68 protein-coding genes and 2 pseudogenes (2 of these 70 cut by a window edge) are annotated in these 53261 nt (G+C 62.2%); 49 read left to right on the top strand and 21 right to left on the bottom strand.

The genetic code is table 11. From position 1 onward, the window contains the following. From rplC to rplQ, 27 genes are all read left to right on the top strand, one after another. Window positions 1–306, top strand: the final stretch of a protein-coding gene (gene rplC / locus ACWIEX_RS13255; RefSeq protein ID WP_454033427.1) for a 50S ribosomal protein L3. Its footprint begins 423 nt before the window's first position; only the last 306 of its 729 coding nucleotides appear in the window; its start codon lies off the left edge, out of view; its stop codon occupies window positions 304–306. Further along, window positions 306–926, top strand: coding sequence for a 50S ribosomal protein L4 (gene rplD, locus ACWIEX_RS13250; protein ID WP_061967347.1), 621 nt, complete (start codon window positions 306–308; stop codon window positions 924–926). The genes rplC and rplD overlap by 1 nt, the downstream gene beginning before the upstream one ends. Continuing rightward, window positions 923–1234: a 50S ribosomal protein L23 gene (locus ACWIEX_RS13245; protein WP_047582026.1), complete on the top strand. Its 312-nt coding sequence runs from the start codon at window positions 923–925 to the stop codon at window positions 1232–1234. The genes rplD and ACWIEX_RS13245 overlap by 4 nt, the downstream gene beginning before the upstream one ends. 10 nt (window positions 1235–1244) lie before the next feature. Next, window positions 1245–2087, top strand: coding sequence for a 50S ribosomal protein L2 (rplB, locus tag ACWIEX_RS13240; protein ID WP_454033426.1), 843 nt, complete (start codon window positions 1245–1247; stop codon window positions 2085–2087). Between the two features lie 8 nt (window positions 2088–2095). Next, window positions 2096–2374, top strand: a complete 279-nt coding sequence (rpsS, locus tag ACWIEX_RS13235; protein ID WP_061967350.1) for a 30S ribosomal protein S19 — start codon at window positions 2096–2098, stop codon at window positions 2372–2374. Window positions 2375–2377: 3 nt separating this feature from the next. Further along, the gene (rplV, locus tag ACWIEX_RS13230; protein WP_377838321.1) at window positions 2378–2761 is read left to right on the top strand and encodes a 50S ribosomal protein L22; all 384 of its coding nucleotides are present in this window, start codon (window positions 2378–2380) and stop codon (window positions 2759–2761) included. A 10-nt stretch (window positions 2762–2771) separates the two neighbouring features. Further along, window positions 2772–3497, top strand: a complete 726-nt coding sequence (gene rpsC, locus ACWIEX_RS13225; protein WP_061967354.1) for a 30S ribosomal protein S3 — start codon at window positions 2772–2774, stop codon at window positions 3495–3497. An 18-nt stretch (window positions 3498–3515) separates the two neighbouring features. Next, the gene (gene rplP / locus ACWIEX_RS13220) at window positions 3516–3929 is read left to right on the top strand and encodes a 50S ribosomal protein L16 (RefSeq protein ID WP_038365403.1); all 414 of its coding nucleotides are present in this window, start codon (window positions 3516–3518) and stop codon (window positions 3927–3929) included. Between the two features lie 11 nt (window positions 3930–3940). Next, window positions 3941–4153: a 50S ribosomal protein L29 gene (gene rpmC / locus ACWIEX_RS13215; RefSeq protein ID WP_454033425.1), complete on the top strand. Its 213-nt coding sequence runs from the start codon at window positions 3941–3943 to the stop codon at window positions 4151–4153. 10 nt (window positions 4154–4163) lie between these two features. Then, the gene (rpsQ, locus tag ACWIEX_RS13210) at window positions 4164–4406 is read left to right on the top strand and encodes a 30S ribosomal protein S17 (protein WP_061967358.1); all 243 of its coding nucleotides are present in this window, start codon (window positions 4164–4166) and stop codon (window positions 4404–4406) included. A gap of 209 nt (window positions 4407–4615) precedes the next feature. Continuing rightward, complete coding sequence (gene rplN / locus ACWIEX_RS13205) at window positions 4616–4984, top strand: 50S ribosomal protein L14 (protein ID WP_038365406.1); 369 nt, start codon at window positions 4616–4618, stop codon at window positions 4982–4984. Next, a complete protein-coding gene (gene rplX, locus ACWIEX_RS13200) occupies window positions 4984–5301 on the top strand; it encodes a 50S ribosomal protein L24 (protein WP_061967359.1) in 318 nt (105 codons plus the stop codon). Before rplN ends, rplX begins: the two co-directional genes overlap by 1 nt. Then, window positions 5294–5860: a 50S ribosomal protein L5 gene (gene rplE / locus ACWIEX_RS13195; RefSeq protein ID WP_454033424.1), complete on the top strand. Its 567-nt coding sequence runs from the start codon at window positions 5294–5296 to the stop codon at window positions 5858–5860. Before rplX ends, rplE begins: the two co-directional genes overlap by 8 nt. A 36-nt stretch (window positions 5861–5896) precedes the next feature. After that, window positions 5897–6202 carry a 30S ribosomal protein S14 gene (rpsN, locus tag ACWIEX_RS13190; RefSeq protein WP_454033423.1) on the top strand — a complete coding sequence of 102 codons (306 nt, stop codon included), beginning with the start codon at window positions 5897–5899 and terminating at the stop codon, window positions 6200–6202. Window positions 6203–6215: 13 nt separating this feature from the next. Further along, window positions 6216–6614 (top strand): 30S ribosomal protein S8, encoded by a 399-nt coding sequence (gene rpsH, locus ACWIEX_RS13185; RefSeq protein WP_061967365.1) that lies wholly within the window; start codon window positions 6216–6218, stop codon window positions 6612–6614. A 38-nt stretch (window positions 6615–6652) separates the two neighbouring features. Then, complete coding sequence (rplF, locus tag ACWIEX_RS13180) at window positions 6653–7186, top strand: 50S ribosomal protein L6 (protein WP_454033422.1); 534 nt, start codon at window positions 6653–6655, stop codon at window positions 7184–7186. 11 nt (window positions 7187–7197) lie between these two features. Further along, the gene (gene rplR, locus ACWIEX_RS13175) at window positions 7198–7560 is read left to right on the top strand and encodes a 50S ribosomal protein L18 (protein WP_454033421.1); all 363 of its coding nucleotides are present in this window, start codon (window positions 7198–7200) and stop codon (window positions 7558–7560) included. A 142-nt stretch (window positions 7561–7702) separates the two neighbouring features. Then, on the top strand, window positions 7703–8266 hold the full coding sequence (gene rpsE / locus ACWIEX_RS13170; RefSeq protein ID WP_061967370.1) for a 30S ribosomal protein S5: 564 nt from the start codon (window positions 7703–7705) through the stop codon (window positions 8264–8266). Between the two features lie 10 nt (window positions 8267–8276). Further along, window positions 8277–8471 (top strand): 50S ribosomal protein L30, encoded by a 195-nt coding sequence (rpmD, locus tag ACWIEX_RS13165; RefSeq protein WP_061967372.1) that lies wholly within the window; start codon window positions 8277–8279, stop codon window positions 8469–8471. 12 nt (window positions 8472–8483) lie between these two features. Then, window positions 8484–8960 carry a 50S ribosomal protein L15 gene (gene rplO, locus ACWIEX_RS13160; protein ID WP_061967373.1) on the top strand — a complete coding sequence of 159 codons (477 nt, stop codon included), beginning with the start codon at window positions 8484–8486 and terminating at the stop codon, window positions 8958–8960. 155 nt (window positions 8961–9115) lie between these two features. Further along, window positions 9116–10453 (top strand): preprotein translocase subunit SecY, encoded by a 1338-nt coding sequence (gene secY, locus ACWIEX_RS13155; protein WP_454033420.1) that lies wholly within the window; start codon window positions 9116–9118, stop codon window positions 10451–10453. A gap of 1 nt (window position 10454) precedes the next feature. After that, on the top strand, window positions 10455–11048 hold the full coding sequence (locus ACWIEX_RS13150) for an adenylate kinase (protein WP_061967376.1): 594 nt from the start codon (window positions 10455–10457) through the stop codon (window positions 11046–11048). 239 nt (window positions 11049–11287) lie between these two features. Then, window positions 11288–12487, top strand: coding sequence for an ABC transporter substrate-binding protein (locus ACWIEX_RS13145; RefSeq protein ID WP_454033419.1), 1200 nt, complete (start codon window positions 11288–11290; stop codon window positions 12485–12487). 350 nt (window positions 12488–12837) lie between these two features. Continuing rightward, window positions 12838–13206, top strand: a complete 369-nt coding sequence (gene rpsM, locus ACWIEX_RS13140; RefSeq protein ID WP_061967380.1) for a 30S ribosomal protein S13 — start codon at window positions 12838–12840, stop codon at window positions 13204–13206. A 114-nt stretch (window positions 13207–13320) separates the two neighbouring features. Continuing rightward, complete coding sequence (gene rpsK, locus ACWIEX_RS13135; RefSeq protein WP_043237079.1) at window positions 13321–13710, top strand: 30S ribosomal protein S11; 390 nt, start codon at window positions 13321–13323, stop codon at window positions 13708–13710. 84 nt (window positions 13711–13794) lie between these two features. After that, window positions 13795–14811, top strand: a complete 1017-nt coding sequence (locus tag ACWIEX_RS13130; RefSeq protein ID WP_061967382.1) for a DNA-directed RNA polymerase subunit alpha — start codon at window positions 13795–13797, stop codon at window positions 14809–14811. Between the two features lie 113 nt (window positions 14812–14924). Beyond that, window positions 14925–15341: a 50S ribosomal protein L17 gene (gene rplQ / locus ACWIEX_RS13125; RefSeq protein WP_047582390.1), complete on the top strand. Its 417-nt coding sequence runs from the start codon at window positions 14925–14927 to the stop codon at window positions 15339–15341. A 242-nt stretch (window positions 15342–15583) separates the two neighbouring features. Here the strand turns inward: rplQ and ACWIEX_RS13120 are convergent, their stop codons facing one another. Then, complete coding sequence (locus ACWIEX_RS13120; RefSeq protein WP_454033418.1) at window positions 15584–16003, bottom strand: BLUF domain-containing protein; 420 nt, start codon at window positions 16001–16003, stop codon at window positions 15584–15586. A gap of 147 nt (window positions 16004–16150) precedes the next feature. Between ACWIEX_RS13120 and ACWIEX_RS13115 the strand changes: the two genes are divergently transcribed. The 3 genes and pseudogenes from ACWIEX_RS13115 (at window position 16151) to ACWIEX_RS13105 (ending at window position 19376) form a co-directional block, all read left to right on the top strand. After that, complete coding sequence (locus ACWIEX_RS13115; protein ID WP_454033417.1) at window positions 16151–17587, top strand: Do family serine endopeptidase; 1437 nt, start codon at window positions 16151–16153, stop codon at window positions 17585–17587. After that, a pseudogene (locus ACWIEX_RS13110) lies at window positions 17584–17946 on the top strand (AAA family ATPase); the annotation flags it as partial. The gene ACWIEX_RS13115 and the pseudogene ACWIEX_RS13110, both read left to right, overlap by 4 nt. A gap of 131 nt (window positions 17947–18077) precedes the next feature. Further along, a complete protein-coding gene (locus tag ACWIEX_RS13105; RefSeq protein WP_454033416.1) occupies window positions 18078–19376 on the top strand; it encodes a replication-associated recombination protein A in 1299 nt (432 codons plus the stop codon). Between the two features lie 52 nt (window positions 19377–19428). Here the strand turns inward: ACWIEX_RS13105 and ACWIEX_RS13100 are convergent, their stop codons facing one another. Further along, the gene (locus ACWIEX_RS13100) at window positions 19429–19635 is read right to left on the bottom strand and encodes a helix-turn-helix domain-containing protein (RefSeq protein ID WP_454033415.1); all 207 of its coding nucleotides are present in this window, start codon (window positions 19633–19635) and stop codon (window positions 19429–19431) included. Window positions 19636–20316: 681 nt separating this feature from the next. On the opposite strand from ACWIEX_RS13100, the gene ACWIEX_RS13095 reads away from it, so the two are divergent. From ACWIEX_RS13095 to ACWIEX_RS13080, 4 genes are all read left to right on the top strand, one after another. Beyond that, window positions 20317–20937 (top strand): HAD family hydrolase, encoded by a 621-nt coding sequence (locus ACWIEX_RS13095; RefSeq protein WP_454033414.1) that lies wholly within the window; start codon window positions 20317–20319, stop codon window positions 20935–20937. After that, window positions 20937–21803, top strand: a complete 867-nt coding sequence (locus ACWIEX_RS13090) for a metallophosphoesterase (protein ID WP_454033413.1) — start codon at window positions 20937–20939, stop codon at window positions 21801–21803. Before ACWIEX_RS13095 ends, ACWIEX_RS13090 begins: the two co-directional genes overlap by 1 nt. A 114-nt stretch (window positions 21804–21917) precedes the next feature. Beyond that, window positions 21918–22340, top strand: a complete 423-nt coding sequence (locus ACWIEX_RS13085; RefSeq protein WP_454033412.1) for an antitoxin Xre/MbcA/ParS toxin-binding domain-containing protein — start codon at window positions 21918–21920, stop codon at window positions 22338–22340. A 167-nt stretch (window positions 22341–22507) separates the two neighbouring features. Beyond that, window positions 22508–23062, top strand: a complete 555-nt coding sequence (locus ACWIEX_RS13080; protein WP_454033411.1) for an SIR2 family protein — start codon at window positions 22508–22510, stop codon at window positions 23060–23062. A gap of 205 nt (window positions 23063–23267) precedes the next feature. Here the strand turns inward: ACWIEX_RS13080 and ACWIEX_RS13075 are convergent, their stop codons facing one another. Beyond that, window positions 23268–24341, bottom strand: coding sequence for a helix-turn-helix domain-containing protein (locus tag ACWIEX_RS13075; protein WP_454033410.1), 1074 nt, complete (start codon window positions 24339–24341; stop codon window positions 23268–23270). Window positions 24342–24440: 99 nt separating this feature from the next. On the opposite strand from ACWIEX_RS13075, the gene ACWIEX_RS13070 reads away from it, so the two are divergent. The 8 genes from ACWIEX_RS13070 to ACWIEX_RS13035 all read left to right on the top strand — a co-directional run bounded on the left by ACWIEX_RS13070 (window position 24441) and on the right by ACWIEX_RS13035 (window position 33499). Continuing rightward, a complete protein-coding gene (locus tag ACWIEX_RS13070; RefSeq protein ID WP_454033409.1) occupies window positions 24441–25535 on the top strand; it encodes a SphA family protein in 1095 nt (364 codons plus the stop codon). A gap of 27 nt (window positions 25536–25562) precedes the next feature. Then, window positions 25563–26864 (top strand): DUF1214 domain-containing protein, encoded by a 1302-nt coding sequence (locus ACWIEX_RS13065; protein ID WP_454033408.1) that lies wholly within the window; start codon window positions 25563–25565, stop codon window positions 26862–26864. Window positions 26865–26884: 20 nt separating this feature from the next. Then, window positions 26885–27862, top strand: coding sequence for an HAD family hydrolase (locus ACWIEX_RS13060; protein WP_454033407.1), 978 nt, complete (start codon window positions 26885–26887; stop codon window positions 27860–27862). A 64-nt stretch (window positions 27863–27926) separates the two neighbouring features. Then, the gene (locus ACWIEX_RS13055; RefSeq protein ID WP_454033406.1) at window positions 27927–29456 is read left to right on the top strand and encodes a DUF1254 domain-containing protein; all 1530 of its coding nucleotides are present in this window, start codon (window positions 27927–27929) and stop codon (window positions 29454–29456) included. A gap of 231 nt (window positions 29457–29687) precedes the next feature. Continuing rightward, window positions 29688–30188, top strand: coding sequence for a peptidase associated/transthyretin-like domain-containing protein (locus tag ACWIEX_RS13050; RefSeq protein WP_454033405.1), 501 nt, complete (start codon window positions 29688–29690; stop codon window positions 30186–30188). A 14-nt stretch (window positions 30189–30202) separates the two neighbouring features. After that, window positions 30203–30820 carry a ferric reductase-like transmembrane domain-containing protein gene (locus tag ACWIEX_RS13045; RefSeq protein ID WP_454033404.1) on the top strand — a complete coding sequence of 206 codons (618 nt, stop codon included), beginning with the start codon at window positions 30203–30205 and terminating at the stop codon, window positions 30818–30820. A gap of 697 nt (window positions 30821–31517) precedes the next feature. Beyond that, a complete protein-coding gene (locus ACWIEX_RS13040; protein ID WP_454033403.1) occupies window positions 31518–32690 on the top strand; it encodes a zinc-dependent alcohol dehydrogenase in 1173 nt (390 codons plus the stop codon). Window positions 32691–32704: 14 nt separating this feature from the next. Continuing rightward, the gene (locus tag ACWIEX_RS13035; protein ID WP_454033402.1) at window positions 32705–33499 is read left to right on the top strand and encodes an SDR family NAD(P)-dependent oxidoreductase; all 795 of its coding nucleotides are present in this window, start codon (window positions 32705–32707) and stop codon (window positions 33497–33499) included. 57 nt (window positions 33500–33556) lie between these two features. Here ACWIEX_RS13035 and ACWIEX_RS13030 read toward each other — a convergent pair whose 3' ends face one another. From ACWIEX_RS13030 to ACWIEX_RS12965, 14 genes are all read right to left on the bottom strand, one after another. Further along, window positions 33557–34141 carry a DNA-3-methyladenine glycosylase gene (locus ACWIEX_RS13030; protein WP_454033401.1) on the bottom strand — a complete coding sequence of 195 codons (585 nt, stop codon included), beginning with the start codon at window positions 34139–34141 and terminating at the stop codon, window positions 33557–33559. 67 nt (window positions 34142–34208) lie between these two features. Then, window positions 34209–34838 (bottom strand): DUF6766 family protein, encoded by a 630-nt coding sequence (locus ACWIEX_RS13025; RefSeq protein WP_454033513.1) that lies wholly within the window; start codon window positions 34836–34838, stop codon window positions 34209–34211. Between the two features lie 14 nt (window positions 34839–34852). Further along, window positions 34853–35461 (bottom strand): cysteine hydrolase family protein, encoded by a 609-nt coding sequence (locus ACWIEX_RS13020; RefSeq protein ID WP_454033400.1) that lies wholly within the window; start codon window positions 35459–35461, stop codon window positions 34853–34855. Between the two features lie 64 nt (window positions 35462–35525). Further along, complete coding sequence (locus ACWIEX_RS13015) at window positions 35526–35981, bottom strand: DUF4142 domain-containing protein (protein WP_454033399.1); 456 nt, start codon at window positions 35979–35981, stop codon at window positions 35526–35528. A 76-nt stretch (window positions 35982–36057) separates the two neighbouring features. Then, entirely contained in the window at window positions 36058–36570 is a 513-nt protein-coding gene (locus ACWIEX_RS13010; protein ID WP_454033398.1) for a YciE/YciF ferroxidase family protein, read from the bottom strand. Window positions 36571–36605: 35 nt separating this feature from the next. Next, complete coding sequence (locus ACWIEX_RS13005) at window positions 36606–36749, bottom strand: hypothetical protein (RefSeq protein ID WP_454033397.1); 144 nt, start codon at window positions 36747–36749, stop codon at window positions 36606–36608. A 44-nt stretch (window positions 36750–36793) separates the two neighbouring features. Beyond that, entirely contained in the window at window positions 36794–37243 is a 450-nt protein-coding gene (locus tag ACWIEX_RS13000; RefSeq protein ID WP_454033396.1) for a hypothetical protein, read from the bottom strand. 264 nt (window positions 37244–37507) lie between these two features. Next, the gene (locus ACWIEX_RS12995) at window positions 37508–38182 is read right to left on the bottom strand and encodes an NAD(P)/FAD-dependent oxidoreductase (protein ID WP_454033395.1); all 675 of its coding nucleotides are present in this window, start codon (window positions 38180–38182) and stop codon (window positions 37508–37510) included. Window positions 38183–38208: 26 nt separating this feature from the next. Continuing rightward, window positions 38209–38448 carry an NAD(P)/FAD-dependent oxidoreductase gene (locus ACWIEX_RS12990; protein ID WP_454033394.1) on the bottom strand — a complete coding sequence of 80 codons (240 nt, stop codon included), beginning with the start codon at window positions 38446–38448 and terminating at the stop codon, window positions 38209–38211. Beyond that, the gene (locus tag ACWIEX_RS12985) at window positions 38445–40190 is read right to left on the bottom strand and encodes a glycoside hydrolase family 1 protein (protein ID WP_454033393.1); all 1746 of its coding nucleotides are present in this window, start codon (window positions 40188–40190) and stop codon (window positions 38445–38447) included. Before ACWIEX_RS12985 ends, ACWIEX_RS12990 begins: the two co-directional genes overlap by 4 nt. A 1-nt stretch (window position 40191) precedes the next feature. Continuing rightward, window positions 40192–42462, bottom strand: coding sequence for a UDP-galactopyranose mutase (gene glf, locus ACWIEX_RS12980; protein WP_454033512.1), 2271 nt, complete (start codon window positions 42460–42462; stop codon window positions 40192–40194). A gap of 376 nt (window positions 42463–42838) precedes the next feature. Further along, entirely contained in the window at window positions 42839–43117 is a 279-nt protein-coding gene (locus ACWIEX_RS12975) for a hypothetical protein (RefSeq protein WP_454033392.1), read from the bottom strand. After that, the gene (locus ACWIEX_RS12970) at window positions 43117–44043 is read right to left on the bottom strand and encodes a manganese catalase family protein (RefSeq protein ID WP_454033391.1); all 927 of its coding nucleotides are present in this window, start codon (window positions 44041–44043) and stop codon (window positions 43117–43119) included. The genes ACWIEX_RS12975 and ACWIEX_RS12970 overlap by 1 nt, the downstream gene beginning before the upstream one ends. A gap of 627 nt (window positions 44044–44670) precedes the next feature. Beyond that, complete coding sequence (locus ACWIEX_RS12965) at window positions 44671–44922, bottom strand: SemiSWEET family sugar transporter (RefSeq protein WP_454033511.1); 252 nt, start codon at window positions 44920–44922, stop codon at window positions 44671–44673. Window positions 44923–44946: 24 nt separating this feature from the next. On the opposite strand from ACWIEX_RS12965, the pseudogene ACWIEX_RS12960 reads away from it, so the two are divergent. Beyond that, window positions 44947–45491, top strand: a pseudogene (locus ACWIEX_RS12960) (integrase core domain-containing protein); the annotation flags it as partial. A 174-nt stretch (window positions 45492–45665) separates the two neighbouring features. Here ACWIEX_RS12960 and ACWIEX_RS12955 read toward each other — a convergent pair. Continuing rightward, a complete protein-coding gene (locus tag ACWIEX_RS12955) occupies window positions 45666–45887 on the bottom strand; it encodes a hypothetical protein (RefSeq protein WP_454033390.1) in 222 nt (73 codons plus the stop codon). Window positions 45888–46319: 432 nt separating this feature from the next. On the opposite strand from ACWIEX_RS12955, the gene ACWIEX_RS12950 reads away from it, so the two are divergent. The 4 genes from ACWIEX_RS12950 to ACWIEX_RS12935 all read left to right on the top strand — a co-directional run bounded on the left by ACWIEX_RS12950 (window position 46320) and on the right by ACWIEX_RS12935 (window position 49509). Continuing rightward, the gene (locus ACWIEX_RS12950) at window positions 46320–46562 is read left to right on the top strand and encodes a hypothetical protein (protein ID WP_454033389.1); all 243 of its coding nucleotides are present in this window, start codon (window positions 46320–46322) and stop codon (window positions 46560–46562) included. Between the two features lie 449 nt (window positions 46563–47011). Further along, window positions 47012–47329, top strand: a complete 318-nt coding sequence (locus tag ACWIEX_RS12945; protein ID WP_377840197.1) for a DUF1236 domain-containing protein — start codon at window positions 47012–47014, stop codon at window positions 47327–47329. 572 nt (window positions 47330–47901) lie between these two features. Continuing rightward, on the top strand, window positions 47902–48768 hold the full coding sequence (locus tag ACWIEX_RS12940) for a hypothetical protein (protein ID WP_454033388.1): 867 nt from the start codon (window positions 47902–47904) through the stop codon (window positions 48766–48768). Window positions 48769–48999: 231 nt separating this feature from the next. After that, a complete protein-coding gene (locus ACWIEX_RS12935) occupies window positions 49000–49509 on the top strand; it encodes a ferritin-like domain-containing protein (RefSeq protein ID WP_454033387.1) in 510 nt (169 codons plus the stop codon). A gap of 461 nt (window positions 49510–49970) precedes the next feature. Here ACWIEX_RS12935 and ACWIEX_RS12930 read toward each other — a convergent pair whose 3' ends face one another. From ACWIEX_RS12930 to ACWIEX_RS12920, 3 genes are all read right to left on the bottom strand, one after another. Further along, entirely contained in the window at window positions 49971–50309 is a 339-nt protein-coding gene (locus ACWIEX_RS12930; protein ID WP_454033386.1) for a hypothetical protein, read from the bottom strand. Between the two features lie 884 nt (window positions 50310–51193). Next, window positions 51194–51448 (bottom strand): DUF6894 family protein, encoded by a 255-nt coding sequence (locus ACWIEX_RS12925; RefSeq protein WP_454033385.1) that lies wholly within the window; start codon window positions 51446–51448, stop codon window positions 51194–51196. A gap of 14 nt (window positions 51449–51462) precedes the next feature. Further along, window positions 51463–51684 (bottom strand): hypothetical protein, encoded by a 222-nt coding sequence (locus tag ACWIEX_RS12920; RefSeq protein WP_454033384.1) that lies wholly within the window; start codon window positions 51682–51684, stop codon window positions 51463–51465. A 118-nt stretch (window positions 51685–51802) separates the two neighbouring features. Between ACWIEX_RS12920 and ku (ACWIEX_RS12915) the strand changes: the two genes are divergently transcribed. Both ku (ACWIEX_RS12915) and ku (ACWIEX_RS12910) read left to right on the top strand, forming a co-directional pair. Then, window positions 51803–52690, top strand: coding sequence for a non-homologous end joining protein Ku (gene ku / locus ACWIEX_RS12915; protein ID WP_454033383.1), 888 nt, complete (start codon window positions 51803–51805; stop codon window positions 52688–52690). A gap of 11 nt (window positions 52691–52701) precedes the next feature. Next, on the top strand, window positions 52702–53261 hold the 5' portion of the coding sequence (gene ku / locus ACWIEX_RS12910) for a non-homologous end joining protein Ku (RefSeq protein ID WP_454033382.1). Its footprint extends 253 nt past the window's final position; only the first 560 of its 813 coding nucleotides appear in the window; the start codon lies at window positions 52702–52704; its stop codon lies beyond the right edge, outside the window.

Genomic DNA, 53261 nt, shown 5'->3' with positions numbered 1-53261 from the left:
CGTTCGATCGGTTCGACCGGTGGCCGTCAGGACCCGGGCAAGACCTTCAAGAACAAGAAGATGCCGGGCCATCTCGGTGCCGAGCGCGTGACCACGCAGAACCTGCGCGTCGTCCAGACGGATGTCGAGCGCGGCCTGATCCTCGTCGAGGGCGCCGTCCCCGGCGTCGCCGGCGGCTGGATCCATGTCCGTGACGCCGTCAAGCGCGCCCTGCCGAAGGATGCGCCGCTGCCGGGCAAGTTCAAGGTTTCCGGCGAGGCCAAGGCGGAAGAGGCTCCTGCGGCCCAGGCTGAGGAGAACGCGTGATGAAGTTCGATATCACCACTCTCGAGGGCAAGTCGGCCGGTTCGGTCGAGCTGTCGGATGAGGTGTTCGGCCTGGAGCCGCGCGCCGATCTGCTCGCCCGCATGGTCCGCTATCAGCTTGCCAAGCGCCGCGCCGGGACTCACAAGTCCAAGGGCCGCTCGGAAGTCGATCGCACCCGCAAGAAGATCTACAAGCAGAAGGGCACCGGCGGCGCTCGCCACGGCGCGGCTTCGGCTCCGCAGTTCCGCGGCGGCGGCAAGGCCTTCGGCCCGGTGCTGCGTGACCACGGTCATGATCTTCCGAAGAAGGTCCGTGCGCTGGCTCTGCGTCACGCTCTCTCGGCCAAGGCGAAGGATGCCGGCATCATCGTGATCGACGATGCCACGCTGTCCGAGCCGAAGACCAAGGTGCTGCTCGGCCATTTCGGCAAGCTCGATCTGTCGAGCGCGCTGATCATCGGCGGCGCCGAGATCGATACCAATTTCGGCCTGGCCGCTCGCTCGATCCCGAACGTCGACGTGCTGCCGGTCCAGGGCATCAACGTTTACGACATCCTGCGTCGCGACAAGCTTGTCCTGACGCGCGCGGCCGTCGATGCGCTGGAGGCGCGCTTCAAATGAGCCAGTCCGCCAAGAACCTCGACCCGCGCCACTACGATGTGATCGTGGCGCCGGTCATCACCGAGAAGGCGACGATGCTCTCCGAGCACAACAAGGTCGTCTTCAAGGTTGCCAAGACCGCAACGAAGCCGCAGATCAAGGCGGCGATCGAGAAGCTCTTCGACGTCAAGGTGAAGAGCGTCAACACGATCGTCACCGAGGGCAAGGTCAAGATGTTCCGTGGCCGTCCCGGCCAGCGTTCGGACGTCAAGAAGGCGGTCGTGACCCTCGAAGAGGGCCACTCCATCGACGTGACCACGGGCCTGTGAGGGAATCATCATGGCTTTGAAACATTTCAAGCCGATCACGCCGAGCCTTCGCCAGCTCGTGATCGTCGACCGCAGCGAGCTCTACAAGGGCAAGCCGGTCAAGGTGCTGACCGAGGGCAAGAGCTCCTCGGGCGGCCGCAACAACACCGGCCGCGTCACCGTCCGCTTCCGCGGCGGTGGTCACAAGCGGACGCTGCGTCTCGTCGATTTCAAGCGTCGCGGCAAGGCCGGCATCCCGGCAACCGTCGAGCGGCTCGAATACGATCCGAACCGCACCGCCTTCATCGCCCTGATCAAGTATCAGGACGGCGAGCAGGCCTACATCCTGGCGCCGCAGCGCCTGGCTGTCGGCGACACGGTGGTTGCCGGTGAATCGGTCGACGTGAAGCCCGGCAACGCGGCCCCGATGGGCACGCTGCCGATCGGCACGATCGTGCACAATGTCGAGCTGAAGATCGGCAAGGGCGGCGCCCTGGCCCGTTCGGCCGGCAACTACGCCCAGATCGTCGGTCGCGACCAGGGCTACGTCATCGTTCGCCTGAACTCGGGCGAGCAGCGCCTGATCTCCGGCCAGTGCTACGCCACGGTCGGCGCCGTCTCGAACCCGGATCACATGAACCGGAACGACGGCAAGGCCGGTCGCTCGCGCTGGCTCGGCCGCCGTCCGCATAACCGCGGCGTCTCGATGAACCCGGTCGACCACCCGCATGGTGGTGGTGAAGGCCGGACGTCGGGTGGTCGCCATCCGGTTACGCCCTGGGGTCTGCCGACCAAGGGCAAGAAGACCCGCTCGAACAAGCGGACCGATACGTTCATCGTGTCGAGCCGTCACGCCCGCAAGAAGAAGAACTGAGGTCCGTCATGGCGCGTTCGCTTTGGAAAGGTCCGTTCGTCGACGGATACCTCCTGAAGAAGGCCGAGGTCGCCAGGACCTCGAGCCGTAGTGAAGTTATCAAGATCTGGAGCCGTCGCTCCACGATCCTGCCGCAGTTCGTCGGTCTGACGTTCGGCGTCTACAACGGTCACAAGCATGTGCCGGTGTCCGTGTCCGAGGAGATGGTGGGCCACAAGTTCGGCGAGTTCTCGCCGACGCGCACCTTCCACGGCCACGCTGCCGACAAGAAGGCGAAGAGGAAGTAAGCCATGGGTAAAGCATCCGCCCCCCGTGCGCTGCCCGAGAACGAAGCCACTGCGATCGCTCGCAACCTTCGCGTCTCGCCGCAGAAGCTGAACCTCGTCGCCCAGCTGATCCGCGGCAAGAAGGTCGCGACCGCGCTCGCCGATCTCGAGTTCTCGCGCAAGCGGATCTCGCTCGACGTGCGCAAGTGCCTCCAGAGCGCGATCGCCAATGCCGAGAACAATCATGATCTCGACGTCGACGATCTCGTCGTGGCACAGGCCTTCGTCGGCAAGGCTCTTGTCATGAAGCGTTTCCACGCTCGTGCCCGTGGCCGCGGCGCCCGCATCCTGAAGCCCTTCGCGAACATCACGATCGTGGTGCGCGAAGTCGCTGCGGCCAAGGCCTGAGGAGAGAACGATGGGTCAGAAAATCAATCCGATCGGCCTTCGCCTCGGCATCAACCGCACCTGGGATTCGCGTTGGTTCGCGGCCAAGGGCGAGTACGGCCAGCTGCTGCATGAGGACATGGCCATCCGCGCCGCCCTCATGAAGCTGCTGAAGCAGGCCGCCGTCTCGAAGATCATCATCGAGCGCCCGCACCGGAAGTGCCGCGTCACCATCCACTCGGCGCGTCCGGGCGTGGTGATCGGCAAGAAGGGTGCTGACATCGAGAAGCTCCGCAAGGAAGTCTCGAAGCTCACCAAGGCCGATGTGACGATCAACATCGTCGAGGTGCGCAAGCCCGAGATCGACGCCACGCTCGTCGCCGACTCGATCGCTCAGCAGCTCGAGCGCCGCGTCGCCTTCCGTCGCGCCATGAAGCGCGCCGTTCAGTCGGCGATGCGTCTCGGCGCCGAGGGCATCCGCATCAACTGCTCGGGCCGCCTCGGCGGCGCCGAGATCGCCCGCCTCGAATGGTATCGTGAGGGCCGCGTGCCGCTGCATACGCTGCGCGCCGACGTCGATTACGGCGTCGCCACCGCTTTCACGACCTACGGGACGTGCGGCATCAAGGTCTGGATCTTCAAGGGCGAGATCCTGGAACATGACCCGATGGCCCAGGACAAGCGCCTCTCCGACGAGGGCGGCCGCTCCGGCGGCCGTGATCGCGACCATCGCGATCGTCGTGAGCAGGCTGCGTAAGGCTGATCGAGAAGAGCCATGCTGCAACCAAAACGCACCAAGTTCCGCAAGCAGTTCAAGGGACGCATCTCCGGCGTCGCCAAGGGCGGCACGGATCTCAACTTCGGCCAGTTCGGCCTGAAGGCCCAGGAACCCGAGCGCGTCACCGCCCGGCAGATCGAGGCGGCCCGCCGCGCGATCACCCGTGCCATGAAGCGCGTCGGCCGTGTCTGGATCCGCATCTTCCCGGACGTGCCGGTTTCCAAGAAGCCGACCGAAGTCCGCATGGGTAAGGGCAAGGGTTCGCCCGAGTTCTGGGCGGCCAAGGTCAAGCCGGGCCGGATCATGTTCGAGCTCGACGGCGTGTCCGAGGAGATCGCCCGCGAGGCGCTCCGCCTCGGCGCTGCCAAGCTGCCGATCAAGACCCGCTTCATCCAGCGCATCGCCGAGTAAGGGAGGACAACATGAAGATTGCACAGCGTCAGTCCGACCTGAAGGCCATGAGCACGGACCAGCTCCAGGACGAGCTGCTCAAGCTGAAGAAGGAGCAGTTCAACCTGCGCTTTCAGAAGGCGACCGGCCAGCTCGAGAACACCGCGCGCGTCACCGAAGTGCGCAAGGACATCGCCCGCATCAGAACGCTGCAGCGGTCGAAGACCGTCGCAGCGAGCGCGTGAGGAGAGAATAATGCCTAAGCGCGTACTGCAGGGCGTCGTCGTCAGCGACAAGCAGAACAAAACTGTTGTGGTCAAGGTCGAGCGGCGTTATACGCACCCGCTCCTCAAGAAGACGGTGCGCCGCACGAAGAACTATCACGCCCATGACGAAGTGGGTGCGTTCAAGGTCGGCGACACGGTCTGGATCGAGGAGTCCAAGCCGATTTCCAAGCTGAAAAGCTGGGTTGTGCTCGAGGACGCCCCCAAGGCGTGATTCGAGACGGCTTCGCCCGGCCCCGAATCAGGGGCGGGCGCGGCAGGAAAGAAGCCGGGCATGTTTCTCCGCAAGAGTGGTTCCCACTTTTGCGGATCGTGTTTTGTTTTGAGGCCAGGGGGCGATCGACCCCCGTCAGTCGTAGTCCCCGCCAGCGCTGAGGCCGGCCGGGAAACCGCGCTGATACACAGATTGGAAGGATCAAGGCCATGATCCAGGTGCAGACGAATCTCGACGTCGCCGACAATTCCGGCGCCCGTCGCGTGATGTGCATCAAGGTTCTCGGCGGGTCGAAGCGGCGCTATGCCCGCATCGGCGACATCATTGTCGTCTCGATCAAGGAAGCCATCCCGCGCGGTCGCGTGAAGAAGGGCGACGTCATGAAGGCGGTCGTCGTTCGCACCGCCAAGGACGTCAAGCGCCAGGACGGTTCGGTGATCCGCTTCGACCGCAATGCGGCGGTGCTGATCAACAACCAGAAGGAGCCGGTCGGCACGCGTATCTTCGGACCGGTTCCGCGCGAGCTGCGCGCCAAGAACCACATGAAGATCATCTCGCTGGCGCCGGAGGTGCTGTGATGGCTGCTAAGATCAAGAAGGGCGACAAGGTCGTCGTGCTCGCTGGTCGCGACAAGGGCAAGTCGGGTGAAGTGCTCCAGGTCCTGCCGAAGGACGGCCGTGCGGTCGTTCGCGGCGTCAACCTGGTGAAGCGTCACACCAAGCAGTCCGCACAGTCCGAGGGCGGTATCATCAGCAAGGAAGCGACGATCGACCTGTCGAACATCGCTGTTGCCGATCCGAAGGATGGCCAGGCCACCCGCGTCGGTTTCAAGGTGCTCGATGACGGCCGCAAGGTTCGTTTTGCCAAGCGTTCGGGGGATCTGATCGATGGCTGAGGCTCAGCAGGGCGCGCTTTCGCCGCGCATGAAGAAGCATTACGAGGACGTTGTCCGTCCCGCGATGATCGCCGAATTCGGCTACAAGAACGTCATGGAAGTGCCGACGATCGAGAAGATCGTCATCAACATGGGCGTTGGCGAAGCGACTGCGGACCGCAAGAAGGTCGACGTCGCTGCCGCGGATCTCGCCCTGATCGCCGGCCAGAAGCCGGTCATCACCAAGTCCCGCCTCGCCATCGCCGGCTTCAAGCTGCGCGAGAACATGGCGGTCGGCTGCAAGGTCACGCTGCGCAAGACCAAGATGTTCGAGTTCGTCGACCGGCTCGTCACCATCGCCTTGCCGCGCGTGCGCGACTTCCGGGGCCTCAACCCCAAGTCGTTCGACGGGCGCGGCAATTTCGCGCTCGGGATCAAGGAGCACATCGTGTTCCCCGAGATCAACTACGACAAGGTCGACCAGGTCCTGGGTATGGACGTGATCGTCTGCACGACTGCGAAGTCGGACGACGAGGCACGCGCCCTGCTCAAGCACTTCAACTTCCCGTTCCGGCAGTGAACCTAAGCGTTCATACGCGGAAACCAGGAGAGATCGATGGCTAAGAAAAGCTCCGTCGAGAACAACGAGCGCCGCAGGAAGCTGGTGAAGAAATTCGCCGGCCGCCGGGCTCGCCTTCTCGCGATCGCCAATGACGAAAACCAGCCCATGGACGAGCGCTTCCTCGCCCGCCTGAAGCTGGCCGAACTGCCGCGCAACTCGGCCAAGATCCGCGTTCGCAATCGTTGCGAAGTGACGGGCCGCCCGCGCGCGGTTTATCGCAAGCTCAAGATGTCGCGTATCGCGCTGCGTGAGCTCGGTAACAAGGGGCTGGTTCCCGGCCTCGTGAAATCGAGCTGGTAAGGAGGACTGGACAATGGCAATCATTGATCCGCTCGGCGATATGCTGACCCGCATCCGCAATGCGCAGATGCGTCGCAAATCCCGCGTTTCCACCCCTGGCTCGAAGCTGCGCGCCCGCGTGCTCGACGTGCTGCAGTCCGAGGGTTACATCCGCGGCTACAGCCAGACCGAGTTCGGCAACGGCCGGACGGAGTTCGACATCGAGCTGAAGTATCACGAGGGCCTGCCGGTCATCCGGTCGATCTCGCGTGTTTCGAAGCCCGGCCGCCGCGTCTACTCGTCGGTCGAGACAATGCCGCGCGTGGCCGATGGCCTTGGCGTGACGATCGTCTCGACGCCGCGTGGCGTGATGGCCGATCATGTGGCCCGCGAGCAGAACGTGGGCGGCGAAGTGCTCTGCAAGGTCTTCTGACCTTACAGGCGCCCCGCTCACTTTCAGGAGAGATCCAAATGTCTCGTATCGGTAAGAAGCCGGTTTCGGTTCCCGCGGGCGTCACCGCCTCGGTCACCGGCCAGCTGGTCAAGATCAAGGGCTCGAAGGGCGAGCTCTCCTTCACGGTTCCCGAGGACGTCTCGGTTGCCATGGAGGACGGTGCGATCGCGGTTCAGCCGCGCTCGCAGTCGAAGCGCGCCCGTGCGCTCTGGGGCACCTCGCGTGCCCGCATCAACAACCTCGTGATCGGCACCACCGCCGGTTTCGAGAAGCGCCTCGAGATCAACGGCGTCGGCTATCGCGCCGCCGTGAACGGCAAGGTGCTGAAGCTGTCGCTCGGCTACAGCCACGACATCGACTACGAAATCCCGGCCGGTGTCGCGATCACGACGCCGAAGCCGACGGAGATCGTCGTCGTCGGCATCGACAAGCAGGTCGTCGGCCAGACCGCCGCGGAAATCCGCGACTATCGCGGCCCCGAGCCCTACAAGGGCAAGGGCGTCAAGTACGCCGGCGAATTCATCTTCCGCAAGGAAGGCAAGAAGAAGTAAGGACGCCAGCCATGAGCAAGCAGAACGATGTGACTGCGCGCCGCAAGGCCCGCGTCCGCCGCGCGATCAAGGCGGTTGCCAATGGTCGCCCGCGCCTGTCGGTGCATCGCACCGGCAAGCAGATCTACGCCCAGGTCATCGACGATGTGAACGGGGTCACCCTCGCTTCCGCGTCGTCGCGGGACAAGGATGTGCGCGAGCAGATCAAGTCCGGCGCGAACGTCGAAGCCGCCACGCAGATCGGCAAGATCGTCGCCGAGCGCGCGGTCAAGGCCGGCGTGACGGATGTGGTCTTCGACCGTGGCCCGTACATGTACCATGGCCGCGTCAAGGCGCTGGCCGATGCAGCCCGCGAGGGCGGCCTCAGCTTCTGAGGTTATCGGGTTTCGCCCGGCAAGGCGTTTCGCGCCGGCCGGGCGGCATCCATTTTAGGCTTCCCCGCGCAATGACGCACGGGGTTAGGCTCGAGCGAGCGGCGGGGCTTCGATCCTCGTCCGCGCAAGTAAGAGGACAGACATGGCTAGAGAGCCGCGTGAGCGTAGGGACCGGGAAGCGGAAGTTTCCGAGTTCGTGGACAAGCTCGTCCACATCAACCGCGTCGCCAAGGTGGTGAAGGGCGGGCGTCGCTTCGGCTTCGCCGCACTCGTCGTCGTCGGCGACCAGAAGGGCCGCGTCGGCTTCGGCCACGGCAAGGCCCGTGAAGTTCCCGAGGCGATCCGCAAGGCGACGGAAGCTGCCAAGCGCGGCCTCGTCCGCATCCCGCTGCGCGAGGGCCGCACCCTCCATCACGACGTGCAGGGCCGCCATGGCGCCGGCAAGGTCGTGCTGCGTGCGGCTCCGGCCGGTACCGGCATCATCGCCGGTGGCCCGATGCGCGCCGTCTTCGAGGCGGTTGGCATGCAGGACGTCGTGTCGAAGTCGCTCGGCTCCTCCAACCCGTACAACCTCGTGCGCGCCACCTTCGACGCGCTGAAGAACGAAGACAGCCCGCGTTCGGTCGCGGCGCGTCGTTCGCTCAAGGTTTCGGCCCTGCAGACCCGTCGCCGCGATGCCGGCACGGATGCGGCCGCGGAAGCGTGAGGGGGACATCATGGCAAAGGCTGAGAAGACCTTCACCATCGAGCAGATCGGTTCGCCGATCCGCCGCGAGGCCACCCAGCGCCAGACCCTGATCGGTCTCGGCCTGAACAAGATCCGCCGCCGCTCGACCCTCCAGGACACCCCCGCGGTGCGTGGCATGGTCGAGAAGGTCAAGCACCTCGTCCGCGTCGTCGACGCGAAGTGAGGAGGGCGTCACATGAAACTCAATGATATCCGTGACAACGAAGGCGCTCTGAAGCAGCGCATGCGCGTCGGCCGTGGCATTGGCTCCGGCAAGGGCAAGACCGGTGGTCGCGGCGTGAAGGGTCAGACCTCGCGCGCCGGCGTCGCCATCAAGGGCTTCGAAGGCGGCCAGATGCCGCTGTATCGTCGCCTGCCGAAGCGCGGTTTCCACAACCTGTTCGCCAAGGATCTGAACGAGGTGAACCTCGGCCGCATCCAGCAGGCGGTGGAAGCCGGCAAGCTCGACGCCAAGGGCGCTGTCACCATCGAGGCGCTCGTCGCCGCCGGTGTCATCACCCGCCAGGCCAAGGACGGCGTCAAGATCCTCGGCGTCGGCGAGCTCAAGACCAAGCTCGCTTTCGAGGTCTACGGCGCGTCCAAGTCGGCCGTGGCTGCAATCGAGAAGGCTGGCGGTTCGGTCAAGATTCTGGCTGCCGCTTCACAGGCGTGACACGAACGCCTACATGACGTTTGCGAACGGCGGCCGGGCCCAGCGCCTCGGCCGCCGTTTGACTGTTTGACGCAAGGCACGAATCCGCAGACAGCACCACGCGTGCGTTGGCAGATGTGCTTCAACGATCAGTTTGAGACCCAGGGACCGGACGCATGGCATCGGCGGCTGAACAGCTTGCGGCGAACCTCAATTTCGGGGCCTTCGCCAAGGCGGATGAACTCAAGAAGCGAATCTGGTTCACGCTGGGCGCGCTGGTCATCTACCGGCTCGGTACCTACATCCCGCTGCCGGGTATGAACCCGGACGCGGTGGCCGACCTGTTCCGCCAGACCCAGTCCGGCATGCTCGGCATGTTCAACATGTTCTCGGGCGGTGCGGTCGGGCGTCTCGCGATCTTCGCGCTGGCGATCATGCCCTATATCTCGGCCTCGATCATCGTGCAGCTCCTGTCGAGCGTCGTGCCGAGCTTCGAGGCGCTGAAGAAGGAAGGCGAGCAGGGCCGCAAGACCCTGAACCAGTACACCCGCTACCTGACCCTGGTGCTGGCCGTGTTCCAGGCCTATGCGATCGGTGTGGGTCTCCAGGGTTCGGGTAACCTCGTGCTCGAGCCGGGTCCGTTCTTCCTGCTCTCGACCACGATCACGCTCGTCGGCGGCACGATGTTCCTGCTCTGGCTGGGTGAGCAGATCACCAGCCGCGGCATCGGCAACGGCACCTCGATGATCATCTTCGCGGGCATCATCGCCGAGTTCCCCTCGCAGCTCGCCCAGACCTTCGAACTCGGCCGCCAGGGCGCGATCTCCACCGGGCTGCTGCTCGGCGTGCTCGTGATGGCGATCTGCGTCATCGCTTTCTGCGTGTTCATGGAGCGCGCCCAGCGCCGCCTGCTGATCAACTATCCGAAGCGCCAGGTCGGCAACCGCATGTATGAGGGCCAGACCTCGTTCCTGCCGCTGAAGCTCAACACCTCGGGCGTTATCCCGCCGATCTTCGCCTCGTCGCTGCTGCTGCTGCCGACGACCGTCGCCAGCTTCTCGCAGGCCTCGGGTGGTACCGGCTTCCTGTCGCTGATGGCGACCTATCTGGCCCATGGCCGGCCGCTGTTCATGATCCTCTATGCGGCGCTGATCATCTTCTTCTGCTTCTTCTACACCGCGATCGTGTTCAACCCGGTCGAGACGGCGGACAATCTCAAGAAGCATGGCGGCTTCATGCCGGGCATCCGCCCGGGCGAGCGGACCGCGGAGCATATCGATCGCATCCTCACCCGCATCACTGTTCTCGGCGCAGGATATTTGACGATTGTCTGCCTTATCCCCGAGTTCATGATCACCTATGCTCAGATCCCGATCATCCTGCTGGGTGGCACCTCGCTGCTCATCGTGGTGACCACGACGATGGACACCGTGGCGCAAGTTCACGGGCACCTGCTGGCCCATCAGTACGAAGGGCTGGTCAAGAAGGCCAAGTTGCGAGGAGCGCGGAGATAAGATGCGGTTGATTTTCCTGGGGCCGCCGGGGGCGGGTAAGGGCACTCAGGCGGCGCGCATCGTCGCGAAGCACGGCATTCCGCAACTCTCGACCGGCGACATGCTGCGCGCGGCCGTCGCCGCCGGCACGCCGGTTGGCCAGAAGGCCAAGGCCGTGATGGATGCGGGCGGGCTGGTCTCGGACGAGATCGTCATCGGCATCGTCGCCGACCGCATCGAAGAGGCGGATGCCAGGAAGGGCTTCATCCTCGACGGCTTCCCGCGGACGCTGGCGCAGGCCGAGGCGCTGGACAAGATGCTCGACGGCAAGGGGCTGAAGCTCGACGCCGTGCTCGAGCTCCGGGTCGACCAGACCAAGCTCGTCGACCGCATCGTCCGCCGCGCCGAGGAGGCGAGGGCGGCCGGGCAGCCGGTACGCAAGGACGACGATCCGGAGGTCTTCAAGACCCGGCTCGAAGCCTATAATCGTGATACCGCGGTGGTTGCACCCTATTACGACAAGCGCGGCCAACTGACGGCGATCGACGGCATGCAGCCGATCGATGACGTCTCGCGGGCGATCAGCGACGCGCTTTCGGTGGCGGCGCAGGGCTGAGCGCTCTTCGGCGGAAACAAGTTCGAACCCGGGCGGACCTTGCGGTCTGCCCGGGTTTTTCGTTCTCGCGGTGCACTTTTGCGGGACTGCCTTTGCCGTTTCTCGCTCCGCCGGTGCGTTGACAGGCTTACCCCCGGCGGATGTGCTGAGACCCAATCCGCGCGAAGCGGTGGCAAGCATCCGTCGACCGGAAGGCGAAGCTGCTTTCTCGGTTCGGATTCAGGACAGGGAGCAGGCGCATGACAAGGTTTGGAGCGTTGCTGGTCGCGAGCACGCTGGCGATGATGCCGGCGGCGGCACGGGCGCAGGATGCGGTGAAGATCGGCATCCTCAACGACCAGTCGGGCAACTATGCCGAATTCGGCGGTCTCGGCTCGGTCGAGGCTGCGAAGATGGCGATCGAGGATTTCGGCGGCTCGGTGCTGGGCAAGCCGATCGAGATCGTCGCGGCCGATCATCAGAACAAGCCGGATATCGCCGTCGGGCTGGCCCGGCGCTGGTATGATGTGGACGGCGTCACCGTGATCGCGGACCTCACCAACTCCGCCGTTGCACTGGGGGTGGCCGGCATCGCCAAGGAAAAGCAGAAGATCGCGCTCTATAACGGCCCGGCGACGACGCGGCTGTTCAACGAGGATTGCTCGCCGACCGGCTTCATGTGGACTTTCGACACGGCGACCTCGGCCAAGGGCACGGCGCTGTCGGTCCTGCGCGAGGGCGGCGACAGCTGGTACATCATCGCCGCCGACTATGCCTTCGGCCATCAGCTCACCGCCGATATCGAGTCGATCGTGAAGGCCAATGGCGGCAAGACGCTGGGCACGGTGCGCGCCCCGTTGGGGACGCCGGACTTCTCCTCTTTCCTGCTGCAGGCCCAGGCCTCCAAGGCCAAGATCGTCGCCTTCGCCAATGCCGGCACGGACACGATCAACTCGATCAAGCAGGCCGGCGAGTTCGGCCTGGTCGATGGCGGCCAGAAGCTCGCGGCGATGGTCGTGGTGCTGAGCGACGTCCATGGGCTCGGCCTCGACAAGGCCAAGGGGCTGATCACCACCACCGCCTACTACCATGATGCCGACAAGCCGAGCCGCGATTTCGCCGACCGCTACATGGCGAAGACCAAGAAGATGCCGGGCATGATCCAGGCCAGCGTCTATTCCTCGGTGCTGCACTATCTCAAGGCGGTGAAGGCGGCCGGTACGGCAGCGGGCCCTGCGGTCGCGGCGAAGATGAAGGAGATGCCGGTCGACGATTTCTACGCACCCGGCGCCAAGATCCGCGAGGATGGCCGGCTGATGAACGACATGCTGCTGGTCGAGGTGAAGAAGCCCGCCGATTCGAAGGCGCCGTGGGATTACTTCAAGGTCGTCCGCAAGATCCCGGCGGCCGAGATCATCGCGCCGCTCTCTGAGAGCAAGTGCAGCCTAGTGAAGAAGTGAGGGTTCTCGCTTGAGTCCGTCGTTCCGGGCGCGGTTCCGCCGCTTGCCTGGAATGACGGGGCCCTTATATAGCAATCGCGGCTACTGCCTTGACCTCGCAGCGCTTCGGCCACTTCGCCGGCCTTGGCATGTTTCTTGGTTGCGACGGGGTTGACTCGTTGCGGCCAACCCGTTAACGAGCCGCAATCCGGTTTCATGGGAGCGATGCCGTTGCCTTCGCGAGAAGGGACGACGTCGCATTATCGCGTGGAGCCGTTCAACGTCCTGCATGAGCCGGCCTCCACCGGACGCGGGATTTTCCCCACCGCCGGGGTGCCATCGGGTGCTTCGGCCGACATGGAGATGAGACCATGGCTCGTATCGCGGGCGTCAACATTCCCACCGGCAAGCGCGTCGTCATCGGCCTGCAGTACATCCACGGCATTGGCGCGTCCAAGGCCCAGGAGATCTGCGAGAAGGTCGGCATCGCCGCCGAGCGCCGCGTCAACCAGCTGACCGACGCCGAAGTCCTGCAGATCCGCGAGACGATCGACCGCGACTACCTCGTCGAGGGCGATCTGCGCCGCGAAGTCTCGATGAACATCAAGCGCCTGATGGACCTCGGCTGCTATCGCGGCCTGCGTCATCGCCGCTCGCTGCCGGTCCGCGGTCAGCGCACGCACACCAATGCCCGCACCCGCAAGGGCAAGGCGAAGCCGATCGCCGGCAAGAAGAAGTGATCTCAGTGGGCCGCTAGTCGGCCCGCTGTCTATACGCCGGCCGGTCCGCTCACGGGCCGCCGGCATCCCCAGCGCCTGGCATGACGGGCGCGCCTGAAGGATGAAAGAAGAGATATGGCCAAGGAAGCCCAGCGCGTCCGTCGTCGCGAACGCAAGAACATCGTCTCCGGCGTCGCGCATGTGAACGCCTCGTTCAACAACACCATGATCACCATCACCGACGCGCAGGGCAACACGATCTCGTGGTCGTCGGCCGGCACGATGGGCTTCAAGGGCTCGCGCAAGTCGACCCCCTATGCCGCCCAGGTCGCCGCCGAGGACGCCGCCCGCAAGGCTGCCGAGCATGGCATGCGCACCCTCGAGGTCGAGGTGACCGGTCCGGGTTCGGGCCGCGAGTCGGCTCTTCGCGCTCTCCAGGCCGCGGGCTTCACCGTGACCTCGATCCGCGACGTCACGCCGATCCCGCACAATGGCTGCCGCCCGCGCAAGCGTCGTCGCGTCTGACCATTGCATGAGGCGCCCGCAAGGGCGGGCGCCTGTCCGGGGCGGCGGTGGCCGCCAGATGAATTCAGCACCAGGAGTGCGGTCGTGATCAGCAAGAACTGGCAGGATCTTTCCAAGCCGAACAAGCTCGAAGTGAAGGTCGGAGACGACCCGAAGCGTCAGGCGACTGTGGTTGCGCGTCCGCTCGAGCGCGGCTTCGGCATGACGCTCGGCAATGCGCTCCGTCGCGTGCTGCTGTCGTCGCTCCAGGGCGCGGCCGTGACCGCCGTCCAGATCGACGGCGTCCTCCACGAGTTCTCCTCGATTCCGGGCGTCCGTGAGGACGTCACCGACATCGTCCTCAACATCAAGGCCATTGCGGTCAAGATGCAGGGCGAGGGTCCGAAGCGCATGACGCTCCGCAAGTCCGGCCCGGGCACCGTCACCGCCGGCGACATCAACACCATCGGCGACGTGGCGATCCTGAACCCCGACCTCGTGCTCTGCACGCTGGACGACGGGGCCGAGATCCGCATGGAGTTCACGGTCAACACCGGCAAGGGCTATGTCCCGGCCGAGCAGAACCGTCCCGAGGACGCGCCGATCGGCCTGATCCCGGTCGACAGCCTGTACTCGCCGGTCAAGAAGGTCTCCTACCGCGTCGAGAACACCCGTGAGGGCCAGAACCTCGACAAGGACTCGCTGACGCTGGCGATCGAGACCAACGGCTCGGTCACCCCCGAGGACGCGCTGGCGCTCGCCGCCCGCATCCTGCAGGACCAGCTCGCGGTGTTCATCACCTTCGAGGAGCCGCGCAAGGAAGAGGCCGTCTCGACCGCTCCGCAGCTGCCCTTCAACCCGGCGCTGCTCAAGAAGGTCGACGAGCTGGAGCTCTCGGTCCGCTCGGCCAACTGCCTCAAGAACGACAACATCGTCTATATCGGCGACCTCATCCAGAAGTCCGAGGGCGAGATGCTGCGCACCCCGAACTTCGGCCGCAAGTCGCTGAACGAGATCAAGGAAGTGCTCGCCACCATGGGCCTGCACCTGGGCATGGACGTCCAGGGCTGGCCGCCGGAGAACATCGAAGAGCTCGCGAAGCGCTTCGAAGAGCACTACTGAGCTTGACGGCGCGGGAGGCATCCCGCGCCAACCCCGCCCGGCCATTTCCGGCCGGAGCATAACGAACGGCCGTACCGTGGCACGGCGGCCGTAAGCAACGAAGGAGCCAAACAATGCGTCACGGTTTCCGCGGCCGTCGTTTCAACCGCTCGGCCGAGCACCGCCAGGCGATGTTCGCCAACATGGCCCAGGCCCTGATCAAGCACGAGCAGATCACCACCACGCTGCCGAAGGCCAAGGACCTGCGCCCGGTCGTCGAGAAGCTCGTCACCCTCGGCAAGCGCGGCGACCTGCACGCCCGCCGTCAGGCGATCGCGCAGATCAAGGATGTCGAGCTGGTCGGCAAGCTCTTCGCGGTCCTCGGCCCGCGCTACAAGGAGCGCAACGGCGGCTATCTCCGCATCATGAAGGCGGGCTTCCGCTTCGGCGACAACGCCCCGATGGCGATCATCGAGTTCGTCGATCGCGACGTCGACGCCAAGGGCAAGGATTCCGGCCCGGTCTTCACGGCGGAAGACGAAGCCGCCTGATCGGCTTCCTCTGACTGAATTGGAAAAGGCGGTCCTTCGGGGCCGCCTTTTTCTTTGGCCGGGTCAGGACGCTCTTTTAGAGCCGTTTTGGACCTGACTGAACAGTCAGGTCGTCATTGCGAGGAGCGAAGCGACAAAGCAATCCAGGAGGACTGGGCTGAACTGTTCAACCCAGTTCTCCTGGATTGCTTCGCTGCGCTCGCAATGACGGTTCAGCCGGGGACGGGTCGTTTACGAGAGCTTCAGCCCGGCCGCCCGGCGAGCTGGCCTGCGAGGTCGACGAGGGTTTCCAGTGGCTGGACGTGAAGGTCGCTCTCCGGGGTCACGCCATACAGGCCGAAGATGAAGCTGGTGGTCTCGTCTCGCGCGGCGATGCCCATAGCCCAACCAGCGAAGGAGCGGGTGGCGATCGGTTCTTCCACGAGCAGTTGAAAGGCCGCATGGCGCGGGTCCATCACGATCCGGCCATAGGTTTCCGTCACGTTGTCGCGCGGCCCTTCCAGCACCTGCGCGATGGCCTTGTCTGTCGCCAACAGGAAGCCGGTGATGCCGTTCTGGTCGTTGAAGCGGCGGGCACTCGTCAGAATCCTGTCCAGCTCCGCGCGGCGATTGGCGTCGACGAGCCGGCTCTCGCTGGCGTACACAAGCCGAATCAGGCTCATCCTGCTCTTCCTATCCGGCCATGAAAGGCCATATCGGGTTGGGGGATGCCGCTGCGGGAACCGCACGGCGTTACATGGGTATAGCGGGTGCCACGCCTGAACGGAAAACTCCGCGCCGGCGCTTTTTGTTTCTGAACGAGGACGAGCATGATCCACCGCCCCGCACCCTATCGGAAGACCCTGGCCGCGGCTGCCCTGGCGGGCGCTCTGCTGGCCGGCGTGGCGCCGTGGCCGGCGCTCGCCCAGCAGCGGCAGGTGCCTGAGACCCGGGAGCAGGTGACGCTCTCCTTCGCGCCGCTGGTCAAGCAGACGCAGGCCGCTGTCGTGAACGTCTACGGCGCGCGCGTCGAGAAGCGCCCGCAGAACCCCTTCATGGACGATCCGTTCTTCCGCCGCTTCTTCGGCGATGGCGGCTTCGGCGTGCCGCGTGAGCGGGTGCAGCGCTCGCTCGGCTCCGGCGTGATCGTCGATGCCGGCGCCGGCCTCGTGGTGACGAACAACCACGTCATCGAGAACATGAGCGAAGTGAAGGTCGCCTTCGCCGACAAGCGCGAGGTCGAGGCCACGATCCTGCTGCGCGATCCGCGCACCGATCTTGCCGTGCTCAAGCTCGCCAATGCCAAGAACCTGACCGCGATCGATCTTGCCGATACCGACGAACTCCAGGTCGGTGACATCGTGCTCGCGATGGGCAACCCCTTCGGCGTCGGCCAGACGGTGACGCAGGGCATCGTCTCGGCGCTGGCGCGCACCCAGATCGGCGTCGGCGATGCGCAGTCCTTCATCCAGACCGATGCGGCGATCAATCCCGGTAATTCGGGCGGGGCACTGATCGACATGAAGGGCCGCGTCGTCGGCATCAACACCGCGATCTATTCGCGCTCCGGTGGCAGCGTCGGCATCGGCTTCGCCATTCCCTCGGCGATGGTGCGCCTCGTCGTCGACAGCGCCAAGGCCGGCGTCAAGACGGTCAAGCGGCCGTGGTTCGGCGCGCGGCTGCAGAGTCTCACGGCCGAGGTCGCCGATGGGCTTGGGCTCGACCGGCCGGCCGGCTCGGTCGTCGCCAGCGTCGTCGACAAGGGGCCGGCCGACCAGGCCGGCCTGAAGCGCTCGGACGTCATCCTCTCGGTCGACGGCGTCAATGTCGACGATCCCGAATCCTTCGGTTACCGCTTCGCCACCCGGCCGATCGGCGGGACGACGATGCTCAGCGTGCTGCGCGGCGGCAAGCGCATCTCGATCCCCGTGAAGCTCATCGCTGCGCCCGAGACCCGGCCGCGCGATATGGTCAAGCTGACCAGCCGCTCGCCGCTCGCCGGCCTGACCGTCGGGAACATGTCGCCGGCGCTGGCCGAGGAACTCTCGATCGACACCGGCAACGAGGGCGTTGTCGTCAGCGAGGTCGAGGAGGGCAGCACCGCGGCCAATGTCGGCTTCCAGAAGGGCGATCTGATCAAGGCGCTGAACGGCGAGCAGATGACCACGTCGCGCGAGGTCGAGACGATCCTCAAGGATCGCAGGCGTGCCTGGGAGGTGACGATCATCCGCAACGGCCAGACGATCACCTCGGTCTTTCCGGGGTGAGCGACCTGTTTGCAGCCTCGGGGCTGGACAAGTCCGGCCCGCGGCCGCTCGCCGACCGGTTGCGGCCGACGACGCTCGCCGAAGTCGCCGGCCAGGAGCACCTGACCGGGCCGGACGGCGCGCTGACGCGGCTCGTCGCCTCCGGCACGATCGGCAGCCTGATTTTCTGGGGGCCGCCGGGCACCGGCAAGACGACGGTGGCGCGGCTGCTCGCCGGGCTGGTCGATCTCGGCTTCGAGCAGATCAGCGCGATCTTCTCCGGCGTGGCCGATCTCAAGAAGGTGTTCGAGGCGGCGCGGGGGCGCCGGCTGGGCGGCCGGGGCACGCTGCTCTTCGTCGACGAGATCCATCGCCTCAGCCTCTTACCAGCGAAATGAAACTCTATCTTATGTATCAGTAGGTTGCGCTAGATTATATACCGAAAGGCTGTACTCGACAGCCCCACCTCAGGCTTTGAGTATATGCCTCGAAACGGAACGGTTGGTTGTCCATGAACACGTCGCTTTTCGAGGACGCAGCTCCGCGTCCTCTCGCAGAGGTCCTACGTCCGCAGCGGCTGGCCGATGTGATCGGTCAAGACCACCTGCTTGGCCCGGACGGTCCGATCAGCAGGATGATCGCATCCAACAGGCTGTCCTCCTTCATCCTGTGGGGACCGCCTGGGACGGGCAAGACGACAATCGCAAGGCTTGTCGCCAAGGAAGTGGGGCTGGATTTCATCCAGCTGTCGGCTGTCCTTTCCGGCGTTGCCGATCTGCGTAAGGTGATCGATGCGGCCAAGCAATTAAGGGCCGGTGCAGGTCGCCAGACAGCGGTATTCGTCGACGAACTGCACCGCTTCAACCGGGTCACCCAGGACGCCCTGCTGCCCCATGTTGAAGACGGCACGATCACGCTTATCGGCGCAACCACCGAGAATCCCAGCTTCAGCATGGTTGCGGCCCTTCTCTCAAGGGCGAAGGTCTACACACTGAAGCGTTTCAGCCCGGAGGACTTGGCGAAGCTGGCCGAGCGCGCCGAAACGCATATGGGCAAGAGGCTGCCGCTGAACGAAACAGCTCGAGACGCTCTTTTCAATATGGCGGATGGCGACGGGCGCTACCTTCTCGGCCTTTGCGAGGAGCTGTTTTCCCTGCCGGGCGGAACGGTGCTCGACGTACCGGCTCTGGCCGAGACCGTGCAGAAGCGAGCACCTGTCTATGACAAAGGCCAGGAGGAGCACTACAACCTGCTCAGCTGCTTTCACAAAAGCCTGAGAGGGAGTGATGTCCAAGCGGCCCTCTATTGGGCAGCGCGGATGATGGTCGGGGGTGAGGATCCGGGAACCATATTTCGGCGGCTGGCATGCGCAGCATCGGAAGATGTTGGGATGGCTGATCCTCAAGCGATGCCCCAGGTGATCGCGGCGTGGGACGCTTTTGAGAGAGTTGGCTGGCCGGAGGGGCGCTTGTTTATGGCGCAGGCCGTCACATACGTGGCCACGGCGCCGAAGTCGAACGCTTCTTATGCAGGGTTCAATGCTGCACTTGCGTTGGCCCAGCAAACAGGCTCCCTGCCACCCCCCAAGCATATTCTCAATGCTCCAACCAAGCTCATGAAAGAGCTAGGTTACCATGCAGGTTATAAGTACGATCACGACTTTCCAGATGCGTTCTCCGGTCAGGAGTTCTTGCCGGACGAACTAGCGGTGGTCGATCGGCCCACCTTCTATGAGCCGAATGAACGAGGCTTCGAACGGGAAGTTAAGAAGCGGCTTGAATTTTGGGCGCGGAGCAAAGTCGCCCGATAGAACAAAACCGCCTGTTCTCATTTCCGCGTTTTGAGGTGGTCACCCTGGGCAGTTAATCTCTCAGGAGCTCCGCAATTTTTACATTAAGCGCTCTAGCCGCTCGATCTAACGTGGTAATCGTCGGATTGCGAACGCCGCGTTCCAGGCCACTCACGTAGGTCTGCTCAACCCCCATACGGACTGCAACTTCCTCCTGAGAAAGCTCTGCCGCCGTGCGGATTCTCCGCACGTTTTTTGCCACGATCCGCCGAACGTCCATGGCCTGAACGAAGCGGACTGTGCATTTCGTCGCTAGGCATTATAGTGTCTAAATCAAATGCGACGAGCGATTGTGACGGCGGTTTGCAGTGAACAACGAACGATACGTGCTCAAGGATTTTGCGGGCCTGACATTCGATGTCTCCATCGAATGGCTGGAGCCAACGAAATCGAGTTTCGAACTCCTGATAAGCGCCAAGGGCGCTCGCGCCGACCGAGATCGGTGGCAGCGTGCGTTTCAGCGATGGTGTGACCTCCACGGCCAAAGACCGGAGGTCATCCGCGGAAATGTACGTACTAATAGGACGGCCGCTCGAACCATCTTTCTTTGCGCTCCGTCTCTCTCGGGGTTCCTGTTCCAATGGATGGGCAGCGAGTGGCGGCGACATGCTCTCGAAGAGGAAGTCCCTCCATCAGAAATCCAAGCCTGGGAGATTGCTGCGCTGAGAGAGCAGGTTGCGAACCTCAGTGATGGTTTGCGACTACGCACGAACGGCTCGACAAGTGGAAAGCTGGTCCCGAGTCGAAGCCGTCAGCGCACATATAGCTCTCGCTTGACCGCTTTCTCCCGGATGTAGGGGGCGGATATGCACGAAGCTCGCCCGTGCCGTCGTGTAGGAACCGAGATCGTGATTCTGACCGAGAACAGCCTGGCGGTGCTGGCGGTGCCGGGAGGAGCGTGATGAGCATCATTCGCGCGGTTTGTTTCGACGCATTCGGGACGATCGTCGAGATCACAGACAAGCGCCGGCCCTTTCGGGCACTGCAGGGGGAGCAGCCCGGTGTCACTGGACCGAGTGATCCTCTGATTAAGCCGCTTTCGCTACGTGAGATCGCAATCTCGGTTGGCGAAGCGCGGTTGGTTGAACTCGAAGCTGACCTTGCGGCGGAATGCAACTCGATACGGATGAGGAAAGGCATGGATCTTGTCTGGGCTCTGCTACGCAGCGTCGATCTGAAGATCGGCGTTTGTTCGAATCTCGCCGCCCCCTATGAGCGGCCGCTGCTCGCCTGTCTCCCCGGCATCCCTGATGCGCTGGTCCTGTCTTTCGAAGTTGGTTTCATCAAGCCACAGCCGGAGATCTTCCGGCTCGTGTGTCAGAGGCTCGGTCTTGCGGCCGAGCAGATCTTGTTCGTCGGCGACGATCTCAAGGCCGATGTTTTAGGGCCAAGGACAATCGGCATGCACGCGATAAGCATTTCCAGCTTCGAAGCTGCTGTCAGCGGCGACAAGGCGCATGACCGAGTAGCCGAAGAGCAGTTGTCAACTCAGGTCCGCGGCTTGCTCGGACGGCTACACTGATGCGTCTGCTTATAATTTCCGATCTTCACCTTGAATTCGGGCCGTTCGAATTTCCAGCGCCGATGCCGGAGTTCGATGTGGCGGTGTTCGCGGGCGACATAGGGCAGCCGATTGTCGGGGCACTGAGGTGGATGGCTACCCGGCGCGAGACCGGACCGCTCCGGGGACGACCTATTGTGTACGTCGCCGGCAACCATGAATTCTACAAGAGCGAGATGAAAGCCAACCTGGCTGAAGCCAGTCGGCTGGCGGATGAGACCGGTATCCACCTGTTGCACCGGCAGGCGATTCTTGTTGAGGAGGTTCGCTTCGTCGGATGTACGCTGTGGACGGACTACCGGCTGCTCGGAACGCCCAAGCCCTCGATGGTCGTGGCAGGCCAAGAGCTAAACGATCATCGCCTGATCCGGTATCGCGAGGAAAGCGGCCACTACAGCCGGTTCATGCCGTGGCATGCTGCAGCGGAGCACAGGCTCGACGTAGCGTTCATTCGCAGCGAGCTCGCTAGGGACCACCACGGGCCAACGGTTGTGGTGACACACCATGCTCCCCACCCGCGATCTGTTCAGCCGCGACACCAGGGAAGCGCGCTTTCGCCGGCGTTCGTGTCGGACCTCAGCGCCCTGATCGAGGATTTCCAACCAGAGCTCTGGATCCACGGTCATGATCACGGCTCACATGACTACCGCCTGGGCAGAACACGCATCTTTGCAAATCAGGCCGGCTATCCGAACCTCCACGGGGATCGGGAAAATCACGGCTTTGATCCGCAATGCGTCATTGAAGTCGCAAGGCGTCGGGACGATCCCGCGCTCGGTCGGGAAGGCAATGCCGGATCGGCGCTCATTCCGCCGCAGAAATCCTGAAACGAAGGAGCTCTCCCTGAAAGGGCGAGGCCCAGGAAGTCTGGCAGGAGCTCGATCACGAGCTGGATGAGAGCGACGAGCGCGTTTCACGCCGGAGTGACGATGGAGCGGCAAATGATGACTTATGATCGCGCTTTTAGGTCAAAGAGCCCGGCCGAGCGGGCGGGAGTGAGCGGCCCGGGACTTCGTACTTTCGCGAACCTCGCCGCGCTCTGGCACCTGACCGAGGTGGAGGCAGCATGCGCGATCGGTGCGCCCTCCCGCGCTCCGTACTGCGAATGGGTTGAGGCGGCCCGTGACCACAAAGACCTTATCCTTGAGATGGACGTTCTCCTGCATATCTCCGCGATCTTAGGCATCTATGCCTCCTTACGTACTCTCTACGGATCGGACATTGAGGTGCTCGGCTGGTTGCGGAGCCGCAATCTCGGAAATCCATTTGGCGGACGTCCGCCGCTCGATCTGATTCTCGGAGGCGACTTCGAAGAGCAGATGCAGCTTCGCAGCTACTTGGCGGCGATCTGCGCTGGCAACTAGCCGAGGAACGGTTCGGAGCCCTTTCGTCCAGCAGATGTTGAGGCCAAGAAAGCTAGTCGAGGACAAAAAAACCAAAAATTTCCCTGCGGAAGGCGCGTTGCGGATTTGGTTTCGAGGCCAATGCGGGGATAGCGAATTCAGAGCCTTCGGATCCAAAACAACGTGTCATGAGGCTTTCCCGGGACGAGGAAGGTCGACCATCAATGGTCACCACAAATTTCGACACCTTGTTTGAGCGCGCCCTGTCTCGATCGCGGGACCGGACGGTTGCGACGGAAGCGAGTACGGCCGGTCAAAACATCCCTGCGCCTGGGACAGAACGCTTTCACGGAATTATTCATCTTCATGGGCGCCTCGCGGACGCTTCTCTAAAGCTTCTCATATTGACCAGCGGCCAATATGATGAGGCGTATTTGCGGGCCGGTTGGGCGGCCCGCTTCTTTTTCGATTTAGCGCGCTGTCGAACATTCGTTTTGGTCGGATATTCGGCTGATGATGCGCCCGTCCGATATATTCTCAATGTCCTCGAAGCGGATCGGACACGTTTTACCGATCTAGAACAGTCTATGGGCTCGATAAGGTCAGACGACGAGGGAACGGCCGCCGCTCGGTGGGAAGCTCTCGCGGTTGACGGCGGAGGAGCGCGGCTACGCGCCGTTGCGGTGGAGAACAACAGATTCTCGCCACCGGTGACGAGGGCCTTACGCGAAGCGATTCCGTGAGGAGAATGCGATGTTCGAGACTGGCCTTTCGCAGACTCTAGTACCGTCCGCTTTGCGGCAGTTCAGCTCAAGCCTAGCGGCGAGACTGGACTTGGCCCTTTGCTGACTCGTGGAACGTCCGCTTTCCGGCAATCCAGTTCGTGCGCCGAAGCCACGGCCGAAGCTGGCCCATTCCGGACTTCGCGGACGTCCGCTTTCCGGTATCCTATCCAGGCAGATGTGCGCAGCCGAGGTTCTTCATCAGCGAATTGAAATCACCCTGCCGATCCACGGTCGCCAAGGAGTGGACATGCACGCCAAGGTACCGCGCATCCTTCGGCGAGTAACCGTACTGACGGCGGAATGCGCGCCCGAATTCGTCTGGTGACGAGAACCCAAACTCATATGCAATCTCGGAGATCTTTTTTTCCGCTCCGAGGTCGGCAAGGCTCGCGTGTGCAGCGGCCAGACGCTGCACCCTAATTTCCTTGGCGACGCCGCCGTCTTCCTCGAACAGCCGGTAAAGCTGAGTCCGGGACATGCCGAGCGCTTTCCCGACCTCGTCCGGCGATAGCTCGGCAGAACGCATTCGCGAGCGGATATAGCGCTTGGCGCGTTCCCGCATGGTCATGGCGAGCTGCGCTCTCGCGGCCTCGATTGAATCTTGGGTTGGAGCAAGACAGCTCGTGATCATGTTCTCGCATGCCTGGGCGATCTGACGGAAGGCGCGATCGTCGAGCGTTGGTAGCCTTGCCTCCAGGAGCAGAAGGTAATCGGCAAGCAGGCCGAACACACCTCCCGACGCAGACGTCCCGTTCAGCGCATCAATCGTCCCGGCAAGATGCGGGTAGGCATCCCTTGGCACGTAGAGAATGAGAAGCTCGACCCGAGAGCAGTGACCTGAAAATGGTCTCGTCAGTGATCGGACGCTGAGCTCGCCCGGTCGGCTGTTCATGATGAAGTCGCCGGTTCGGCTCACAGCCGATCCTTGCTTATTCAGAGTCAGCATCCAGTGATCGACGCCGTTCCGCCGCAATTCTCGCGGCCGGACCTCATAGTCCATCGCATCGAACTGTTCGGACGACAGAACCAGATTGCCGAGGTTGAACGCTCTCAGATTAGCGTCGTACCCCGTGCCGGAAGGAACATCCGCTGGGCGGGAAACCTCCGTGATTGAATCGATGGCCGAACACCACAGATCAAACTGTTGGCCCAACGGATGCTCACAGGTCGAGAAGACGAGGTCCGCTTTGCGGGCATTGGACGCCTGCGCCGTGGGTAAGGGCTCCATTCCCGACATAAAGCCCCCCTGTCGCCCGCCCATTTCCTTGCGACGTGGGACGAATTGGCGTGTTTTGGGATGCTTTCACGATACCCTTGGCCGCGCAAGCTTTCTAAGATGCCTTCGGCGGGGTTCACGCTGATACGGAAGAATTGCCTACCCGACGGATCGAATGCCATGAACTCAGGTCCCTTAAGCTTCCGCCTGAAGTGGATGCGCGCTCTCGCCAGCTTCAAGTCGATCGCCCTGGGCATGGCACTGGCGCTCTCAGGGACGTTTTCAGCAGCGAACGCGACGGAAGGCGGCGCGAGCCTCTACCTGCCCGGATTCCACGGTCCGATGGCCGGTTATCTTCCACCGCCGGGATTCTATTTCGAGACCGACCTCTACAGCTATTCCGGGCGGACCTCAGCCCGCATCCGTACCCAGATCGGCGGTGCCGTCCTCGGAAATGTCCGCGTTGAGGCCAGAGCCGGCTTCCTGACTCCGACCTGGGTCCTGCCGGTCGATATATTCGGCGGCAACCTCGCCATCGGCGCCTCGCTGCCGGTCGGCGTGCCGCGCGTTAGTGCTGGAGTTGTCGTGTCATCGCCCCGCTTGGGGCGCACGATCGGCATCAGCGAGCGGGACGCGACCTTCAATATCGGTGATCCGATCGTGTCTGCGGTCCTGGGCTGGCACGCGGACAAGTTCCACTGGGCGACGGCCGCTGCCGTCAGCATCCCCGCCGGTGCTTACCAGGAGGGCGAGCTCTCCAATCTCGCGTTCAATCGTTGGATCGGTGACGTCTCGGCCTCACTGACCTATCTCGACCCTGCAATCGGCCTCGATATCTCGACGACCCTCGGGTTCGAGATCAACGGCAGGAATAACGCGACCGACTACAAGAGCGGCAATGCTTTCCACGCAGACCTCGCGGTGACGAAAAACCTGACGAAGGAGTGGTCGATTGGCCTGCTCGTCGGTCACTACCAGCAGATCATCGATGACAGCGGTGGCGACGTTCTCGTCGGATCGCATAAGGGGCGCGTGACGGCCGTCGGAGGCAGTATCGGCTATAATTTCGAGGTTGGCGGCGTTCCGATCGCAGCTCGCCTGAAGGTCATGCGCGAGGTCGAGGTTGCCAACCGCGCCCAGGGGACAATGGGGCTCTTGAGCATTGCCTTTCCTCTCTGGACGCCACCGAAGACCGGGAAGTCCGGTTCGATCTAGCGATTGCCAGCATGGCGGAGGTTTGAGATGCGCAGGTTGATCATCGCAGCAATGCTCGTCCTGTCGACGGCAGCATCCGCCCAGGCTCCTCGCCCGACCGATGAGGACATCAGCGAGGCCTACGTCTACCTCCTTGGACGGCTTCTCGTCGCCCGACAGCAACAGCTCGACTTCAAGGAAGGGTTCAAGTGGAACGAGATCATCCATCGCAAGCCCGGTGCGGTGGACTGGCCCAATCCGAATCTCGACGTGGCGTACTCCGAAGCATGGGTGGCGGCTGACGAAAACAGTTGCACCATCGTCACCGTTCCCAAGGTAGAGGGCCGCTACTACACCGTCCATTTCCTGAACGGGTGGGGCGAGACGGTTGCCAACATCAACGAGCGCCTGTTTCCCAAACGGCCCTTCGGCGAGTTCGCGGCCTGCTATCGTGATTCCAAGGTCGACCTTCCCGCCGGCGTGACCCGGATCAATCTACCGGTGAAGTCCTCACGCGTTCTCGCGCGCATCGAGCTGGGCTCCGACCCGGATGCGGCGATCGCTTTGCAGCACCAGTTCAAGCTTCGCGCGACCGGAACGCCCACTCCCGCGGAGATCGCCAAGACGATCATGTTCGAGCCCGAAGCGCTGCCCGGCGCGGAGGCTTTCGACAGTGCCAATGCGGCCCTCGATAGCGAGGCGGATCTCAGCGTCGGGTTGGAAACCCTCCAGGCGAAGGCACGATCGATAGCCGCGGCGATCAAGGATCCGGCCGAGCGCCAGCGCGTCGATCAGGTGATCCGAACCAAAGCCTTCGCGACGATCGCCAAGGCGGGCGAGATACTCGGCCACGGCACAGCCCTTAACGGCTGGGCCCGCCCGGGCGTCGTCGGTGAATACGGTCTCGATTATGTCGCACGGGCATTGATCAACAACGGCGGTATCTGGGCCAACATCAAGCCCGAAGTGTTGTATTATCGGGGAAGCAGGGACCACGGCGGCAACGAGCTCAATGGCGATAACGTTTATACGTTGACCTTCCCAAAGGACCAGTTGCCCGCCCAGTACGCCACGTACTTCTGGTCGGTCATCGCGGTCGACAGCCATCGCTTCCGCGTGCTTCCCAACCCCCTGAACCGGTTCCTCATCAACAATCAATCGAAGCTTCAGTACGGTCCGGATGGCTCGCTGACGCTGTACTTCGCCGATCAGAAGCCCGCAGACGCTCCCGACGGGAATTGGCTGCCGACCCCGAAGGCGAGCAAGTATCGTCTCACCTTTCGCTTCTATCGACCGACCGAGGGCGTAGCGAACGGAACCTACTTCCCGCCGGCTGTGATCAAGCGCTAGCCAGGGCCTCGGAGGAGACCATGAAGGTCCGTCGTCTCTTCGCCGCAGTCCTCCTCGCCACGGCGACCTTTACGGTCGCCAGCGTGGTTCAGGCCGACCCACTCCCATCGTGGAACGATACTGCGACGAAACACGCGATCATCGGTTTCGTGGCGAAGGTCACCCAGACCGGCGGCAGCGATTTCGTGCCGCTGGAGCAGCGGATCGCGGTCTTCGACATGGACGGCACTCTTGTTCCCGAGAAACCTTACCCGCCCGCGTTGGTGCCGGTGCTGGTCGACATCAAGGAAGCAGTGCGTCGCACGTCCATGCTGGGCGAGAAGCCGGGAGTGGTCGCTCTGCTCAAGGGCGACCATGCGGCCCTGCACGCGCTCGGCGAGGCCGGTATCAACGACCTGATCGCCGCGACGACTGATGGCAAGACCAGTGAGGAGGTCGTGGAGAACGTCCGGACCTCGCTCGCCCAGGCCAGGAGCGAGAAGTTCGGCGTGCCTTATCTCCAGGCGGTCTACCAGCCGATGCGGGAGCTGCTCGCCCATCTGACCGCGAACGGCTTCACGGTCTGGATTTGCAGCGGTAGCCCGCTCCTGATCACCCGCGAGGTCACGAGCGAGATGTTCGGCATTCCGCGGGAACGCGTCATGGGAAGCACCGTCCGGACCAAGTTCGAAGAGCGCAACGGCAAGACCGTCCTGGCATTTACCGGCAGCGTGGAGCATTTCAACGACGGCGAGGGTAAGCCCGTCACCATAAACCGGGTGATCGGGAAGCGGCCGCTGTTGGTCGGCGGCAATGAGGGCGGACGCGGCGACATCGCTATGATGCGCTGGTCGAAAGACCGTGACGGACCAAGCTTCCAGCTCCTGATCAATCACGACGACGCAGAGCGCGAGTTCGCCTACGCCGAGTTGGACAGCTACTCGCTGAATGCCGCAGCCAAGTACGGCTTCCAGGTCGTCAGCATCAAGAACGACTGGAAGACGATCGTCGGGCGGTGACGCTGGAGCGCGCATCGACGCGACCCGCGAAGCTGCTTAGCTTGGACTGAAATGGGAGGATATCATGAGTGAGCAAAACGGATCCGGGCTCGATCGACGCAGCCTGTTGCTGACGGGGGCGACGCTTGCAGCCGCCTCGGCCCTCATGACCAACGCGCCATCCGTCGCGCACGCTCAAACCTTGTCGCTCACCCCGCCGCAACCAATCCCGCTGTCACCGGGTTGGGGGCGCGCACTGCCGCCCGGTCCCGATGTCCGAGTGAAGATTACGGAAGCCTATGCCGCCCATGTGGCGCGCGACGCCTTCTTCTGGGCTTGGCCGTTGGTGAACATGTACAATCGCCGCCTGGCGTTCTCGAAGATGACTGAGAACCGGTACAGCGGCCCCCTCCTTGAGGCACCGCTCAACCGCCTCACTATGCTGATGGACTATGTCAATCCGGAAGAGCGCAATGTCGCTTGCCCGAACCAGGACGTTGTTTATGGCCTGGGCCTGCTTGCGCTCGATGTTTCACCGGTAGTGATCCAGGTTCCGGATTTTGGCGACCGTTTCTGGGTCTACCAGATCGTCGATCTCCGCACGGACAGTTTCGTGCAGCTCGGAAAGATGTACGGAACTACGCCGGGCTTTTACCTGCTGGTTGGCCCGAACTGGCAGGGCAGTGTTCCCAATGGGATCACGCAGGTGTTTCGCGCCTCGACGCAAACGGCGCTTGCCGCCCCCCGGATCTTCCAGGATGACACCCCCGACGATAAGCGGGCGATCCAGAAGGTGCTGACCGGGATCGTGATGTATCCTCTTGCGGAATACGACGGCCGAATGAAAACGATGGAGTGGAGCACACTGCCCAAAGTGCCCGGCGCCCCGCATGGCGAGGAGGAAACGCGGTGGGTGTTCCCCGAAAAGTTTTTCGATGAGCTGCCGACAGTGCTCGCCGACGCGCCTCCGCTTCCCGGCGAAGAAGCACGCTACGCACAAGTGCTTGCCGTGCTCGCTGCAGCGAAGGATCAGCCGAGCCTGAAACAGGCCATGATCGCGGCCGCAAAGGATGCCGAGGAGAAGCTCGTCAATCCGCTGTTTCAATTCAGGAACTACGGGCAGCAATTGCCGCACCATTGGAGCACGATCTCCAATGAATCCGCGTTTGGAACGGATTATTTTACGCGCACGGCGGTTGCGAAGTCGAACATCATGGTCAATTCGCCAAACGAGACGAAGTATTTTTACCAAGATCTCGATGCGTCCGGAGCGCGGCTCAACAGCACCAACCGATACACCGTTACGTTCCCGAAAGGCAGCACGCCTCCCGTCAACGGGTTTTGGTCACTCTCGATCTACAACGAACATCATTTCTTCATTGCCAACCCGATCAATCGCTTTTCGGTCGGCACGAAGAACAAGGACCTCAGGCTCGCAGCCGATGGCTCGCTGACGATCTTCGTCCAGCCCGATGCGCCAACGGACCCTGTGCAGCGCGCCAACTGGCTGCCCGCACCAAAGGGCGATTTCTCGCTTTATATTCGGGCCTACTGGCCGAAAGCTCAGGTGACTGAGGGCTCCTGGGCGCCTCCAGAGGTTCTGAAGGCAGCCTAAGGTTCGATCGATGCCCGATACGCCCTGGTCACGCACAGACCGCTGAGCCCTTAGCGCGGCCATGTCCTGCCGACGGCCAGATAGAAGGATATTCTGCCGGCAGCGGTTCTCACGAAGCCGTGTACCCTGTTGGCCGACAAGATTTCCTCCAAAAGCTTCAGTAAGCTCCGACAAGCTGGGAAGCTCGTCGTCTTGGCCGGCGGGGGTTAACTTTGATCATTGGAGCACGCGATGCGGTCCATTTCGATGACACGCCGCGGCCTGGTCGCTGGAGGCACCGCGTTAGGTGCGGCAGCGCTGACAGAGGGCGCGCCGGCAATCATTCGGCCGGCGCTGGCACAAAGCCTGGCGCCGACCAACTCGATGCGCGGCGGCGCCAATAATTACCGCCCCGGCGCGCCGATCGTGCAGCGCATTGGCAATGGCGGCTTCTTGATGTCCGGGACAGTGCGCCGGGCCGGAGACGGCGCTCCACTCCCCGCTATCCGCATCCAGATCTGGGCCCACACTACGGAGGGCTACGAGACCGATGCGCGTAGCCACGGTGCAACGCTAACCGACGCCAACGGCGTTTTTCGTCTCGAGATGCCGCAGATCATCCCGGCCTTCGGGCAGGCGCATGGCCATCTCGCCTATGACGACGCCGCCTTCAAGGCCGTATTCCTCCGCCCGGTGATGCAGAGTTCCAAAGACAAGAGCCTGAAGGCCGACTTCGTGCTCCAGTCGGTGTGACCCGCATCGCGTGGATGAGGGCCGCCCTGATCTGGGCCGTGGTCGCGGGCGCGATCATCGTATCGCTCGCCGGCGCTGCGACGAGCCCGCTGCTCGCCTGGCGAGGCCCCATCTATGTCGTGGCCGGTTTCGCCGGCGTCGTGGCGCTGGCACTCGTTCTGCTCCAGCCCTTGCTGGCGGCCGGATACCTGCCGGGGCTCCCAGTCCCGCGCGGGCGTCAAGCGCATCGCTGGGTCGGCGCCGCACTCGTCGCGGCAGTCATCATTCACATCGTGGGGCTTTGGCTGACCAGTCCGCCCGACGTCGTCGACGCACTTCTCTTCGACTCGCCAACGCCGTTTTCGGCCTGGGGGGTCGTTGCCATGTGGGCCACCTTCGCCGCGGCACTGCTCGCTGCGCTGCGCCGCCCGCTGCGCATCAAGCCGCAGCTCTGGCGTCTCGGCCATACCGTGCTCGTCCTGTTGGTCGTGCTATGTGGAATCGTTCACGCGCTGCTGATCGACGGGACGATGGGAGACGTCTCCAAGCTCGTGCTTTGCGCGCTCGTCGTCGCGGCAACCGGGGTCGCGCTGTTTAATCTTCGAACTTGGATGCTTCTGACACGGCGCAAGTCGCAGGATCGGCGCCCATGATCGTTGCGGCTCTCAGCTAGCCCGCCTAAGGCCCGCGCCTTTCCGCCCCATCCCTCGCGTTCGCGACGGCGCAAGGGCCCAGGCGATGAGGGTTTCAGTCGCCGTGGATCGGACGCTGACAACTGAGAAATGGCGTTCCAACACGTCCGTTTTCAGGCAAGGTCTCAACGTCAGCTGTTGGCGCGTACGTGACGTCTCAGAGCTGACACACCCGAACAGTTCGCGTTGGCGATGATCCAGGGCCTAGTTGGCTATCAATTTAAACGTAGAGGGGCATCAGTGACATGCATAGGGCGCTGGATACAGCTAAATCGAAATCCAAGAACGCTCGACAAACTAACAGGTTAACTCGCCGTCAGCGCCATCCAATGACCACTTCGGTGGAGGCATGTGCCGCCGACCATCCTCAATACATCAGAATTCAACAGATTTTTTTGTATAACGTCTGCCGTCGGCCCATTTCGGCCCAAGAGCGTGCTCGGTGTCACTAAGCTCCGAAGCGCACATTGGGTGCTGTGCATGGCCTCTGATTTCATACCCACCGCGGACCTGGCGCTGCAACAAGAGACCCGGCTCTTCCAGGCGCAGATCCCAAGAATCGTTGGCGCCCGAAGATATTCCATTCAAACGATATATTGGCGGAACGGTCACGGTCAGGTGGAGTTGGCTCTGTGGGGGGTCATAAAGGACCCGCGACATGAAAGCACTCTGCTGGCACGGCAAGAGCGATATCCGCTGCGAGACGGTGCCCGACCCGCAAATCCAGGATGCCGGCGATGTCGTGATTAAGGTCACGGCCTGCGCGATCTGCGGCTCGGATCTGCACGTCTATGACGGCTACACCCCCACGATGGAGGCTGGCGACGTTTTGGGTCACGAGACCATGGGAGAGGTCGTCGAGATCGGCCGCGGCGTCCGGAATCTGAAGGTCGGCGATCGGGTCGTCGTCCCGTTCAACATCGCCTGCGGCGACTGCTTCTTCTGCCGCAAGCAGCTCTTCTCGCTCTGCGATCGCTCCAACCCGAACGCGGATCAGGCCAAGAAGGCGATGGGTCAGTCACCCTCTGGTCTGTTTGGCTATTCGCACATGCTCGGCGGCTTCCCGGGAGGGCAGGCGGAATATTTGCGAGTGCCCTATGCCGATGTCGGCCCTATCAAGGTCCCGCTTGGCATCTCGGACGAGCAGGTGCTCTTCCTCTCCGACATTTTTCCCACCGGGTACATGGCAGCGGAGAATGCGGAGATCGAGGACGGCGACACGGTCGCCGTCTGGGGCTGTGGGCCGGTGGGCCAGTTCGCGATCCAATCAGCCTGGATGTTCGAAGCCGGCCGCGTCATCGCGATCGACAACGTTCCTGAGCGTCTAGCGCTGGCGGCGAGCAAGGGACGAGCTGAGATCGTCAATTTCGATGACGGTCCGGTCTACGACAAGCTGATGGAGATGACTGCGGGACGTGGGCCGGATCGCTGCATCGATGCCGTCGGTGCCGAGGCGCACGGCAGCGGTTCGTTCGACGCGGTGGTCGACAAGATCAAGGCTGCAACCTTTCTCGCGACAGATCGCCCGCATGCGCTTCGGGAGGCAATTATGTGCTGCCGCAAGGGCGGCACGATCTCCATGCCCGGCGTCTATTTCGGCTTCCTCGACAAGATACCGATGGGCGCCTTCATGAATAAGGGTTTGACGCTCAAGACCGGGCAGACCCACACGCACCGCTATCTGGCGCCGCTGCTCGAGAAAATCATGTCCGGCGAGATAGACCCGTCCTTCGTGATCACGCACCGGGCGGGGCTCGAGGATGGGCCGGGCCTCTATCAGACATTCCGCGACAAGGAGGACGGCTGCATCAAGGTGGTCCTCACCCCGTGAAAGAGGAGCATCCCATGAGACAGGGAACCGGAAAGCTTTCTGTTGTCACGGGCGCGTCGAGCGGCATCGGCTTTGAGCTGGCGCAACTCGCCTCCGCTGATGGCTACGACCTGATCATTGCGGCGGACGAAACCGACATTCACGACGCTGCCGCGAAACTGAAGGCAACGAGCGCGAACGTCGTCTCTATCGTCGCGGACCTCAGCGACGAGCAGGGGGTTGAAGAGCTAAACGCAGAGATCGCCAAAGCGGGGAGACCGGTCGATCTGCTCTTCGCCAATGCAGGGCGCGGCCTCGGGCACGGTTTCCTGGACCAGGACGATGCAGAGTGGCTGCGCGTGATTGACACCAACATCGTCGGCACGCTGCTGCTAATCAAAAAGGTTGGCTTGCAGATGCGGGAGCGGGGCGAGGGCCGCATCCTCATAACCGGCTCGATCGCCGGGTTCATGCCCGGCACCTTCCAGGCCGTCTATAACGGCACCAAGGCCTTCATCGATTGCTTCTCATTCGCCCTACGTGAGGAGTTGCGGGATACGGGCGTCACCGTCACTTGTTTGATGCCAAGCGCAACCGAGACCCGCTTCTTCGAACGCGCCGGGCTGCTCGACACCAAGATTGGACAGGACGAGAAGGACGATCCAGCCGACGTTGCCAAGGCAGGTTACGATGCGGTTCTCGCCGGAGATGGCGACGTCGTCCGCGGCTGGAAGAACAAGATCCAGTCGTCGCTGGCCAACGTCACTCCGGTCGAGACGCTCGCCAAGCAACACCGGAAGATGGCGGAGCCGGGCTCGGCGGATCGTTGACGACAGGGCGTCATGCCACTGGACAATGCGCCGTGAAGGAGGGGCCATAGCCCTCTTTTACCGGAATGGCCGACTGAGGAACGCCGAGCCAGCGAGGCCGAAACGCCAGGTTACATCCGACGCTCGCGATATGCCGATCCGCGTTCCGATCAGCACCTCGGCGGTCGGTGGTCCTGACGACAACGAGAACGGTGGTCGGCGTAGGTCGTGACCATCCCAGCTAACGTCGATGCCCAATGCCGCGCAGAGGCGGCCTGGACCCGAGCAGAGTTGCCGCTCGGGGAGGTCGCCTCGGCGGCTTCTCATCTCCTCGATGCCGACAAGCGGTTCGATCGCGCGAATGAGGACGGCGGCCCCCGGCGTCGGGCCGCAGACGACGTTCAGGCACCAATGAAGCCCGTAGGAGCGATAGACGTAGGCGTGCCCGGGCGGTCCGAACATGCTGCGGTTCCGCGAATTCGGGCCCTTCACGCTGTGCGACGCCGGATCCTCATGGTCATAGGCCTCGGTTTCGACGATCGGGCCGCCCGCGCCCCTGAACAGCAGCGTCGCGCCGATCAGGTCTCGCGCCACCAGCGCCACCGGCCTTCGGTAGAAGGCGTCCTTGAGCCGCGGCATTCCGGTCATGACTTGATCGGCCATGGATTGATCCTCGGGCGAGACCGCCAACGAGCCCGGCTTGGGTGATCGAGCGGCCAAACACGGAGCCTCACGCCCCGGTTTCGGAATGGGCGGCAGCCACCGGCTTGGACTCAGGCGATCCTCGCTGGCGCAGGAAGATCGACAACACGACCAGGACGGCGGTGGACAGAAATTCGGACTGCCAGTTCTGAAAGGATTCGAACCAGAGCTGAGAGTCTGCGAGATAGCCGAGCATGGTCTTCAATTCGCGGCCGTGGACCGCCGCTTCCTGGTTTGCGGCAATGGCGCTGAACCACCAGTGGAGCGCGAAGGAAGCGACGAAAAGGCCAGCGAGCGCTAGCCCTAACGAGTGCTCATACAGCCACGCGAGCTTGGGCTTGTGCGCGCGCCAGGGCAGGTTATCATTCTCTCGCCCAGGCGCGTCGGGATCGCGGGATTCTGCTGATCCCCGCTGGAACAGCATCGCGGTCAGGACGACATAAGTCGCCATCTGAAGGAATTCGCTTTCCCAGTTCTCAAAGAGGGCCGACAGGAAAGGTCCGCTCATCAGGTAAGAACCAAGTGGCAGAGGCTGTCGCCCATGCTGGAAGAGTTCTGCGTTGTGCGATGTCAGACCGGTGAGCGCCATGCCCCCGAGCGAAAACAAGAACATCCCCATCAGCGCCAGGGTGAGCCCATGGTTTCGTACGAACTTTATCATCGGGGACCTGTCTACCGCCAATCGTGCAAGATCTCGGCCGTGCTCACGACCTCGATCTGCTCGGTAAAGCGCTCGAGATAAAGCTGCATAAGGGCGTCGTGCGTGGCGTCGGATGAACTGCAGACAGCATCGTTCGCAAGGATCACGCGATAGCCTCTGTCCACTGCGCCGAGCACTGTCGCAAGGACGCAAACATCGGTCTCCCCGCCGCTGACGATTACTGTGTCAATCCCGGTGCCCCCAAGCAGACGGTCGAGCGAGCCGTTGAGCCATGGTGAATAGACGGACTTGTCGATAATACGAGCCGGCGGTGAGTAGCGTTCGAGAGCGAGGATCAGCTTCACGCCATCAATCCCGATGTGATCGAGCGTGCATTCAGCCCAGCGGCGATAGTAGCGTGCCCATGTTCCTCGACCCTGCCCAGGTTTGGCGGCCGGTATGAAGCGAGTGAATATCGTTCTTTCCGGATGAGCGTCGCAGAGCTCCTCGACATACGGCAACACTCGTTCCAGCCACGGGAAAGCCCAAGGATATCCCGGACCAAAGAGGCGCTGCATGTCCACGCACAGATGGATGCAGCTCTCGCCAAGCGGGCCATGCGTCAAGCCACCGGCAGCCATCAACATTCTCCGAATGTCTTTTTAATCGTCGCAACGGTGACTGAACACCGCATGAGAGCGTGCTTCAACCGAGAGCTTTTGCGAGCATCTCAAGCATCACATCCTTTCCGTCAGACAGATATTTCTCCTGGATTTGGAGGAGCGCCTTGTGCCCGTCGATCTGGACCTCGACGAAACCAACATCAAACGACTTGCCGGCCTGCATAGCCGACAAGGTGTCGATTACGGCCTTGCCGGTCTCAGCGGGCTTGGGATCTACTGAGAGCCGCGCAGCAGTCTTGACGACCGTGGCGACGGTCTCCTGCTCCGCGACTTCGAACTGTGCGAAGCGCTTCACGGTCGGATCGGTTGCTTTGCTCAGCGCCACACGGCTGGTTTCCAAGGCAACGGCGCCAGCTTCCAAGGTATCGGCGGCGTGCTTGGCTTCCAGGGAGACGGAGGTCTGGCTCGACTGAGCAAACGCGGCAGTCGGGAGCAATATCGCGGCGGCTGAAAGTTGAACGAGCGTACGACGTTTCATAGAAATTTCTCCGGATATCGCAGAACTCGAGAATGCCACCTCTCTGTAAGAAGAGGTGGCTTGGTGAGAGAGCGACCTAGGCCGCCTTGGAAGGCGCGACAGCCGCCGAGTTTGCTGGCCCGCCGAGCTGCGTGAGCAGCTTGTCGGTCTTGGTCTCCTCGGCAAGCGTGGCATCGAGCAGCGTCACCGCTTCGGTATGGCCGAGCTGCTTCGCCCATGACTTCAACGTGCCATAGCGCGTCATCTCGTAATGCTCGACCGCCTGCGCCGAGGCGACGAGACCGGCATCGAGGGCGGGGCTGTCGGCGTAATCCTCCATGACGGCCTTGCCTTCCTCCAGAATCCCGAGGATGGCGTCGCAGGTCTTGCCGCGAGGCGCCTTGCCGATCACCTCGAAGACTTCGCCGAGGCGCTCGACATGCCCTTCCGTTTCCTCCCGATGCGTCTCGAAGGCCTTCTTGAGCTCGGGCGACTTGGCCGCCTTTGCCATCTTGGGCAATGCCTTCAGGATCTGCTTCTCGGCGTAGTAAACGTCCTTGAGCATGTCATGGAACATGTCGTCGAGGGCCTTTGGTGTGTTCGTAGCCATTGGAATTCTCCTGTTGTCGGGGTTGCAGGCGTGGATTAGGCGGCGGTTTCCTTGGTCTTCGCGATTGCATCGGTGACGCGCTTTTCGGCGTCGGGCTGGCTGATGCCGGTCTGGGAGGCAATGACGCTGGCGACGTAAGACTTGTCGGCAGGAGACATGTCGCCGTTGCGAATGCTCATTGCGATGATACGCCCGACTTCGGCACGCGCCGGAGCGGTGTCGGTTAAAGAGGAGCCGGTCGCTCAGCGCGAATCAGGGTGTCGATGACATAGGCCGACGGGTCGAGGCTCGACAGGTCAAGACGACCGACAGCCTGGCTCGCTGCACCGGATACAGCCGAGCCGACACCGGACGCAGCGCTAGCCGCCAAGCGAGCGCTGCCACCGATAACAGCCGATACGGCTGAAGCCAGCAGGACCGAACTGATGATCGCGCCGACGGCCCAGGTCATGAAGCCGTGAGCGGTGTCGCGGAAGGCAACCTCTTCGGTATGAAGACCCACGCGCTTGGTGCGAAGACGGCCGGCGAGGTAGCCGCCAGCGCCGGCTGAGAGCAGATGAACGATGGCGAGCCAGATCATGGCGGCAACACCGAATGTGGCCGCTGTGACGCCGGCATTCGTCCAAGGCGAAACCGAGACGAAGCCCAGCCCGGCTCCGGCGGCGAGGAGCATGAGGGAGATTGACGCACTGACCACGGCGCCTCCGAGGACGGCGCCCCACGACACTGCGGAAGACGCGCGAGCGCTCGTGGCGTCGGAGACGCCTCGTAAGGTGGTGTCTGTCATGAGCGGTGAACTTTAAAGGCGCATGCAAGATGCCGGCGCGTTGCGGACAATTCGGCCCGATCGATATAAACGCAACGCCGGGACCATCCCTTAGTTCCGACCGCCTAGAATATTACGCAGGATACAATAAATATGACCGATCATGTCATTTTACATTGACGAAATCTGAGTCAGAAACATGCGGCGCAAGGATTTGCGTTGCGCGATATCGTTTCTCATCGTCGTGGCCGCCACCGCTCCCTGGCCCATGGCGGTGCTGATCTGATCAAGCCCCATCACGATGTCGCCTGCGGCGTACAACCCATACTGATCGGTTCGTTGGTGGCGATCGACAATGATGCAATTCATCTCTGTGCATTCGACATCAAGCGCCCCGGCCAGGTCAGATCGAGGCTGACAACCGAGGGCGGAATAGATCGCGTCGAACGCGAGCCTGCCGCGCGGCACGTCGAATGAGATACGTTCGTAGTCCAATCTGAACTGACTGCACGGGCCGTCCAGAAGCGTGATCTCGGCCGCGGCGAGTTCCTGGCGTTGCCCCTCGCTCAGCTCGCGATCACTCTCGGACGAAACCAGGCTCAGCGATCGCGTAAAGCTTCGGACGAACATGGCTTCGTCAAATCCATGCTTCCCACTTCCCACAATCGCGACATTCCGATCCGTAACTTCGTAGCCATGGCAGATGGGACAGTATCGCAGCAAGCCCCTGGCGAGCGCCTCGTTATGGATGACGTCCGGCATATCCAGCCTGCGATCGACGACCCCCGTCGCCAGCAGGACCGTTTGAGCGTGAACCAATGCGCCAGAGAATCGCAGCTCGAACAAACCGCCGCTGCGCGTTGCAGAGGTTACTACGTCGGCTTCGATCGCGAGCCATAAAGGATCGCCTGCTCGCGCATGCGAGACAGCAGCAAATCTCCCGAAATCCCGTTAGGGAATCCGGGGACGTTATGCGCAACAGGAATGAGACGCGCGCGGCTGCTGCCCCCATCGACAATCAGAACTGACAGATGGAAACGGGCCAGATAAATCGCAGCCGTCAGCCCGGCCGGCCCTGCGCCCACGATCACACAGTCGAATTCGCGGTTCATGGCCGCTCTCCCCCGGTGTGAACGAAATCCGGAAATTCGCCGGAGTTCGCGGCGTTGCGCCCGTCAAGACTGACAGCCTCTTCCATCACTTCGAAAAGTGGTTCGTAACGGACGAGCTTGCCGGAATATGTGTCGCGGGCGTACAGCCCGTTCTGACAATCCCGGTCATTGTCCCAGCCCAGGTGGTTAAGGACCGGGTAGAGGCAGATGCCTTCCACCGGGATGCCGCGGCGTCGGGCAATCGCGACTTCGGACCAGATCATTTCCAGCCAGGGGGCTCTCTCGTCATCCTCCGTGCCTGTTTCGGCCACGAACAGTGGGCGTCCGTATCGCGCGTAGGTCTCGGTCAGGAGGGCATGGAACGGCCGATGCGACCTATGGCCGGGCTCGATGCGATCGCCATCGTGGGTCCATTGGTTACGAGGATAATAGTTCACGCCGATAATATCGAGCAGTTCAGGCCGGCCGCCGAGCTGCCGCCAGATGCCACCGGAGATCATGTCCCAGGCCTGGAATTGGGCCATGCGCTCGCTGGCGGCGGCCTTCCGCTCACGCGGATACCGACCGTCGTGCACGACATGAACGACAGGCTCGGGATGCACAAAGCGGGCGCGCGGATCCACTGCGAGGATCGCCTCCATCGCCATGATTGAAGCCTTGGCGAGTTGGCACTTGAGCTCGAACCCCCGCTTGATGCCGAAAGGGCTGAAATGTCCCACCTCACCGCCCGCCCAGGCGAAGAATGAGATCTCGTTGATCGGGCAATAGAACGCAGCGGCGCCAAGCTCGCGCGTGATCATCGTCGCGACGTCACGCGCAAAATCCGCAAATCGCTGGTCGAAGCCAGGCGCCCATGGATCGACGTCATCTGGAAGACCGTAATGCAAGAGGTCCCAGATCACCTGTGTCCCGGTGGACCGGGCCGCCTCCAATAGTGGAAGGAGGCTAGACCAGTCGCGCGCGCCGGGTGTCGGCTCGATCAGGTGCCATCGAACACCATCGCGAACGCTCAGCATTCCGTCCGCGGCCAACCTGCGATAATCGGACATGGCGTTGAGAACGTGACCGCTCGCCGCCAGAACGTCGAGGCGCCGACCGCTGGGCAGCCGATGCGACGAACATTCGAAACCACCTTGGAACCGGCTCCGGAATAGGCCGGGCGCGGGCGCCGCTTCGTGCTGGCGGACCACCTCTTGGAAGAGGGACATCCACATCCCTACGATCTCCCGTCCCTTTCCCCCGTATGGAATATGGATGGCGTGCCCTTCACGTCCGGGCATCCGAGCGGCAGCCGCTTCCCGTACTTCAGGGCTGCTGCCGACATAGCGGGTGGTCAGATGCTTGGGGCCTGCCATGGCCTCAGCAACCAGGCAGCCGTATTCGATCAGAGGCGGGTGCCAATGCAGGCGCTCCAACGCGGGATAGATGTCGGCGACGTCTTGGCAAGAGACCACAACATCGTATCCGGCGACGCGATCGGCCAGATATGTCACTGTCTCGGCAAAGGACAAAGAACAGGGCGTCGTGTCGATGTCGACCCCTAACAGCTCCAGCTCGCCGTAGTCCGGCGGAAGCAATCCGTCCCTGACAAAACAGACGATCACGTCCAGCTGCAACTCGGCGGGGGGCAGGCACTGAGCAAGGAGCCGGAGCTCGCTCTCTTCGCCGCGCATCTCCAGCGTGCCGAAGACGAAGAGCACCCGCACGGCGGCTGACGGGCCGAGCCCGGGTTTGCTGAGCATCCTAGCGCGCCAACGAGGCTTCTAGGAGGGCGTCGCTTGTCGATGCCTCGTGCGTTTCCGAGAGTCGGCGATAGGTCACCAACGCCTGACCCACCACCTGATCCATATTGTAGTAGCGGTAGGTGGCCAGCCGGCCGACGAAGGTCACATCGGAGCGTTGGCGCGCCAGCGCTTCATACCGCTTGTAGAGGGCCTGATTTTCCGGACGGGGCACCGGGTAATAGGGATCTCCGACCGCGCTGGAAAACTCGTAGCTGATGCTGGTTTTCGGATGCACCTGCCCGGTCAGGTGCTTGTACTCGGTGATGCGCGTGTAGGGGACCTCTGCACCGGGGTAGTTGACGACGCCGACGGCCTGGAAGCGCCGACTATCGACCGTCTCGTGTTTGAACGACAGGCAGCGATAGGGAAGCCGGCCAAACCGATGGTCAAAGAACTCGTCGATCGGGCCAGTGTAGATTGTGTGATCGGCTACGACCTCGGATCGAACCTCCTCGTAGTCGACGCCAAGCTCGACTGTGATGAGGGGATGGTCGAGCATCTTCTCGAACATCCGCGTATAGCCTTGCGCCGGCATCGCCTGAAAGGTGTCGAGGAAATAGCGGTCGTCGCGAGATGTCCGCGTCGGCACCCGGGCCGTTACGGACGGGTCAAGCTGCGAAGGGTCCAGGCCCCATTGCTTGAGTGTGTAGCCCTTGAAGAAGGCCTCGTAGAGTTCGCGCCCCACGGCAGACACGACGACATCCTCCGATGTCGCGATCGTCTCGATCCGCTCGGCCCGCGACGCGAGGTAGGCGGTAGCAGCCGCTTCGTCGGGCAGAGCAATTCCGGCGAAGCCTTCGAGGGTGGTTCGATTGATAGGCACGGGCAACAGTTTGCCCTGCTCCCCTCCGACCTTTGCCAGGACGCGATGCTCGTAGGGCCGCCAACTCGTGAAGCGAGACAGATAGTCGAATACGTCACGGCTGTTCGTATGGAAGATGTGCGGACCATATTTGTGGACAAGGATACCGGCGGCGTCGCGATGATCGTAGGCGTTTCCGCCGACATGATTGCGCCGGTCGATCAATAGGACACGCTTGCCGGATCCACGTGCGAGACGCTCTGCGAGCACTGCACCGGCGAAGCCCGCGCCCACAATGAGAAAGTCGTAGTCTTGTGCTCTCGGCGTAGCCTTGATCGACGGTGAAGGCACAAGCACGAAATCCCGTCCTGGGGGCTGCTCTGCTTTTAGAAGCTCCGCGGCGGAGATCAGCTCGCTCATGCGAGCTTGCGTCTCATCCCACGAGGTGCTGGCCAGAAGGCGATCTGCCTCCGGTAACCACTCTTCGCGATGGCGGGCCTGCTCAATCGCAATCTCGCACCCTTGAATGAAATCCTTGGGAAGTCGGCTTAACGAGACGCCGAGAAGCGCTCCGTAATGGCGAACGACGTCAGGCACTGGGGTCGACACGACGGGTCGCCCCGCGGCCAGGTATTCAGGGGTCTTGGTTGGGCTAATGAACGCTGTAGCCTCGTTGTCCGCGAAAGGCATGAGCGCAGCGTCCCAGCCCGCCAGATACGCGGGTAGATCGTCGTATCCCTTCTGACCCAGGTAGTGGATGTTGGGCCGGCGCGGCAGGTCCGATTTGTCGATCTTCACCACAGGACCGACTAAGACGAGGTTCCAATCAGGACGGGCGTCGGCGACGCTGGCCAGCAGTTGCAAGTCGATCCGTTCGTCGATTACCCCGTAGAAGCCAAGACGAGGGTGCGGGATCGAGTGCTGATCCGTGGGGTCGGGAAGCGCAGTGCGCGCTTTCGCGAAATGGGCTGCGTCGACACTCGACGGAAAGCAGTGGAGGTTGTCGTGACGGTGACGCCTCGCCTCGTAAAGGCGCGTGCCGCCTGTGAACACGACGTCAGCAGCCTGGATCAGCTCTTCTTCCAGCGCGGCGAGCTCGGGGGGCGCGAAGCGAAACCCCGAGAGCTCGTCCATGCAGTCGTAGACCACAGCAGAGGCATCCACATGCTTCGCGCAGCCGAACAGCATCGGGGTGTAGAACCACATGACCGGGCTCGGTTCGGAAACGAGATCCATGAACTCGTCGAGCAATCCAGCAAGAATATTGTCATGGTTCTCGCCGCCGATCTCACTCTCTGGAATGCGCGGCCGCAGCACGACGACGCGGGAGCCTTCGAAGCGGTGGGTCTCCAGATAGGCCAAGTGATGGTCTGTTGGTATCGACTCCTCGAAATAGAACACGCGTCGTTCGGTCGCGAAACGCTCCATCAGGTGCTGTGGCCGCTGGCGGACGAAATCCCAGCGCAAATGCGAAAAGCAAATCAGGGCTGGCCGGATCACAGGTCGCAAAGCGGATGCTGCGGCAAACATGGCGCTGTTGTCGTGATGGGAATTCATGATCCGGCTCCGTTTCGCTTTGGTCCTTCCAATCGAGAGCTGGCGCCCGCAGTCATGCAGCGTGAGCACGGGGACGCCCTCGCTCGGGCTTAAGCCGGGTTTCGATGAGGAAGAGGGGTGGTGCAGGCGCAGTTAGTCATGCGGCTTGACTGCGCCGCGGAAACTTGGGCGCACATCCTGCGCTCAAGCTTGTGGTATTGGTGGAGCCGACAGACGCTTCAGCGTACTGAAGCGCTTGTCGGTTAACCTAGGCCTTCGATAGCCGTGACACGTTGGCTCGGACGGCGGATCGATATCTCCGCACGATCCGAATCGGGGTCGCGCCGCCAAGCAGGCTTTCCACGGCGGACTGAGCCGCCTTCACCTTTTCGGTCACCATCAGCTGCGCTTCGGCACCTGCCGCAGCCCCTCCGAACGAAAGCTTCGTTGTGCGAAGCCAGATCGCCTGCTGGCTCTCAAAAGCGAGCATTGACAGCTCGTAGAACAAGCTCAGTGGATTGCCCGAACCAACGGATTTAGCGGCCATCAGCGCGAAGCCTTGTAGAGCTTCGTCGCGATCTCGAACATCTCCTCGGGGGCGTAGTCCGGTGTGAATGCCGAGGGGACGCCCATCAGCTGGTGGATTTTTCCGCCTTCCGGCATGCCCTCGACGACTTCTAGCTCGCCGGGCGGATCGCCTGGCAGGGCCATCTCGCCATTGCCCCAGATACCGGACATCTCGGTGTAGTCGCCCGGGCTGAACGTGTAGAGGCGCCGATGCGAACCCTCTTGGAGGTACTTTTGGCACTCCGGGATCTTGTCGAGATTGATGTTCGGCGTCGGCAGCATCTTGGTGATGTCCACGCCCGTGATCTGCTTGAGCGCCAGGGCGTAGGCATGAGCATGCACGGAGCCGCGAACAAGAAGATACCCGCAAACCGCACGCCCCGTAGGATCGGTCAGTGTTTCATAGACCCGGAGCTTGTGCAGGCGGGCGCCGCATTCGAGATGGAAGTTATGCAGCAGATCCAAAACCACGTTGCCCGTCGTGGTGACGAAATCGGTATTCCATGACACGCCGTTGCTGTTGACGGGCGTCGCACCGCCGGCATTGGACAGGAAGGCCGCGGCGAGCCGCATGTCGGACATGTCGGCAAACGGCGCACCAGAGATGTCGCCGCCATCACCTGCATCTCCGTCCGGCTTGTCTGGCCCATTGGCGAGCATGACGATGCCATTGCTGACCAACTCAACATGGCCGAGTTCCTCGGCCGTAATGGCTGCGACGAGGCTGTAAAACGGCCGCAGCTTTTCCTTGCTGCGGAAATTGAAGCTCTGGAACATGTAGTTCCCGAGTGTGGACATTTCTCCGTATTTACCGCCCAGCAGCTCCTGAAGAGCGGCGGCTGCATTTGGATCCGCCTTCTTCGGCGGCGGCAGTTCGGCCTGTAGTTGATCGACCCGCATAAACATCGGCAATCTCCTTGAGCCCCAGCCGAAGGAGTAGTGGACGGTCTACTTAGATTTTCGGGAGTTGCCGGCGACGATTTGGTCGCGAGTGTCCTGATACTTATCAAACGGACCATCTCCAGAATGGTTCCTGAGCAAAGCACAATGCAATAAAAGTTGTTCGAGTACGGCCGCCTTTCGCTCTGAGGCTCCATTGGCCGCGTGCACGGATTCGCGTGGCCACTGGCTCAAAACCTGATAGTCGTCGCCTTCGAGCCACCCGTCATATTTGTCGACATCAGGAACTCCCTCTCAATGATAGTGCCGGCCCATCGCGGGCCTGGTTGCGCAGTTAGGGCCTTGGAACGGCCGTGCACGTCGCGTTCGACACGCTTGCGCCTTGAAGCAGCGGCCTCTGGGGGCGCTGGTGCTGCCTGAACAATGCTACCGGTGGTTTGGGTGTGTGTGCCGGTGTCGGCAATGGCGGCAATGGGGCCGCTGCCTGCGGAGGCGCGACCAGCGAGGCTGGCTCACAGTATGATCCTCGCAACTGAGAAGGGAGCGCCTTCTGAACGGCGCTCCCTCTTCAAATATGCTTCTGCCGTTCTACCAGGTGGTAAACCGCCCGCTGATGGCGGGAGCCGAAAAGTCTCAGGCGTGTGGGTCCAGAGTATCAGCCACTGCTTCCTTCTTGGCTTGCGGCAACAATGTCATCGCAAGAATGAATGCCGACAGGACGAAGCAGACGCTGTTGGTGACCATCAGAGGCCATTCTCCTAGTCCAACACCGTAGGCCGTCCAGAGAGCGAAGCCTGTTACGGTGAGGCTGTAAGTCACGGGCGAAATGGAGCTCGTGTCACGACTTCTCACGATGCGCCAAGCCTGGGGAACGAAGCTGATCATCGAGCACAATGCCGCCAGGGAGCCAACCATGTCTGGTCCTACGACTTTGTCGAGGACCGCACCCATGACGGGAGAAAATACCGGATGCTGAACGTCATCGACGAGTTCACGCATGAATGCCTGGCGATCCGCATCGACCGAAGGCTGAAGGCGATCGATGTCATCGACGTGCTCTCGGACCTGTTCATCTTGCGTGGTGTGCCGGAGCATATTCGTTCAGACAACGGTCCCGAGTTCGTCGCCAGGCCGTGCAGGAGTGGATCGGCGCGGTCGGTGCCAAGACCGCCTACATTGCGCCCGGCAGTCCCTGGGAGAACGGCTTCATCGAGTCGTTCAATGCCCGGTTGCGCGACGAAATCCTCGACGGCGAGATCTTCTACACCCTCGCCGAAGCGAAGATCGTCATCGAAAGCTGGCGGCGGCACTTCAACACTGTGCGCCCGCATGGCTCGCTCGGATACAAGCCTCCCGCCCCGGAGGTCTTCATCCCCGCCATGACCGCGCGGGCGGCTGCGCAACCCGGACCAGCTACACCGCCTGCGCTGGCCGCAAGGCCAACTATCCACTAACAATCGCCTTGGACCAGTCGGCGGGGGCGGGTCAGTATAGCTCTTCAAGAGTCATGGAGGTCTCGTGGGTAGGGCGCCGGTCCTAGTGCGGCATTTGCGGATTAGCTCTCCTCTAACGAGTTCCCGCAAGATTCGTTTCAGGGCAAATTTCTGGGAGCGGCCGCTTCCCCACGCTTAGCTTTCGCGCGCTACATCGACGCGAGCCGCGAGAAGCTTCGCTGCCGCAACAAGCACAGCCTCGGGTGGCACCATCTCTTCTTGCAGATGCCATTCCACATAGTCCCGCGTGCATCCTGAATGCTGCATGAGCATCGCAATCCAGTCATGTCCAGGGAATGCGCCGTTCATACGCAAGGCCAGTTCGCGGCCGGTCGTGATCGGTTCTACCGGGTCCATAACGCGCCTCACTTGCTACGCTTCAGTCTTTGTAGAGCTTGCCGATGTTTCCTGGCAGGCCCGAGAATGGTAGGTCGTCCGGCCGCAGCAAACTTTGGTCTTCCTCAGGGCCATGCGAGTTTTCGCCTTTATGGGCGTCGTGCCACCGGCGTATCTGTGAGGTAAGGCGCCTAAGCTCCCGCGCCTCCTCAGATCCCTCCGGCGCGTCACTGATGGCCGCCGCTCGTTTTACAGCGGCTCGATAGTCTGAATGATTGGAAATGGGCATCGCCGTTTTCTCCTACGAATGACGCCCCCCTGGATATGCAACGGATCAGCATCTTAAGAGGTCCCCTGATTTGTCAGGGGCATCGCAAGCCCGTTTGACGCGTGGAACCATCGCGCTCCGGGCGCGTCCAACCTGCGCGACTTTTGCTCCGAAGCGGACGGTAAATGATGACTAAACCAAACCCGTTTGCCATCCTCGAAGACCCGCAGGAAATTGCACGAGCCGAGAGGGCGACCGAAATTGCCTGGAGTTACGTGGAGGCGGGCATTCCATCTGCGGAGAGACAGCGGCAGCGTACGCGTATGGTGTATGTGGTCGTGTCGCTCGCAATCGAGCGGGCGGACGCACCGGACGAGCTTGCGCATCGGGCGATCCGGCGATTTCAGGAGCGGCAGCTCCGCCGCTGAAAGCGCAGCGTAGCTAATTTCACAGACAGCATTCGAAGGTAGCAGAAACCCAATCCCATCATCGGGCTTCTGCTTGACCGACAATGAGATGCCACATCGGCAGGGAAGCGCGCCAAACGACCCCCCGAGAAAACTTGGCCAGGCGGCCATGACGATGAACCAACGACAGGCACAATCTCCCTGGGCTGCGCTATCTCAAAAAAATGGCTCGGCCGAAGTGCGAGTTTCGACCGAGCCGGCCCATTCTGAGCGACGCTAAGGCGGTGCCATGCCTCAGACATTAGAAAGCTTCTAAAACAAAAGCGGTTCCGCCAGATTGCGCGAACCTTTTCAACGCTATAGCCGGCGGGACACAGCGCTGTCTTTAATTAGAAGAATTAGGAACAGGTACCTCGGCGGATGAGTTTGAGACTCATCGCACAATCGTGTGCGCAAGCGGAGGAACCCACATGAACCGTACTATCCTCGGAATGGTCGCTGCGTCCGCTCTCGTCGCGAGCTCGGCTGCGTTTGCTCAGAGCACCACCGTCACGATCAGCCAGCCCGAACGAACCAAGATCAGGGAATACGTGGTCAAGGAAAAGGTGAAGCCGGTGATGATCAAGGAGAAGGTCACGGTCGGCGCTACCCTTCCCGCCGACGTTGAGCTTCGTACGGCCCCCGCCGATTGGGGCACGAGCGTCAGCAAGTACAGCTACGTCTATACCGACAACCACGTCGTGCTGGTTGAGCCTTCCAGCCGGAAGATCATTCAGATCATCGAGTGATCGACGCAATCGAAGCCGGGCTCAGTCCCGGCTTCTTTGTTTAGGCAAAGGTGCCGCGGACGGCGCTGCCTCTGGCCAAAGGCTTGGATTATGGATCGCAGATCATTCATTCTGACGTTGTTCGGAGGGTCAATTGCGGCCGCGAGCGGTAGTGTGCTCGCCATTGAGCCCGCAAGCTCCGCGACGTTGGCGCCTGATGTCGCCGAAGCACTCGAATCCGCTGACGCTGAATTCTCCCAATACCGTCATCACAGCAGGCCAGTCCGCCGCGGCCCACCGCCACATGCCCACGGGCGAGGTCCGAGACGCTATTGGCGTCACCGGCGCGGGCCGCCGCACGGTTACTTTCGCCGCCGGCATCGGCGCTACCGCCACCATCGCTGGTGATAGATCGCTCCGTCAGCGGGGGATGGCGGAGCATTACGGACCCTGAAACTGTCCGCGACAGACAGTTGCAACAGAGCTGTATCAAGGAGGCGACCATGAACGGTGTCATTTATATCGTCGGCTTAATCGTGGTGGTCCTGGCCATCCTGTCGTTCCTCGGTCTTCGATAGGAATTCGCCATGTCCATGTCTGGAACAGACGTCGTCGTCGCTCCCGTGACCGTCAACAAGGAGAACCGCTCCTATGTGCAATGGGGCCCAATCCTCGGCGGCGCGGTCATCGCGACAGCCATCTCGACCATCATGACTGTCTTCGGATCGGCGATCGGTCTGTCGATGGTCTCCGCCGATTTCGAGAAGAGCTCCAGCGCTACGGCGTTGGCCGTCGCCGCTGGGCTTTGGGCGCTCTGGGTCATGGCCTCGGCAACCATGGCCGGCGGCTATCTCGCGGGGCGGATGCGCCAGCCGAGCTTCGATGCCAATGGCGAGGAGCGCAAGGTGCGCGACGCGACCCATGGCCTGCTCGTCTGGGCAACCGGAGCGCTTCTGATCACCGTCGTCGCGACATCGTCGCTGTTCGGCGCGGCCAAGACCGCGGTCAGCGGCGTCGCCAGTGCGAGTTCGGGCGTAACCTCGCTGGTTTCGCAGAATGTCGATCCGCTCGCGATGGCGCTCGACAACGTCATGCGCGCCAGCGGTCAGCAGCCGCCGACCGCACAGGAACGTGACGAAGCCTCCCGAATCTTCGTCAGCGCGTTGAAGAACGGCAAGATCGAGCAGGCCGACCGGGATTATCTGGCCTCCCGCCTCGCCGCGCGGTCCGGCATCAGCGAGCAGGATGCGCAGAAGCGCATCGACGACGCCTATGCCCGGCTGTCGCAGGCCAAGGAAACCGCCAAGCAGGCGGCCGAGCGTGCACGCAAGATCGCAGTCTTGACCGCCTTCCTGACCGCGGCTGCGCTGCTGGTGGGAGCGGCTGCGGCGGCCTGGGCGGCAACGCTCGGCGGCGAGCATCGCGACGAGAACCTGCGGATCGATCCATCCCAGATCTAGTACCTGGGAACTTTGCGCAATACCGCAGTTTCACCGGCCTGTCTTGCCAGACAGAAATCCTCGGACTGCCCCGTTGGCCTTGGCTGGCGGGGCTTTTTTGTGCGCTAGGGTGACTAGTTTGGCTCGGAGGCAGGGTTTCGCCCAACGAACCGCGTAGCAGTGATGTTCCGATTGAGACGGAACTTAAGGAGAGCGGGGATTGTTGCGGGGTATCCATCAAAGGAGGATCGTATGACGACCAAAGAAGACAGGCTGCTTCAATGGCTGCGTGACGCTCACGCGATGGAGAAGCAGGCGGAGACCATGCTTTCCGCCCAGGCCAGCCGGATCGTCAGCTATCCCGAGCTGAAGCAGAAGATCGAGGACCATCTGGCCGAGACCCGGCGACAGGCGGATATGCTGCAATCCTGCATCGAGCGCCGGGGCGGTGACACGTCCACCCTCATGGACTTGATGGGGCGCTTCGCCGCGATGGGCCAGGGGCTTGGTGGGGCCGTCATGGATGACGAAGTCATCAAGGGCTCTATGGCGAGCTACACCTTCGAGCACATGGAGATTGCGGCGTATGAGGTTCTTATCGCAGCGGCTGAAGCCTGCGGCGATCCGGAGACGGCCGCGGTTTGTCAGCGCATTCTCAACGAGGAAACCGCAATGGCGGCCTGGCTTGGCGAGAACCTCAGCTCCGTCACCCAGAAATTTCTGTCGTTTGACGAACGCGACGACGCCAGTGCGAAACGCTGATTCCCGGACCTCTGAAAAGCGAGGCCCATCCATGTTCAAGGTGCACAGCTGCGGGAGCAGGCGGACGCGTGACGAAGCGATCCGACGCCTTGGGAATAAGGGATTGGTTCCGGGAGAGACGGACGCCTTGTGGCAGGTTATCGAAGCCTACAATGAAGCAGCCCGTCTGTTCAGGCACCGACCCGCCAATGATAACGTCTCGCCTGCTCTGATCGGAGGCGGCTGGGGAAGCGGCGATTTCGACTGATCGGCCGCTCTATTCACCGCGTTAAGGCTCGACGCTTTTACCAGGCGCTCCGTTTGCCGGGGTGAGCCCGTCGCTGCCCAGCGTGTGCTTGCATCGGTGAAGAGGCCCGGTGTCGCCTCGGCCGTGCCGGGCCTTTGATATGTACCTGCTGGGGAATACGAGCGTATGCTGGCGTGCACTGGCAGGCCTTAAAGCGTTGGTAGAAGGGCGACGATCATGAGGCTTTGCTGTGTTCCGCGCTCACCGCCGCGGGACCAGCGGTGTCCCCACAACCGCGGGCCTTCTCTTCGACGAATTTCAACCGCGTCGCCGCGGTGTTCGGCAGCTTGCGCTCATCCAGCCATGCCAGAAATTCGTCCGGCCGGATGGTGACAATCTGAAGTGCTCTGCCGCGAGCAAGCCATGCGTTCATGACTTCTAGCGCGCTCGCATACCAAACCTCGTAATCCCTAGGCATCTCATCGTGGTCCTGCGCGAGTTGCCAAAGGCGATCAAAATCCGCGCGCTCGTACCACGGCAGAACTGCCGTGTACGTCTCGACTGTGGGTTTCACTTAAGGGCCGATCGTCCGCGTGCGACGCGGGAAACGAGGATGGAGGCTGTCAGTAACAGACAGTCATCGAGAATCCACTCGACGTTATTCGGTCAAAGCAGTCAATCCGACGCTTACTCATTTTCCGGTTCTAACCCAATCGGCTCAGCTCACACGCCGACCATACCAACGTTTTAGCTTAGCCCACGCTCCAACATGATTTGAAGTCCCGATAGATTCTACGTTATTGATACACGCAGTGTCTCGAAAGTGCTTTTCGGCCTCAGGCGTGAATTTGACGTCGGCTCCAATTCGTCGAGCCATGCGCTGCGCGGTCTCAAGAACCGCTCCGATATCTGGAGAGTGTCCATAGGTCGAACCTGTGACGTCACGCACCGCGAACTCGGCGTCGATCCGGCAGACCGTCAAGATTTGCGACATGAAAGTTCCCGACTGAGACGGCCTGAAACCTTTCGAAAGGGCTTCGGTTCCATCGTCGGGCAATGATTTTAGGCCGCTTCCTGCAAATCCAAGCGTCCTGTTACAGCCAGATATCGGTCGCTCGAATGCACAACGGCGACCAAAATGCGGGCTCCGTCGTCGCATTCGACCCGAAGGCGGTCATGAAGCAAAGCGGGGTCGAGTTGGGATGTATCACAGAGCAGGTAACCTGCTCGGGCGTCATCATAAGTGCTACCGAACTGAAAAGTGATAGGGAGCCTGCGCCCGTCGCGCAGGATCAGATGGCCCTTACCGGTATGCATGACAGGTCTCCGCCTGGGCGGCGTCAATGAGCGCCGCCAGCGGTCATTTCCAAAAGCGGCATGGAGACAACTGCAGGGGCAGTATGCGCTTCCTATGGGGCGTGTCGATGTCTTTTGATGGGATTAGGGATTGCCAAATTGCTAGGTTTCTCGCGGACCATCGTTCGTGGGCGGATCGATATCGTGGCTCTGGAAAGCGATGTGGCCTCGATAGATGATGCGTTCGGCCTGTTGGACTAGGAACGTCAACTCGCCGCGTTCTCCATCAGCAAGTGCGTCATGAGCCGCCTCTGAGAATGCCTTCCTGCCCTCGGCACGGGCAGATTTATCATCCGGCAGATCAAGGTCGACATAATGCGAACCGCCGTTGTCAGTGAGGAAGCGATAGGTCGGCATAAAGCGCTCGATGGTTAGTGCCAGGAGGTGGCGTCATCATGGGTTTCGTCCCACTGCATGATGGCCTGCACCAGCGCAGCTAATTCAGCAGCCTGTGGGGAGCCTTCCGGATAGTCGGCCAACTCACGGACACGCTGCGTCGCAGCCTCATACTCGTCGACCGAAGTGATCCGGTGAGCGCACCGGTCATTGGCCGGCTTCGGCTTCATGGGTGTGGTGACGTGCTCGAACGGCATGGCATTTCTCCCTTTGTCCGCACCAAACGGCCCCGAGGAGCACACGGTTCCAAGGAACGATTCCGCTCGCCGTCCGTTCGCGACTCGTTGCGTTGTGGTGTTGCGTCAGGAGTTGGCCATGGCCGGTCACCGTGCCCAGTGGAAGGGCTTCATCAAATTCGGCGAAGTGAACTGCGGGGTGGGGCTCTACACTGCCGCCAGCACCTCCGATCGCATCGCGTTTCACACCCTCAACAAAGCCACTGGCAATCGCGTCAACCGCGTCTTCGTTGACAGCGAGACCGGCAAGCCGGTCGAACGCGAAGAGCAAACCAAGGGATTCGAGGTCGAGAACGGCCAATACATCATGATCGATCCGGAGGAGGTTGCGGCCACTGTTCCGGAGAGCGACAAGACGCTCGCCATCGATACCTTCATCCCCTGCTCCGACGTCGATGACGTCTATTTCGATAAGCCGTATTACCTCGTGCCGACCGACCGAGTGTCATCCGACGCTTTCACTGCTTTGCGCGACGCCATGGCAAAATCGAAGGTCGCGGCCATCGCTCAAACAGTTCTATTTCGGCGCGTGAGAACGGTTTTGATCCGTGCGCATGGCAAGGGCCTGATCGCGACGACGCTGCAGTACGATTACGAGGTGCGTTCGTCGGAGAAGGCGTTCGAGGAGATGCCAAAGCTTCGCATCAAGGGCGAGATGCTCGACCTGGCCAAGCACATCATCGCCACGAAGAAGGGGGCGTTCGACCCCGCCGAATTCGACGACCGGTACGAAGCCGCGCTTGGAGAGCTGGTGAAAGCCAAGATTGAAGGCAAGGCGGTCCCGCGGCGAAAGGAAGTCAAAGTTTCCAAGCCGAACGACCTCCTCGCGGCCTTGCGAGAGAGCGCCAAGGCGATGGCGCAGGGCTCGCGCGGTAGCACGGCGGCAAATGCCAACAGGCGTACGTCGCGCGACGCTAAACGCGCTCCCACCGCTGGCTCTCGCGATCAACAGCGCAAGGCAAGTTGAGGAGGTTTGCCATGGCTATGCGCCCCTATTGGAAAGGGTACCTCAAGCTCTCGCTCGTCACCTGCCCTGTCGCGATGTCGCCTGCCACGTCGGAGAGCGAGAAGGTTCGCTTCCACACCTTGAACAAGGTGACCGGCAATCGGGTCGTTTCGCAATATATCGACTCGGTCACCCGCAAGCCGGTCAAGGAAGACAACGAGGTCAAGGGTTACGAGCGAGGCGAGAACGACTACGTCATGCTGACCGAGGATGAGCTCGACGCTGTCGCGCTCGATACCGTCAAGACCATCGATATCGAGAAGTTCGTGCCGCGCGACAGCATCGAATGGATCTACCTCGAAAAACCTCACTACCTGATTCCTGACGATCCGGTCGGCCACGAAGCGTTCGCGGTCATTCGAGACGCGATGGCGAGCGACAAGGTTCTAGGCATCTCGCGTCTGGTCATCGGCAGGCGCGAGCGAGCAATCGTGCTGGAGCCGCGCGGTGAGGGCATTGTGCTCTGGACACTCAGGTTCGGGGATGAGGTCAGACCGGAAGCCTCATACTTCGCCAAGGTCCCTGACAAAGC

The organism is Allobosea sp. NPDC055353 (assembly GCF_053644975.1).
The sequence above is the reverse complement of the archived record's forward strand: the minus strand, read 5'-3'. Positions and strand labels throughout refer to the sequence as shown.

Bases quoted from the DNA above. Each gene is read 5' to 3' on its own strand.
- ACWIEX_RS13030 (WP_454033401.1), bottom strand. From the start codon at position 34,141: ATGGCCGATCAAGTCATGACCGGAATGCCGCGGCTCAAGGACGCCTTC.
- ACWIEX_RS13005 (WP_454033397.1), bottom strand. From the start codon at position 36,749: ATGAGCATTCGCAACGGCGACATGTCTCCTGCCGACAAGTCTTACGTC.
- rpsE (WP_061967370.1), top strand. From the start codon at position 7,703: ATGGCTAGAGAGCCGCGTGAGCGTAGGGACCGGGAAGCGGAAGTTTCC.
- ACWIEX_RS12970 (WP_454033391.1), bottom strand. From the start codon at position 44,043: ATGTTTATGCGGGTCGATCAACTACAGGCCGAACTGCCGCCGCCGAAG.
- ACWIEX_RS13085 (WP_454033412.1), top strand. From the start codon at position 21,918: ATGATGACTTATGATCGCGCTTTTAGGTCAAAGAGCCCGGCCGAGCGG.
- ku (WP_454033383.1), top strand. From the start codon at position 51,803: ATGGCCGGTCACCGTGCCCAGTGGAAGGGCTTCATCAAATTCGGCGAA.
- ACWIEX_RS13090 (WP_454033413.1), top strand. From the start codon at position 20,937: ATGCGTCTGCTTATAATTTCCGATCTTCACCTTGAATTCGGGCCGTTC.
- ACWIEX_RS13145 (WP_454033419.1), top strand. From the start codon at position 11,288: ATGACAAGGTTTGGAGCGTTGCTGGTCGCGAGCACGCTGGCGATGATG.
- rpsH (WP_061967365.1), top strand. From the start codon at position 6,216: ATGGCAATCATTGATCCGCTCGGCGATATGCTGACCCGCATCCGCAAT.
- ACWIEX_RS13015 (WP_454033399.1), bottom strand. From the start codon at position 35,981: ATGAAACGTCGTACGCTCGTTCAACTTTCAGCCGCCGCGATATTGCTC.
- ACWIEX_RS13245 (WP_047582026.1), top strand. From the start codon at position 923: ATGAGCCAGTCCGCCAAGAACCTCGACCCGCGCCACTACGATGTGATC.
- ACWIEX_RS12935 (WP_454033387.1), top strand. From the start codon at position 49,000: ATGACGACCAAAGAAGACAGGCTGCTTCAATGGCTGCGTGACGCTCAC.
- ACWIEX_RS13080 (WP_454033411.1), top strand. From the start codon at position 22,508: ATGAGGCTTTCCCGGGACGAGGAAGGTCGACCATCAATGGTCACCACA.
- rplF (WP_454033422.1), top strand. From the start codon at position 6,653: ATGTCTCGTATCGGTAAGAAGCCGGTTTCGGTTCCCGCGGGCGTCACC.
- rpmC (WP_454033425.1), top strand. From the start codon at position 3,941: ATGAAGATTGCACAGCGTCAGTCCGACCTGAAGGCCATGAGCACGGAC.
- ACWIEX_RS12990 (WP_454033394.1), bottom strand. From the start codon at position 38,448: ATGAACCGCGAATTCGACTGTGTGATCGTGGGCGCAGGGCCGGCCGGG.
- ACWIEX_RS13105 (WP_454033416.1), top strand. From the start codon at position 18,078: ATGAACACGTCGCTTTTCGAGGACGCAGCTCCGCGTCCTCTCGCAGAG.
- ACWIEX_RS12975 (WP_454033392.1), bottom strand. From the start codon at position 43,117: ATGGCCGCTAAATCCGTTGGTTCGGGCAATCCACTGAGCTTGTTCTAC.
- rplD (WP_061967347.1), top strand. From the start codon at position 306: ATGAAGTTCGATATCACCACTCTCGAGGGCAAGTCGGCCGGTTCGGTC.
- rpsQ (WP_061967358.1), top strand. From the start codon at position 4,164: ATGCCTAAGCGCGTACTGCAGGGCGTCGTCGTCAGCGACAAGCAGAAC.
- rpsM (WP_061967380.1), top strand. From the start codon at position 12,838: ATGGCTCGTATCGCGGGCGTCAACATTCCCACCGGCAAGCGCGTCGTC.
- rpsS (WP_061967350.1), top strand. From the start codon at position 2,096: ATGGCGCGTTCGCTTTGGAAAGGTCCGTTCGTCGACGGATACCTCCTG.
- ACWIEX_RS12925 (WP_454033385.1), bottom strand. From the start codon at position 51,448: ATGCCGACCTATCGCTTCCTCACTGACAACGGCGGTTCGCATTATGTC.
- ACWIEX_RS12965 (WP_454033511.1), bottom strand. From the start codon at position 44,922: ATGATCAGCTTCGTTCCCCAGGCTTGGCGCATCGTGAGAAGTCGTGAC.
- ACWIEX_RS12940 (WP_454033388.1), top strand. From the start codon at position 47,902: ATGTCTGGAACAGACGTCGTCGTCGCTCCCGTGACCGTCAACAAGGAG.
- ACWIEX_RS12950 (WP_454033389.1), top strand. From the start codon at position 46,320: ATGATGACTAAACCAAACCCGTTTGCCATCCTCGAAGACCCGCAGGAA.
- rplN (WP_038365406.1), top strand. From the start codon at position 4,616: ATGATCCAGGTGCAGACGAATCTCGACGTCGCCGACAATTCCGGCGCC.
- rplR (WP_454033421.1), top strand. From the start codon at position 7,198: ATGAGCAAGCAGAACGATGTGACTGCGCGCCGCAAGGCCCGCGTCCGC.
- rplB (WP_454033426.1), top strand. From the start codon at position 1,245: ATGGCTTTGAAACATTTCAAGCCGATCACGCCGAGCCTTCGCCAGCTC.
- ACWIEX_RS13060 (WP_454033407.1), top strand. From the start codon at position 26,885: ATGAAGGTCCGTCGTCTCTTCGCCGCAGTCCTCCTCGCCACGGCGACC.
- rpsN (WP_454033423.1), top strand. From the start codon at position 5,897: ATGGCTAAGAAAAGCTCCGTCGAGAACAACGAGCGCCGCAGGAAGCTG.
- ACWIEX_RS13075 (WP_454033410.1), bottom strand. From the start codon at position 24,341: ATGTCGGGAATGGAGCCCTTACCCACGGCGCAGGCGTCCAATGCCCGC.
- ACWIEX_RS13120 (WP_454033418.1), bottom strand. From the start codon at position 16,003: ATGAGCCTGATTCGGCTTGTGTACGCCAGCGAGAGCCGGCTCGTCGAC.
- rplV (WP_377838321.1), top strand. From the start codon at position 2,378: ATGGGTAAAGCATCCGCCCCCCGTGCGCTGCCCGAGAACGAAGCCACT.
- ACWIEX_RS13050 (WP_454033405.1), top strand. From the start codon at position 29,688: ATGCGGTCCATTTCGATGACACGCCGCGGCCTGGTCGCTGGAGGCACC.
- glf (WP_454033512.1), bottom strand. From the start codon at position 42,462: ATGGAGCGTTTCGCGACCGAACGACGCGTGTTCTATTTCGAGGAGTCG.
- ACWIEX_RS12945 (WP_377840197.1), top strand. From the start codon at position 47,012: ATGAACCGTACTATCCTCGGAATGGTCGCTGCGTCCGCTCTCGTCGCG.
- ACWIEX_RS13115 (WP_454033417.1), top strand. From the start codon at position 16,151: ATGATCCACCGCCCCGCACCCTATCGGAAGACCCTGGCCGCGGCTGCC.
- ACWIEX_RS13095 (WP_454033414.1), top strand. From the start codon at position 20,317: ATGAGCATCATTCGCGCGGTTTGTTTCGACGCATTCGGGACGATCGTC.
- ACWIEX_RS13100 (WP_454033415.1), bottom strand. From the start codon at position 19,635: ATGGACGTTCGGCGGATCGTGGCAAAAAACGTGCGGAGAATCCGCACG.
- ACWIEX_RS13010 (WP_454033398.1), bottom strand. From the start codon at position 36,570: ATGGCTACGAACACACCAAAGGCCCTCGACGACATGTTCCATGACATG.
- ACWIEX_RS13020 (WP_454033400.1), bottom strand. From the start codon at position 35,461: ATGGCTGCCGGTGGCTTGACGCATGGCCCGCTTGGCGAGAGCTGCATC.
- rpmD (WP_061967372.1), top strand. From the start codon at position 8,277: ATGGCAAAGGCTGAGAAGACCTTCACCATCGAGCAGATCGGTTCGCCG.
- ACWIEX_RS13150 (WP_061967376.1), top strand. From the start codon at position 10,455: ATGCGGTTGATTTTCCTGGGGCCGCCGGGGGCGGGTAAGGGCACTCAG.
- ACWIEX_RS13045 (WP_454033404.1), top strand. From the start codon at position 30,203: ATGAGGGCCGCCCTGATCTGGGCCGTGGTCGCGGGCGCGATCATCGTA.
- ACWIEX_RS13070 (WP_454033409.1), top strand. From the start codon at position 24,441: ATGCCTTCGGCGGGGTTCACGCTGATACGGAAGAATTGCCTACCCGAC.
- ACWIEX_RS13000 (WP_454033396.1), bottom strand. From the start codon at position 37,243: ATGCTCCTCGCCGCCGGAGCCGGGCTGGGCTTCGTCTCGGTTTCGCCT.
- ACWIEX_RS13065 (WP_454033408.1), top strand. From the start codon at position 25,563: ATGCGCAGGTTGATCATCGCAGCAATGCTCGTCCTGTCGACGGCAGCA.
- rplX (WP_061967359.1), top strand. From the start codon at position 4,984: ATGGCTGCTAAGATCAAGAAGGGCGACAAGGTCGTCGTGCTCGCTGGT.
- rplE (WP_454033424.1), top strand. From the start codon at position 5,294: ATGGCTGAGGCTCAGCAGGGCGCGCTTTCGCCGCGCATGAAGAAGCAT.
- ACWIEX_RS12955 (WP_454033390.1), bottom strand. From the start codon at position 45,887: ATGGACCCGGTAGAACCGATCACGACCGGCCGCGAACTGGCCTTGCGT.
- rplP (WP_038365403.1), top strand. From the start codon at position 3,516: ATGCTGCAACCAAAACGCACCAAGTTCCGCAAGCAGTTCAAGGGACGC.
- ACWIEX_RS12985 (WP_454033393.1), bottom strand. From the start codon at position 40,190: ATGCTCAGCAAACCCGGGCTCGGCCCGTCAGCCGCCGTGCGGGTGCTC.
- ACWIEX_RS13035 (WP_454033402.1), top strand. From the start codon at position 32,705: ATGAGACAGGGAACCGGAAAGCTTTCTGTTGTCACGGGCGCGTCGAGC.
- ACWIEX_RS13040 (WP_454033403.1), top strand. From the start codon at position 31,518: ATGAAAGCACTCTGCTGGCACGGCAAGAGCGATATCCGCTGCGAGACG.
- rpsK (WP_043237079.1), top strand. From the start codon at position 13,321: ATGGCCAAGGAAGCCCAGCGCGTCCGTCGTCGCGAACGCAAGAACATC.
- ACWIEX_RS13055 (WP_454033406.1), top strand. From the start codon at position 27,927: ATGAGTGAGCAAAACGGATCCGGGCTCGATCGACGCAGCCTGTTGCTG.
- rpsC (WP_061967354.1), top strand. From the start codon at position 2,772: ATGGGTCAGAAAATCAATCCGATCGGCCTTCGCCTCGGCATCAACCGC.
- rplQ (WP_047582390.1), top strand. From the start codon at position 14,925: ATGCGTCACGGTTTCCGCGGCCGTCGTTTCAACCGCTCGGCCGAGCAC.
- ACWIEX_RS12920 (WP_454033384.1), bottom strand. From the start codon at position 51,684: ATGCCGTTCGAGCACGTCACCACACCCATGAAGCCGAAGCCGGCCAAT.
- rplO (WP_061967373.1), top strand. From the start codon at position 8,484: ATGAAACTCAATGATATCCGTGACAACGAAGGCGCTCTGAAGCAGCGC.
- secY (WP_454033420.1), top strand. From the start codon at position 9,116: ATGGCATCGGCGGCTGAACAGCTTGCGGCGAACCTCAATTTCGGGGCC.